This window comes from Streptomyces sp. NPDC021100, assembly GCF_044333095.1.
Lineage (GTDB): Bacteria > Actinomycetota > Actinomycetes > Streptomycetales > Streptomycetaceae > Streptomyces.
Map to the genome: position 1 here is coordinate 56,353 of NZ_JBIRQH010000005.1, position 56,925 is coordinate 113,277.

A 56,925-nucleotide genomic window follows, 5' to 3' on the forward strand; every position below is an offset into this window, starting at 1 on the left:
ACGCTCCTCCCGCAGCCGGGTGTCTTGGGATCGACACCGCAGGACGCGCGGCGCAGGAGGAGCACCGGCATGGCTCAAGGCCCGTGGAACCGGCTGAAGCAGCGCGGCACCGACGCAGGGAGGTGGCTATGGCAACACAGGGGTGACGCAGCACGGCTGCTGCTCGAATCCATCGTTTCCGCAGCGGCATCACACGTCGTAACCCTCTTGTAGGGAGGTCGCTCCCGACACCGCAATTGTCGGGAGCGACCACCGGGTGCCACGCCCCGAGTCTGTCCTCCGGTTCGGAGGTCGACCCGCGGGGCATGGCAGTCTGTGGGCCGGTCCTTGGACGATACCTGACAGCAGGAACCGAGGACCGGCACTCCCTGCCAGCCAGGGGTGCACCGTCGGACGCATCTACTGCGCCACTCCCCGCGCTGCCGGGGACGAAGAGGGCCACGGGCTGCTTCTTGCCACTCAACTGATCCAGTGATTAAAGGCTTTCACCGACTGAGCGAACGCCCCACTTCCACCGAGGCCACCCCCATGCCACTGCGCGACCTACCCGCGAGACCCACCGGCACCGACACCACCCCCCGCCCCCACTGGGACCCCCGCAAACACCCCTGCGCCCGCGCCCTCACCCTGGACGGCCGCATAGCCGGGCAGACCCTCGTGGAGCTGCTCACGAACGCCGAGGACCTCAAGGACGTCGGCGGCCTCACGCCCGGCGAGAAGGTGGCCCTCGTCGAGTACCTGCTCGCCATCTGCTACGCCTCGCGCACATACCCGTCCTCGGACGACGAGTGGACGCGGTGGGTCCTCGGGCAGCACCCCCTCGACAGGGCCGCGTCGTGGCTCGCACGGCAACCGGACGACGACTGGAACCTCTTCAGCCCCACCCGCCCCCTCGGGCAGAACATCCTCCTGGCCGAGTTCCTGGAGGAACACGGCACCGGGCCCGCCCAGCTCGTCATCGAACGCGTCGGGGACTACAACCAGTTCGCCGATCACCATCACCTCGACCACCCGGACCCGCTCCCCGCGGCCGATGCCTTCCGGGCCATGCTGACCCAGCACACGTTCGGTCTCTCCGGCCGCGCCCGGATCTCGGGCAAGGCGACGCTGGGTCCCGCCATCACCAACCTGGCAACCGGGCGTCTCGCCGGCCGGATCCGGGTTCTGGCGCTGGGGCCGACGCTCGGTGACACCCTGCGGCTGAATCTCATCCCGACCACCGACGAACCCGGTGTCCTCAACCTCTCCTGGACCGAAGGGCCCATCGAGCGGCGGGGGTTCGCGGCCAAGCCGGACGGACGGGCAGTCACGGGGTTCGCGGATCTGCACAGCTACCTCGGGCGATCCGTCCTCCTCAGGCCGAAGTCCGGTACCGACGGCGACACCGCGGTCGTCGACCGCGTGCTGATCGGCGCCGGCGAACTCCTGGCACTCGACCCGGAGCTGCACCTCCAAGACGCCGTCATGTCCGTCACCCGCACCGGCGAGAAGAAGCCCCTCTGGCCGTCCGCCACCCGTGATCTGTGGCGTGAGGCCCACGCTCTCTACGCTGCGGTGGAGGAGGAGGCCGGCGGGCTGTACTCCCGGCTGGCACGGCTACCGAAGGCCAAGGAGCCCGGGCGTCACCCCATCGACCTGTTCGCCGTCGGGCTCGTCTCCAACAAGACGACGCCCATCAGCTGGGTCAGCAGCGTCTTCCCCTTCGCTCCCGGAATGGCACCCACGCTCTACCAGGCGGCGTCGCGCGGCTCGGAGGTGGCGGAGCACATCGCCCGCACCCTCGATCGAGCGGCGTACGCGGCGTGGGAGATCGCCTATCCGAACCCCAAACCGGCCGACAAGAAGGCCCAGCTGGCCCGCTTCGACGCGCGCGGCGAGCAGTGGAAGGCGACGGAGGAGCCCTTCCACACCATGCTCTCGGACGTCGCCGACGGGTACCTGGTGACCGAATGCATGGAGGAGTACGTGGAACGGCTCGTCCCGATGGCTCGTGACGCTCTGGAAAAGCGCCTCGACTCGCTGTCCCGGAACGCCCAGGGGCTGCGCGCCCGTGCCGCGGCCCTGCGGCGCTTCGACGACGACATCAGTGGCTCCCGCGCACCGGATGACCTCAAGGGATGGAACGCATGAGCAGTGCGACCGAGGTGGGAGTCTCCGAGGCGGACGCCTACGAGTCGGGCAGCGCCTCTCTTGTCGTCTGGCTGACCTCCCTCGTACGCAACCGGGACTACGGTCAGCTCGCCCAGCTCCGGCGCACCAGCATGCGGACCAACGCGCACATCCGGGCGAGCTGGTACGTGCTGGACCCCGACGACGCCGGTGAGAGGGAGATCTACGAACAGGTGGCCTTCCTGTTCGCGGTCTACCACCGAGGCGTGAGCAGACCCGCCTACGGCCACGGCAGTCTTGGCGAGGCCATGCGCCGCATCGGCAGCCCCGGGAGCCGGGGCCCCAACGACCCCGGCGCCACCCGGCTGGTCGACCGCATCGTGACCAGCCGCCGCGTCCCCTGGCGGCACCTCCAGCACGCGATCGCCCGGCTGCGGGCCTGTGAACAGACGCCGCCCCACTGGGAACGGCTCGTCGACGACCTCATGCTCTGGCACGACCGGAAGGCCCGCATCGCCTATCACTGGGCGGTCGACTTCCACGCGCCGTACGACTCCGGCAGGAAATCCACTCAGAAGGGCAGCAGTTCGTGACCGATGTCCCCGCGTCGCGCGGTCAGTTCCTCTCGCTCCATTTGTTGGAGACCCTCGTTGCCGTATTGCCGGTACGCGACGAGAACAATTCGCCCAAGAGCATCGTTTACGGTGGCGTCGAGCGCCACATGATCACCAGCCAGGCCCGCCGCCGCGCCGAGCGTGTCCATGCCCGCAACCGGGCCAACGCGGGTGTCGGGCCGCTCGCCGGGCGGACCACCGGGCTGCGGACACGGGAGTGGGCCCTGCTCACCGCGCGGGCGCTGGAGACGGCCCACAGCTGGGAGCGGGATGAGGCGATCCTGACGGCCCGGGCCGTGTTGGAGGCCACGGGGCTGAAGTTCGGCGACCCGTCGAAGAAGACCGTCGCCAACCTCACGAAGGTGCTGCTGTTCGCGCCGGCCGACACCGGTGAGCGGATCGCCGCCCACATCGCCGCCGAGGCCGACGGGTTGCTCCGGTGGCGGGACGAGTACCTCACCGCCCAGGCGGCCACGGCGAAGCCGAAGCGCGGTGCCCGCGGCAAGGCGGCCGTCGACGAGCCCGCGGACGGGGAGAGCGAGGCGGCCGCGGCCAAGAACCTGCCTCCGCTCCCCCGGGCGACGCGCGCCGCCGTCCTCACGGCGCTGGCTCCCCGTGATGCCATCGACATCGCCCTGTACGGCCGGTTCCTGGCCGAGATCGCCGACTCGCCCAACGTGGACGGCGCCGTGCAGAGCGCCCACGCGTTCACCATCCACGAGGCCGAGCAGGTGGACGACTTCTACGCCGCCGCGGACGACGCCAAGCTGGAGCGGAAGAAGAACGCGCTCGACTTCCTGGACGCGGCGGACGACGCCGGCGCGGGCATGACCGGCTACCAGTCTCTCATCTCGGGCACGTTCTACCGGCACGCCGTGCTCGACCGCCGCCAACTGGAGGTCAACCTCCGCGCGGCGGGCATGTCCGAGGCGGAAGCGGCGGAGGCCGTCGCCGCCGCCGAGGAGGAGTTCGTGACCGCCTTCGTGGAGGCGTTCCCCGAGGCGAAGAAGAACTCCACGGCCTCCACCGGCTCGTTGCCCGCCCTGGTGCTCGCCTTCGAAGGCGACCGCCCGTACAACTACGCCGCCGCGTTCCAGAAGCCCGTCGACGAGAACCCGGAGGACAAGGGGGGCGAGGGGCCGGCCGGGCTCGCCGGAGCGCGGCGGCTGCTCCGCCACCACGCGTACGTGGACAGGTGCCGTCCCGACCTCCGCACGTCCCGTCTGCTCACCTACGACCCGCAGGTCGACGCGCTCCTTGACGACCTCCTCCCCCAGCTCGGCACGCTGGACGCCGGCCGGGTGCACACCATCCAAGGGCTGGTCTCGTGACGCACGTCCTGCTCATCCGGTTGGCCGGGCCCTTGCAGTCGTGGGGTACGGCCTCCCGTTTCGCCGCCCGCCGCGACTCGCACAGCCGCCCGTCCAAGTCGGCCGTGATCGGGATGTGTGCCGCGGCCCTGGGGCTCCCGAGGTCCATGGGGCTGGAGTCGGCGGAACTCGAACAGCCCACGGGAGCGGACGCTCCCGACAGGAAACTCACCGCCTTCGGCGAACTGGCCCGCACCGTCTTCGCCGTGCGCGCCGACCACCCCGGCGTCCCCGTCCGGGATTACCACACCGTCGGCGCGGGGTCCTATCCGCTGCGCCCACGCGACCTCATCACCGACCACCGGCGCGCCGCCGCCGTCTCGGCGAGCCTCGACGCGGCCACCGGGGACCACTTCGGTCACCACGCGCTCCCGGACTGGTACGGCGCGCCCAAGAAGATCGCCGCCGATCCGGCCTCCGGTGTGCTGGTCTCCGGCGAACTGACGCGCTCCGCCCTCATCACCGAGCGCTGGTACCTCGCGGACGCGGCCTTCCTGGTGGGGCTCCAGCATGAAAGCGCGGACTTTCTGGAGACCGTGCGGCAGGCGCTGGAGCGCCCGCGCCGCCTGCTGTGGCTGGGCCGCAAGTCCTGCCCGCCGTCCGGAACCCTTGGCCTTCGGGTCGTCCCTGGCGCCCTGGACACCGCGTTCCGCGCCCACCGGCTCCTGCCGGTCGCCCACGATGACACCGAACCAACGGGCAGGCCCTGGGCGTGGTTCCAGGTTCCGCCCTCCGAACGTGGCGCCACACCCGTCCAGGACCAGCCGGTGAGCTTCGACGCACTGCGGCCCGAGCACACCACTCGCTGGGAGACCCGCCGGCGAATCACGATCGACGCGGATGCCGCCCAGTGGAAAGACATCATCCTGTGACCGACTCCGCCCAGACCCGTACCGCGACCGCCCGGTTCGTCGCCACCCACTGCGTACTGACCCTGGATGCCCGGCACCCCTACGCCGCCAAGTCGCTCGTCGACGCCCAGGACATGCATCGCACGGTGATGAGCGGCTTCAAGGGCTGGGTCGACGACGGCAGCCGCGATCCCCGGGCCCAGATGGGCATCCTGTCCACCTGGGCCATCGACCTGAAGAACGCCGCCCTCGTGCTGGTCGTCCAGTCCAGGGTCCCCGGTGACTGGAGCCACGTCCCCAAGAAGGCACTACGGGACGAGCCGCACCTCATCACCGTCGACCGCACCTTCCGCGCCGGCGACAGCGTCGGTTTCCGGACGGTCGTCAATCCGACTTACGTGAAGCCGCAGTCGGGCCCGGACGGGCGGATGAGGCGCGGCAAGCGGGTGGCCCACACCACGCCCGCGGGCGTCCGGAAATGGGTCGTGCGCCACTTGGGCGGCGGTGCGGAGCCCAGCAGGTTCGGTGTAACGACGGACGCCGAGGCCGTCGGGGTGCGGTTGCTGCCGGCGGTCTCCAGCCCCGCACCGCACAAGGGGCTGAAGATCGCCCGCGCCGAGCTGCGCGGCGTCCTCACCGTGGTGGACCCCTCGGCGTTCGTCACCGCGCTGTCGGACGGTATCGGACACGCCCGGGCGTACAGTTGCGGGCTCGTGCTGACGCGATGAGGGGCGGGGTACGCGCCGCGCGTCACGCCCCGCCGAAACTCACCGTGCCCCCGTCCCGGCCGCTCTCCGCCTCGTCCAGCACCCCCACCGCGAAGTCCGCGTACGTGATGCGGTCGTCCGCGTCGCCGTGTTCGGTGCGGCGGTAGCGGCCCGTGGGTGTGCCCTCGTGGTCGAAGTCGCCGGCCGGGGCCGCGTAGGTCCAGGTCAGGGGGGAGGTGCGGAGGAGGTCGAGGCCGGCGGCGTGGGCCAGGTAGAAGGGGCGGTGTTCGTTGGGGTAGCCGGGTTCGTCCATCAGCGGGGTGCCGGAGGGGCCCGGGAGGACGGAGGCCAGGCCGACGACTATCAGGCGGGGGACGCCCGCCGTACGCAATCCGGCGGTGAGGGCCCGGGTCGACGTCGTGAAGAAGTCGTGCGCGGAGCCGGACAGGTCGACCGCCGCCGAGACCGCCACCTCGTGGCCCGCGGCCAGGCGTGCCACGGCCGCCTCGTCGGTGACGTCGCCCGTTTCCACCCGGGCCCCGGGCGGCAGGTCGCGGTGGCGGGACGGGTCGCGGACCACGGCCGTGACGGTGTGGCCCCGGCGGGTCGCCTCCGCCACCACCTGACGGCCTGCCCTGCCGCCCGCGCCGAAGATCACGATTTTCATGGGGACACACCTCTCAGCGGGGCCGGAGTCCTTCGCCCCGGCCTGTCCCGCGACCGTAGCCACCGCACCGGTTACCTCGCGGATACCGGTCGGCGTGCGGTTATCTTGTCGGCATGAGGGACATCACCAGGGAACCGCTGGCTGCCGATATGTTCGACGAGTTGTGCCCCTCCTTGCTCAATCCCATCCGGTTCGGGGACAAATGGGCGCCCCTGATCATTCGGTGTCTGGAGGGCGGGCCGCGCCGGTTCTCCGAGTTGCGGGTTCCGCTGCGGCGCGTCACGCCCAAGGTGCTCACCGCCTCGCTGCGCGCGCTGGAGCGGGACGGGTTCGTCGAGCGGACGGTGTATCCCGGCGCTCTCCCGCGGGTCGAGTACGCGTTGACGCCGCTCGGGCGCAGCCTGCTCGGCCCGTTGGAGGCCGCCTGCGCCTGGGCCGGTGAGCACTGGGAGGAGCTGCTCGACGCACGGGAGGCGTATGAGGAGGGGCGGCGGCAGGCCGGGTGACGAGGGGGCAGGGCACCGTCAGGGACCCGTCAGCGCCCCTTCAGGGGGACCCACCAGGGCCCCGTCAGGGACCCGCCAGCGCCGGGATCACCCGTTCTCCGTACGCGTCGATCGTCGCCTCCTTCGCGTCGTGCATCGCGTACACCGCGAACTGGTCGACTCCCAGGGCCCGTAGCTCCTCCAGCCGCGCCACGTGCGCGTCCGCCGGGCCCAGCAGGCAGAAGCGGTCGACGATCTCGTCCGGGACGAAGTCCGTCGACGGGTTGCCCGCGCGGCCGTGGTGGCTGTAGTCGTAGCCCTGCCGCCGCTCGATGTACGTGGTGAGGGCCTCGGGGACCAGGCCCGAGTGGGCGCCGTAGCGGGTGACGAGGTCGGCGACGTGGTTGCCGACCATGCCGCCGAACCAGCGGCACTGTTCGCGGGCGTGGGCGAGGTCCTCCCCTACGTACGCGGGGGCGGCGACGCAGACCGTGACGGACGCCGGGTCGCGGCCGGCCTCCTCCGCCGCGCCGCGGACCGCCTTGACCATCCACTCGGTGAGGAAGGGGTCGGCGAGCTGGAGGATGAAGCCGTCGGCCTCGCGGCCGGCCAGGGCGAGAGCCTTCGGGCCATAGGCCGCCATCCAGACCGGGAGGCGGCCGTCGCGCACCCAGGGCAGCCGCAGCGGGGTGCCGCCGACGTCCGTCTCGCGGCCCTCGGCCAGGTCGCGGATGATCCGCATCGATTCGCTCAGCGCGGCCAGGGTGTTGGGGCGGCGGCCCGCCACCCGCATCGCCGAGTCGCCGCGCCCGATGCCGCAGACCGTGCGGTTGCCGTACATGTCGTTGAGCGTGGCGAAAGTGGAGGCCGTGACCTCCGGGGTGCGGGTGGAGGGGTTGGTGACCATCGGGCCCACGACGAGCCGTTCGGTGTGTTCCAGGATGCGGCTGTGGATGACGAACGGCTCCTGCCACAGCACGGCGGAGTCGAACGTCCAGCCGTACCGGAAGCCGCGGCGCTCGGCGCGGCGCATCAGCTCGACGACGGCGGTGGCGGGCGGGTCGGTTTGCAGGACGATGCCGAAGTCCAAAGCTCAAGCTCCTTACGGGAGTTACCCGAGGTACTGGCAGGTGGTCCGCGGCACGTAGCGGCCGTGGCCCGTGCGGCCCGTGAACCGCCGTTCGTCGATGACGATCTCGCCGCGGGACAGGACCGTCTCCACGCGGCCGGTGATCTCCTTCCCCTCGTACGCCGAGTAGTCGACGTTCATGTGGTGGGTGGTGGCGGAGAGCACCTGGGTGGCCCGCGGGTCGTAGACGACGAGGTCGGCGTCGGCGCCGGGGGCGATGGTGCCCTTGTGCGGGGCGAGGCCGAACATCCGGGCCGGCGCGGCGCACGCGAGCTCGATCCAGCGGCGGCGGGAGATGTGGCCGTCGACGACCGCCTGGTGGAGAAGGTCCATCCGGTGCTCCACGCCCGGCAGGCCGTTGGGGATCTTCGAGAAGTCGCCCCGGCCCAGCTCCTTCTGGCCGGAGAAGCAGAACGGGCAGTGGTCGGTGGAGACGACCTGGAGGTCGTCCGTGCGCAGCCCGCGCCAGAGGGCCGCCTGGTGCTCCCGTGGCCGCAGTGGCGTCGAGCACACGTATTTCGCGCCCTCGAAGCCGGGTTCCGCCAGGTTGTCGGTCGAGAGGAAGAGGTACTGGGGGCAGGTCTCGCCGAAGACCGGAAGCCCCTTGTCCCGGGCCGCCGCGAGCTCCGCCACCGCCTCCTCCGCCGAGACGTGGACGACGTACAGCGGGCTGCCGGCGACCCGCGCGAGCTGGATCGCGCGGTGCGTGGCCTCGGCCTCCAGCAGGGCCCTGCGGACCTCGCCGTGGTAGCGGGGGGCCGTCTTGCCCGCCGCGAGGGCCTGTCGGACGAGGACGTCGATCGCGATGCCGTTCTCGGCGTGCATCATGATCAGCCCGCCGTTGCCGGCGGCGCGCTGCATGGCCCGCAGGATCTGCCCGTCGTCGCTGTAGAGGACCCCCGGGTAGGCCATGAAGAGCTTGAACGACGTCAGCCCTTCGCCCACCAGGAGATCCATCTCCTTAAGGGTGTCCTCGTTCACATCGGAGAGGATCAGGTGGAAGGCGTAGTCGACCGCGCACTTCCCCTCCGCCTTGGCGTGCCACGCGTCGAGCCCCTCGCGCAGCGCGCGGCCCCGTGTCTGCACGGCGAAGTCGACGACGGTCGTGGTGCCGCCCCAGGCGGCGGCCCGGGTGCCGGTCTCGAAGGTGTCGGAGGAAGAGGTGCCACCGAAGGGGAAGTCGAAGTGCGTGTGGGCGTCCACGCCGCCCGGTACGACGTACCTGCCGGTCGCGTCGATCACCCGGTCGGCCGTCCAAGCCCGGGCGACCGAGCTGCCCGCCGCCGCGAGCGCGGCCACCTTCCCGTCCTCGACGAGGACGTCGGCGTACGTCTCCTCGGCGGCGGTGATGACGAGACCGCCCTTGACGAGGGTCCTGGTCATGAGCGTCCTCCCGTTCCCGCGTCCTGCCGCACCCGCCGGAGCGCCCGTTCCAGCGCCGCCGCGCCCTCCTCCGCCTCCGCGACGGTCAGGGTCAGCGGCGGGGCGATGCGCAGGACGGTGCCGTCCCGGCCGCCCTTGCCGATCAACAGGCCCTCCTCGCGGGCCCGTTCCAGGGCCTGGCCCGCCGCCTCGGACGAGGTGAGTTCGACGCCGATCATCAGGCCCCGGCCGCGTACCTCCCGGACGACCGGGACCGGCAGTCCGGCGGCGACGGCGCGGAGCCGTTCGATCAGCAGGCCGCCGACGCGCCGGGCGTTGCCCTGGAGGTCGTGTTCGAGGAGGTAGGTGAGGTTGGCGAGGCCGGCGGCCATGGTGACCGGGCTGCCGCCGAAGGTGGAGATGGAGTTGGCCTCCAGGCAGTCCATCACCTCCGCGCGGGCGACGACGCCGCCGACGGACATGCCGTTGCCGATGCCCTTGGCGAAGGTGAGCAGGTCGGGCGGGCCGTTCTCGGCGTGGGCCTGCCAGCCCCAGAAGTGGTCGCCGGTACGGCCCCAGCCGGTCTGCACCTCGTCACTGATCCAGAGGATGCCGTGCCGGTCCAGGACCTCCCGGAAGGCCGCGTAGAGCCCGTCGGGCGCGGCGGTGAACCCGCCGACGCCCTGCACCGGTTCGGCGATCAGCGCGGCCACCGTCCCGTGCGCCTGGCCGAGCATGTCCTCCAGGTCGCGGACGCAGGCGGCGGTGAACGCCGCGTCGGAGAGGTGCGCGTACGGGCCCTGGGAGCGTACGGCGCCGTGCACGTACAGCGCCTGGAGCGGCGAGAGGCTGGTGGGCGACCAGGCGGAGTTGCCGGTGATGCCCACGGTGGAGAAGGAACGGCCGTGGTAGCTGTTGCGCATGGCCAGGATCTGGTTGGACCGCCGGTAGGTCGTGGCCAGGAGCAGCGCGGCGTCGTTGGCCTCGGTGCCGGAGGTGGTGAAGAAGACGCGCGCGTCGGGGATGCCACTCAAGGCGGCGACGCGCTCGGCCAGTTCGACCATGTGCCGGTCGAGGTAGAGGGTGGACGTGTGGAGGATCCGGCCGGCCTGTTCGGCGACCGCCTTGGTGACCTCGGGCAGCGCGTGGGCGGTCATGGTGGTGAGGATGCCGCCGAAGAAGTCGAGGTAGCGGCGGCCCTCGGCGTCCCAGACGTACCGGCCCTCGCCGTGGGTGAGTTCGATGGGCTCGGCGTAGTAGAGGGACAGCCAGGCGGGGAGGACGGCCCGGTGGCGGGCGTGGAGACCGGGGGCGGCGACGGGGGCGGAGGCGGCGACGCGGCCGGTCACGGGCCCAGGGTCGGGAACGGGCCCCCCGCTCGTACCGCTCACGGCCGCACCAGCCCCTCGTACGCGTCGGGGCGCCGGTCCCGGTAGAACGCCCACTGCTGCCGGACCTCGTCGATCAGCGCGAAGTCCAGGTCCCGGACGACCAGTTCCTCCTTCGTGTCACTGGCGACGTCACCGACGAACTGCCCGCGCGGGTCGACGAAGTAGGAGGTGCCGTAGAAGTCGTTGTCGCCGTACTCCTCCCGCCCGACGCGGTTGATCGCGGCGACGAAGTACTCGTTGGCGACGGCGGCGGCGGGCTGTTCGAGCTTCCAGAGGTGCGCGGAGAGGCCGCGGGAGGTGGCCGACGGGTTGTAGACGAGCTGGGCACCGGCCAGGCCGAGCTGCCGCCAGCCCTCGGGGAAGTGGCGGTCGTAGCAGATGTAGACGCCGATCCGGCCGACGGCGGTGTCGAAGACCGGCCAGCCGAGGTTGCCGGGTTTGAAGTAGTACTTCTCCCAGAAGCCCTTGACCTGCGGGATGTGGTGCTTGCGGTACTTGCCGAGGTAGCTGCCGTCGGCGTCGATGACGGCGGCGGTGTTGTAGTAGAAGCCGGACTGCTCGACCTCGAAGACCGGCACGACGATCACCATGCCCGTCTCCCGGGCGAGTTCGCGCATCCGGCGCACGGTCGGCCCGTCGGGGACCGGCTCGGCCCAGCGGTAGTGCTCGCTCTCCTGGACCTGGCAGAAGTAGGGGGCGTTGAAGACTTCCTGGAAGCCGATCACCCGGGCACCCTGCGCGGCGGCGGCGCGGGCGTGCTCCTCGTGTTTGGCGATCATCGATTCGGTGTCACCGGTCCAGCCGGCCTGGACCAGTGCGGCGCGCACAACAGTGGTCATGAGCTGCTCCTCCGCCGGGGCGTGATGCCGGACGACGCGATGCCGGGCGACGCGATGCCGCGTGTACGGGACGCGGGGGCATACGGGACGCCGGGCTACGCGCGAAGATCCGCGTGCCTGCGACCGTATGGCCCGGCACCCGCCGAGGCAAGACCGACGCGGCCTGTGGACGCCGACTCCACTACACAGGAAATCTTGTAAGGTTGCCTGTTCACTGCCTAGGGTGAGGACATGCCTGCCACCACGCTCGACCCGAAGACCGCCCTCGTCCTCGTCGACCTCCAGAAGGGCATCACCGCCCTCCCGACCACGCACCCCGCCGACGAGGTCGTCGCCCGCGCGGCCCGGCTGGCCGCGGCCTTCCGCACCCGCGGCCTCCCCGTCGTCCTGGTCCGCGTCGTCGGTGCGGCACCCGGCCGTACGGAGGCCGGGCGCCGCACCGGCGAACCCCCCGCCGACTTCGCGGAGCTGCGCCCCGAACTCGGCCGCACGGACGACGACATCGTCGTCCCCAAGCGCACCTGGGGCGCCTTCCACGGCACGGGCCTCGACGACCTGCTGCGCCGGCGCGGCGTCACCCAGCTCGTCGTCGCGGGGATCGCGACCGGCCTGGGCGTGGAGTCCACGGCCCGGGCCGCGCACGAGCACGGGTACCACGTGACGGTGGTGACGGACGCGGTCACGGACGTCGACCCGGAGCGGCACCGGAACGCCGTCGAGCGGGTGTTCCCGCTGCTGGGCGAGACGGATACGACGGAGGCGCTCCTCCGACTGCTCGCATGACACCCGGCGGGGCGCTCGGAAAGGCGGGGCGCTCGGAAAGGCGGGGTGACCGGGAAGGCGGGGTGACCGGGAAGGCGAGGCAACCGGAAAGGTGGGGCGCCCGCAAAGGCGCCCCACCGGCCCGCCGCGGCTCACCGCCCCGGCCGCACCACCATCGCGGACCCGCCGCCGCGCCGCACCTTCTCCGCGGCGGCCAGCCACCGCCCGTCCGGCAGCCGTTCGACGCCCGTCGCGGCGCCGATGAAGGACGGGCTCAGCTTGAACACATGCCCCTTCGCCTCCAGTTGGCGGCGGACGGGGCTGTCCCACAGCGCCTGTTCCACGTCCGTCGTCGCGCCGTTGCGCTGGCTGGCGCGCGGCGCGGCGATGGCGTCGACCAGCGGCATCCCGCGGTCCACGTGGTTGAGCAGCGTCTGGAGGACGGTGGTGATGATCGTCGCCCCGCCCGGCGAGCCCAGCGCGAACTTCAGCTTCCCGTGGTCGAGGACGACCGTCGGCGAGATCGACGAGCGCGGGCGCTTGCCCGGGCCGGGCAGGTTCGGGTCGTGGACGCCCGGGCTGACCGGGGTGAACGAGAAGTCGGTCAGCTCGTTGTTGAGCAGGAAACCGCGGCCGGGCACGGTGATGCCGCTGCCGCCGGTCTGCTCGATGGTGAAGGTGTAGGAGACGACGTTCCCCCACTTGTCGGCCACCGTCATATGGGTGGTCTGCTGCCCCTCGTACGGGGTGGGGGCGGCCCGGCCCGTCGTGGCGCAGGGCTTGGGGTGCCGGGGGTCGCCGGGGGCGAGCGGGCTGGTCAGCGCCCGGCTGTCCTTGATCAGACAGGCCCGCGAGGCCGCGAACCGCTTCGACGTCAGCGCCGCGGTCGGTACCTTCTCCTGCGCGGGGTCGCCGATCCACCGGTTGCGGTCGGCGAACGCGATCCGGCTCGCCTCCAGGTAGCGGTGCAGGTACGTCTTGTCGTCGAGCTTGCGGAGGTCGCTCTTCTCCAGGACGTTCAGCGCCTCGGCGACGGCGATCCCGCCGGACGCCGAGGGGGCCATCCCGTAGACGTCGAGCCCCCGGTAGGTGGTGTGCGTGGGGCCGGGGCGCTTGACGGCGTACGCGCGCAGGTCGCGTTGGGTGAGGTCACCGGCGCGCACGACGCGGTGCGCGCCGGGGGCGACGGGAGGTTTGCGGACGGTACGGACGATGTCGCGCCCCACGTCGCCGCCGTACACCGCGCCGATGCCGCGCCGGCCCACCAGTTCGTAGGTGCGGGCGAGATCGGGGTTCTTGAGCGTGGCGCCGACGGCCGGGAGCTTCCCGCCCGGGAGGAACAGGCGGGCCGTGGCGGGGAAGTCACGGAAGCGCCGCTCGTTGTCGGCGGTCTGCTGCCGGAAGGTCTCGTCGACGGTGAAGCCCTTGCGGGCCAGCCGCTCGGCGGGCTTCAGCACCTGCCCGAGCGATCTGCTGCCCCAGGAGCGGAGCGCCGCGTCCCAGGTGGCGGGGGCGCCGGGGACGCCGACGCCGCGGCCGCTGGTGATGGCCTCCTCGAAGGGGATCGCGTGCCCCTTCTCGACGAACAGGTTCTTGTCCGCGCTGAGCGGCGCCCGCTCGCGGCCGTCGAGGGTGAAGACCTTGCGGGCCTTCGCGTCGTAGTAGACGAAGTAGCCGCCACCGCCGATGCCGCCGGAGTACGGCTCGGTGACGCCGAGGGCGGCGGCGGTGGCCACCGCCGCGTCGACGGCGTTGCCACCGCCCTTGAGCACCTCGATGCCGGCGGCGGACGCGTCGGCGTCGACGCTGGTCACGGCACCGCCGCGGCCCACGGCGAGCGGGGTCTTGGCGGGGGCGCGGCCGGCCGCCTCTTGAGCGGCGGCTGTGCCTTGGGCGGCGGCCGGAACGATCCCGAGTCCGGCCACGAGTGCGGCCGTCGCGCAGAGCACGGTCGTTCGCCGGCGCGCTGGCGGTCTTGCCATGGGTACCTCCCTGTCGGCTGAGAGGCCCCGGACCCTACTCGCCGGACCCCTCCGCCGACAGGGCGCGACACGGCTCCTGTTCGGCCTTCCGTTCAGATGCCCGTACAGAGTTCCGTACCGGCTTCCGTTCGGGCTCCGCCGAGGCTTCCCTTCAGCGGCCCCGCGCCTGGGTGATCACCGGCTTGGCCATCGCCCGCTCGCCGTCGGCGTTCGGGTGGAAGGGAGCGGCCGGACGGGCCGGCTGGGCACCCTCGATCCAGCGGTCGGCCTGCGGGCGGCAGACATCGTGGCCCACGGTCGCGCGGTAGGTGTCGGCGTACCGGACGTGGGCCTTGCGCGCCTGCTGCTTCAGCATGGCGTTGAGCTTCTTCTCGGTGTCGCGCAGGTACGGGGTGTCGCCGGCGGCGATCGGGACGTTGGGGAAGCAGCCGACCCCGCTGTCCGGCATGATCGACGGGTAGCCGACGAGGACGACGCGGGCGTGCGGGGCGCGCTGGTGAATGGCCTTGAGGACGCGGGCGACCTTGGGCGCGGCGTCGGCGATGCGCTTGTTCAGCAGGTCGCCGCCGTCGGCCGCGGTGTACTTCTTGCGGCAGGGGGCGCCGGCCGGGTCGGAGACGGAGAGCTGGGCGCAGGTGCCGATGATCTCGCCGAAGCCGATGTCGTTGCCGCCGATGCCGACGGTGACCAGGCGGGTCTTCTTGCCGAGGGCGTTCAGCTGCGGGGCGTTGGCGCCCTGCGCGCGCCACATGTCGTCGGTCTTGGCGCCGCTGCAGCTGACGTCCTTGAACGACTTCTGGTGCAGCGCCTTCGCCGTGAGCGACGGGTAGTTGACGCTGGAGCGGGCACAGTCGCCGCCGCTCTGGGCCGGCACGCCGGGCGCGGAGGTGTACGAGTCGCCGAGGGCGACGTAGCGCTCGCCGCCGTGGGCCGGGGTGGCGGCCGTGGCGGGGGCGGCGGCCCCCGCCGCCAGGGCCGTGGCGGCGCCGACCGCCGCCAGCACCTTGCCGTACCGCCCGCCGTGTGCGCCTGCGTCTGCCACTACTGCCTCCGGAGAATCGGTGATGGTTCCAGGCCGACCGCGCCCCGCGCCTGCGAAAGGTCGCCGGGGGCCGTCGAACACGGCAGTCAGACTCGCCTCGTGTTGACCGTCTGTCAATCTCACAAGGCCTGACGCGAACCACTGGTACCGGCCGTCACTCGGCCGCACGTATCGAACGACGGCTGTCCGGGCGGCCGTTCCGCCGGCCGCCGCGCCGGGCGGGGCTACGCGCGCGGGCGGAGCGGCGCGACGGAACGGCCGACGGCACGGCGGCCGGGCCGCGCCGGCCCGCCGGGGGCACCGCGCGAACGTGACGCCGGGTCGCCGGCTGCCCGCGTACGACGGCAGCCTCCACGCCGTGGCGCGCCATGCAGCGCCGTGCCATGGCATCCCGCGCCGCGCCGCGCGCGCGACGCCGGGCCAGCGCCCTGGCGCCCACCCGCGCGTACGCCGTCGCGGCGTGTGGTGGCGCACGTCCGTGGACCGCGCCGGGCAGCTGAGCGGCACGGCCGCCTGGCCGCACGGACGGCCGGGCGGACCGGACGAACCAGTCCACCGTCCAGAGCCGCCCCTAATAAGAATCCAAAAGTCCGATTAGGTAGAGTACAAGTGTGCGACTGACCAAGAGCACGGACATCGCCCTGCGCATCGCCATGCGCCTGGCCGTGACGTCCGGCGGTACCGAGACCGCCGCGCCCACCACCCGTGAGGTGGCGGCCGCGGTGGGGGTGCCGTACACGCACGCGGCCAAAGTGGTCAGCCGCATGACGCACCTGGGGGTCGTGGAGACCCGGAGGGGCCGGGGTGGCGGGCTGGCGCTCACCACCCTGGGACTGACGGGATCGGTGGGCCGGCTGGTGCGTGCCCTGGAGGGCTCGGGGGACGTCGTCGGCTGCGAGGACGATCCGCCGTGCCCGCTGCGCGGGGCCTGCCGGCTGCGGGGGGCGCTGCGCGACGCGCAGGAGGCGTTCTTCGCCGCGCTCGACCCGATCACCGTCCAGGACCTGGTCCGGCAGCCCACCGGGCCGGTTCTGCTGAGCCTGTCCGCCCGGCCCGACGACCGGTCCGACCCCCACGACTGACCCGAACCGGCGCCGTCCGCCACGCGGCGTCCGCACACCCTGAAATGCGAGTCCCGGATGCGCATTATCCGTCCGGGGCGCGAACCGCAAGGAGCCGCCGTGCTGTCCCCGAAGTCGACCGAGATCGTCCGCGCGACCCTGCCCGCCGTGGGCGGGGCCATCGGCGAGATCACCCCGCTCTTCTACGACAAGCTGTTCGCCGAGCGTCCCGACCTGCTGCGGGACCTCTTCAACCGCGGCAACCAGGCCAACGGCAGCCAGCGCCAGGCCCTCGCGGGCGCCATCGCCGCGTTCGCCACCGCGCTCGTGGAGCACCCGGACGTCCGCCCGGACGCGATGCTGTCCCGCATCGCGCACAAGCACGCCGCGCTCGGCGTCACCGCGGAGCAGTACGAGCTGGTGCGGCGGCATCTCTTCGCCGCGATAGCCGAGGTGCTGGGCGAGGCGGTCACCCCCGAGGTCGCCGCGGCCTGGGACGAGGTCTACTGGCTGATGGCCAACGCCCTGATCGCCCTGGAGCAGCGGCTGTACGAGGGCGCGGGCGTCCCGGCCGGCGAGGTGTTCGTGCCCTGCCGCGTCGTGGCCCGCCACCGGGAGACCGCGGACGTCGCGACCTTCGAGGTCCGCCCGCTCGACGGCCGGGAGCTGCCCGCCGGCCGGCCCGGCCAGTACGTCTCCGTCCGGGTCGAGCTGCCCGACGGCGCCCGGCAGATCCGCCAGTACAGCCTCTCCGGCCGGCCGGACGACGCCCTCCAGTTCTCCGTCAAGCGCGTCCCGGGCGACCCGGCGGGCGAGGTCTCGAACCACCTCCACGACCACGTGGACGTGGGTGCGGAGCTCCAGGTCAGCCTGCCCTTCGGCGACGTGGTGCTGGCGGAGGGCGACCGTCCGGTCGTGCTCGTCTCCGCGGGCATCGGCTGCACCCCGATGGCGGGCATGCTCGCCCACCTGGCCGCGTCCGGCTCGGCCCGCCGCGTGATCGTCGTCCACGCCGACCGCAGTGAGGCGGACCACGCGTTCCGCGAGGACATGCGCCGGCTCGTCGAGAAGCTGCCGGACGCCGAGGCGCACTTCTGGTACGAGCGCCCGGAGGGCGAGTGGCCCGCCGAGCGCACCGGTCACGCGGACCTGTCGGCGATCGACGTCCCGGCCGACGCGGTGGTGTACCTGTGCGGTCCGCTCCCCTTCATGCGGGCGGCGCGGGCGCGGCTGCTGGCGGCGGGCGTCGCCCCGGCGGACCTGCACTACGAGGTGTTCGGTCCCGACCTGTGGCTGGGCGCGGACGCCTGATCCGACGGACGGCGCTACGGCTGTGTGTGGTGGCCGGCCGGGCCGGGGAGCAGCGTCCCCGGCTCGGCCGGCGCCACCTCCACCGCCTCCGTCTTGACGCTGCGCCGCTGCCGCTTGGCGACCCAGGTGGCCAGCCAGGACAGCAGCATGCACATCCCGATGTACACCGGCGAGATGATCATGACGACGGGGATGAACGGCAGCCCGTAGTCCAGGTTCCCCGCGATCAGCTTGCCGGCGTGCAGGAACTCCTCGTACGTGATCAGGAAGCCGAGCGAGGTGTCCTTCAGGGCGACGACGAGCTGGCTGATGATCGTCGGCAGCATCGCCCGGACCGCCTGCGGCACCAGGACGTACGTCATGACCTGCGTCTTGTGCATCCCGAGCGCGTAGGCGGCCTCCCGCTGGCCGCGCTCGACGGAGTCGACGCCGGTGCGGAAGACCTCCGCGAGCACCGACCCGTTGTAGAGGGTGAGGCCGGTGACGAGGGCGGGCAGCGGCTGGACCTTGAGGGCGACGAAGACGAAGAAGATCATCACCAGCACGGGCATGGCCCGGAAGAACTCCACGACCACGGTGGCCGCCCAGCGGAGCGGCCGGTGGTCGGAGAGCCGCCCGGCGGCCAGCAGCCCGCCGAGGACGAGCGAGAACGCGGCGGCGTAGCCGAAGGCGCGGAGGGTGTTGGCGAGGCCGCGCAGCAGCATCTCCTGGATGCCGACGTACGCGAACGGCGTCCACTTCCGCGCGGCGAACTGGCCCGTGTCGACGAGGAGGTACACCACCCAGCCGATGAGGGCCGCGATGGCGACGCTCGCGATCAGGCCGTAGAGGCGGTGGCGCCGGCGGGCGTGCGGGCCGGGGATGTCGTACAGGGCGGTTCCGGTCACCGGGCCACTCCCCACCGCTTCTCCAGCACGTTGAAGACCGCGCTGATGGTCAGGGTCACGATCAGGTAGCCGACGGCGATCCAGACGAAGGTCCAGATGATGCCGTAGCCCAGTTCGTTGAGGGTCTTGTAGGTGCCGAGCAGCTCGGTGACGCTGAACGAGCCGGCGATGGCCGAGTTCTTGGCGAGGGCGATGAGGGTGGAGCCGATCGGCGGGATCACCGAGCGGAACGCCTGCGGCAGGATCACCGTGCCGAGCGTCTGCCCGAAGGTCATGCCGAGGCTGCGGGCGGCCTCGCCCTGCCCGACGGGCACGGTGTTGATGCCCGAACGGACCGCCTCGCAGATGAACGCCGAGGTGTAGCAGCCGAGCGCGAGAACCGCGAAGAGCTGGAAGGGCAGCACCACGCCGAAGCGCGGCAGGCCCAGCACCACCGCGAAGAACAGCAGCGTCAACGGCGTGTTCCGCAGGACCGTCACCCACACGGTGCCGAAGGCACGCAGCGAGGCGACGGGCGCGACGCGGAAGGACGCCATCAGGAAGCCGAGGACGAGGGCCAGCAGCGAGCCGTAGACGGTGAGTTCGACGGTGCCCAGCAGGCCGTCGCCGTAGAGGGAGAGGTTGTCGGTCAGGACGTTCACGGCGCGGACCTCCCGGTGCCGTAGCGGTCGACGGCCGGCGGCTTGGGCGCGGGGACGCCGGACCGGCCGAGCGTCGCGTCGTACGCCTTCTTCCAGTCGCCGTTCCGCTCGTGCTCCTCGATGGCGTCGTCGAGGGCCAGGCGCAGCGCGGTGTCGCCGCGCGGGACGCCGATGCCGTACGGCTCCTTGGAGAACGGTTTCCCGGCGATCTTCAGCTCGTCCGGGGCCTTGGCGGCGAAGCCCATGAGGATGGTGTCGTCGGTGGTGACGGCGGAGACCTGGAGACTGAGGAGGTTGTCGACGCAGATGGAGTACGTGTCGTAGGCGACGGCCTGGGCCTTGGGGAACTCCCGCTTGAGGCGCTGGAGCGGGGTGGACCCGGCGACTGAGCAGACCCGCTTGCCGTCGAGGTCCTGGGGGCCCTCGATGTCCTTCTCGGCCTTGCGCACCAGCAGCCCCTGCCCGGCGACGTAGTACGGGCCCGCGAAGCCGACCTGGCGTTTGCGCAGGTCGTTGATGGTGTAGGTGCCGACGTAGTAGTCGATCTGGCCGTTCTGCAGGGCCGTCTCGCGGTTGGCGGAGGCGATGGTGCGGAACGCGAGGGTCTTGGGGTCGAAGCCGAGGGAGGCGGACATCATCCGGGCGATCTCGATGTCGAAGCCGGAGTACGCGCCGGTGGCGGGGTCCTTCTCGCCCAGGTAGGGCTGGTCCTCCTTGACGCCGACGGTGAGGTGGCCGCGGCCCTTGGCCGTGCGCCAGGTGGGCGAGTCCGGCGGGGTGAAGCCGGAGGCGACGCGGTACGCGGGGAGCTCCCCGGGCGCGGGGCCCTTGATCGGCGGGCTGCCCTCCTTGCCGCAGGCGGCGGTGAGCAGGGCGAGGGCGGCGAGGGCGGCTGGAGAGGCGAAGGCGGCGAGGGCGCTCAGGACCCGGCCGGCGGTGCGGTGTGCCATGTGCTGCGTCACCCGCTCAGTGCTTGAGGATCTTGGAGAGGAAGTCCTTGGCCCGGTCGCTCTCGGGGGCCGTGAAGAACTCCTCGGGGACGCGGTCCTCGACGACGCGGCCGTCGGCCATGAAGACCACGCGGTTGGCGGCGGAGCGGGCGAAGCCCATCTCGTGGGTGACGACGACCATCGTCATGCCCTCACGGGCGAGTTGCTGCATCACCTCCAGCACCTCGTTGATCATCTCGGGGTCGAGGGCGGAGGTCGGCTCGTCGAAGAGGAGCGCCTTGGGGTCCATGGCCAGCGCGCGGGCGATGGCCACGCGCTGTTGCTGGCCGCCGGAGAGCTGGGCCGGGTACTTCTCGGCGTGAGCCAGGAGCCCCACCCGCTCCAGGAGTTCGCGGGAGCGCCGGTCGGCCTCCTCCCTGCCCCGGCCGCGGACCTTCGTCTGGGCCAGCGAGACGTTGGCGAGGACGGTCTTGTGTGCGAAGAGGTTGAAGGACTGGAAGACCATCCCCACCTCGGCCCGCAGCCGGGCGAGCGCCCGGCCCTCCGCCGGGAGCGGCTGCCCGGCCAGGGTGATCGTCCCGGAGTCGATCGGTTCCAGCCGGTTGATCGTCCGGCACAGCGTGGACTTCCCGGAGCCCGACGGGCCGATGATCACGACCACCTCCCCCCGGCCGACCGTGAGGTCGATGTCCCGGAGGACGTGCAGCTTCCCGTAGTACTTGTTGACGCCACGCAGTTCGATCAGCGGATCGACGGCCATGCTCTGCCCAACTCACTCTCGCCCTGTCGGAGGCCCGCCCTGTCCGGAGGCTCGTCATGCCCGGAGGCTCGTCATGCCCGGAGGCTCGTCATGCCCGGAGGCTCACCCAGTCCGGAGGCCCGCACCGGCCGGTCGGAGCAACCTATCCAGGGGCGTTCCGGGACGTCACCGCCGACACGCGTACGGAAGAGGACCAGGCCGACATTTCCTCCGGTGCTCCCGCCGCGCTCCCCCGCTCCTCCGCGCTGTCCACCTGGGCTTTCCTAGGTACACAGACCCAGCCTGGGTACCTAGCCTGTGGGTCCAAATGGGGGAACCAGGGGGAAGGGAGCCCGGAGTGGGCGACAGCAGGCCCGTATATCTGCGCATCGCGGACGACCTGCGGCGGCGCATCGACGACGGCTCACTGACCGTCGGCGCCCGGATCCCCTCCCGCTCCGAGCTCAAACGGGCCTACGCGGCCAGCGACCAGACCGTCGACCGGGCGGTCCGGGTGCTCAAGGCCGCGGGCTACGCGGAGGGGCAGTTCGGGCGCGGGGTGTTCGTCGCCGACCGGGCGCCGCTGGGCACCCTGCTGCGTACCACGGGCGCGGTCGACACCCCGTTCGCGGCGGAGATCCACACCGCCCGGGACCACCACTCGATCAGGGACTCGCGCCCGCCGTGCGGTCGCCCGTCCGGGGGAACCGCGCTGACTTGGGAGGCGTCCTCCGCCGAGGCGCCCGCGCCGGCGCTGATCGCCGAGCGGCTGGGCATCGCGGCGGGCGATCCGGTGCTGCGCACGGAGTACGAGTACCTGGCCGACCGCCGCCCGGTGCAACTCGCCACCAGCTGGGAGCCGCTGGCCGTCACCGCCGGCACCGACGTCGTCCACCCCGAGCACGGCCCGTACGCCCGCCGGGGCGTGCGCGGCCGGCTGGCGGCCATCGGCGTACGGGTCGTCCGGGCCCGCGAACTGGTCGGCTCCCGCCCGGCCACCACACCGGAGGCGGAGGCTCTGGGCTGCACGGCCGGGCAGTGCGTCACGGTCGTCGAGCGGACGCACTTCGACGGGGACGGGCGGGCGGTGGAGACGTCGGACATCGTGGTGCGGGCGGACCGGTGGCGGCTGGAGTACGTGATTCCGTTCACGGGGTGAGGGGCCGGTCGCCGGTGATGAGGGGCCGGTCCTCGTGGGGGGCCGGCCCTCGGTGGGTGGGGGGCCGCTCCCCGGTGGTGTGGGGCCGGTCCTCGGTGGTGTGGGGCCGGTCCTCGGTGGGTGAGGCGGGTCGGGCGATCCGGGGCGGACTTCGGCCGGGGGTTCGCGCGGAGCGCCGGCCGGCAGGCGGAGGCAGTGGACGGGCCGGCAGGCGGGGCCGCTGCGGAGGCGTGGCGTGACAGTTGGCCTTCCGGCTCGCAGCCCACGGTTCGCGGCCCGCAGCCCGCGGCTCGTGACACGGGGGCGTGGCCGGGGCTCGTGGCCCGGGCCCTGGCCCGTGGAAGGGCGCGGTACGAGACCCGGCGTGGCGGCGAGGGTTCGGCCCGCGCGCGGAGGACGGCGCGGGGAGCGCCGACGAAGGCATCGGCGGGAGGACGCCGGCAGGGAGGCGCCGACGTGGGCGTCGGCGGGAGGGCCGGGCGACGGGGCACCGGCGGGAGACGCCGACGTGAAGCGCTCCGACGGGGAGTCGGGCTCGAAGATCGTCATCGCAAGGGGACAGACGTCCGCCACGAAGCCGAGCGCGGGATTTCCCTAGTGGCCCGGCGCGGACGCTCTCCAGGACGGCCGGTACGGACGCCCCCCCCCACGACGGCCGGGGCGGGCGTCGGCCCAGGACGGCCGGGGCACGCAGGTCCAGCCTCCAAGGCCCAGCGCCCAGAGCCCCGCGCCCCGCGCCCCGCCGTCAGTTCTCGGACAACTCGCCGTACACCTGGGAGAGCTCCGGGGCGCCGTCCTCCGCCCACGCGTGCCCGGTCTCGACCACGTCCACCTCACGGCCGCCGGCGAGCAGGACCACCGGCTGGCCGTCGGAGCGGATCCGCCAGGCCGCGCCGGCGACCGTGCGGACCAGCACCGTCCCCAGGTACAGCCCCGCGTCGTTGCCCAGCCAGGACTGGAGCTCCTCGTCGCCGCGCCAGCGCGGCTGCAGCTGGTCGAGGGCCTCCAGGGAGGACGGCCCGTCGTCGAGCGCGACGCCCGCCGACTCCGCCTGCGCGCGCAGCAGTTCGCACTCCGACAGCAGGTCGGCCAGGCCCTCCGGGTCCCAGTCGGCCGTGCCGTGCGCGGCGCCCCCGCGTGCCGCGTCGTGCCGCCTGCGCCAGCCGTCCAAAAAGGGAATGTTCATACCGGCAAGGATCGCACTCGTGCAGATGGCCTCACCACCCGCGCGCGGCGGGACGACGTGACCTGGCGGCCTCCTTGACGTGGTTCCGTGGTCTCCCTAACTTCATCCCGCCACATTCGGCGTGGGGAATCACGGGAGGCATGAGAAGCATGCTCCGGACAGCGCACGGCACGGCACACACGGAACGGCGGCACAGACGGCGGGGCGCGGCGGGAGCCGTCGTGGTGGGGGCGGTCTGCGCCGTCGCCTTCGCGAACGCCCCGGCGCTCGCCCGCCCCGGCGCACCGGCCGAACCGGCGAAGGAGCCGCTCCCTCTGGAGCGGCTCTTCGACAACAAGGCGGTGAGCGACGACGCCCGGCCCCGGGAGGCGGACTTCGACGGAGCGGGCGGCTCCTTCTCCGCCCAGGACCTCGCCGCGGCGGGCTGGACCCCCGGCAGGGAACTGCCGGTCGACGGCTCCGCGCTGCGCTGGCCGCGCTCGGCGCCGGGCACGCCGGACAACGTCCGCGCGGCCGGGCAGACGGTCCGGCTGCGCGGCCGGGGCGACGCGCTCACCTTCCTCGTCGCGGGGAGCGCGGCGGCCGGGCCGGGCGGTGACGTCAGCGGCACCGGGACCGTCCGCTACGGCGACGGCTCCCGCAGCACGTACCGGCTGACCGCCCCCGACTGGCGGCGCGGCCCGCTGACCACCAAGGCCGTCGGCCTCCCCCACCTCAACACCCCCGGCGGGCGCCGGACGGAGACCACCCGGCTGCACGCGGTGACCGTGCCGGTCGCCCGCGGCCGGGAGGTGGAGTCGGTCGTCCTGCCGCAGGCCTCTCGCGCGTCGACCGGACTGCACGTCTTCTCCATGGCGCTGCGCGCTCCCACGAACGAGTGGACCGGCAGCTGGGCGGCTCCCACGTCCGGGTACACGGCCGTCGGGCCGTGGAAGGACCGGACGCTGCGGCTGGTGGTGCACGGCAGCGCGGGCGGGCCGCGGACCCGGATCCGGCTGGAGAACACGTTCGCCGCCGAGCCGGTGCGGATCGGCCACGCGACCGTCGCCGTGCAGGGGAAGGGCGCGGCGGCCGCGGCCGCGCCCCGGACGCTCACGTTCGGGGGAAAGCAGGCGGTCGTCCTGCCGGCCGGGACCCAGCGGTTCAGCGACCCACTGGGGTTCACGGTGCCGCCGGACACCAGCCTGCTGGTGAGCATCCATCTGCCCGGCACCGTACGGGCGTTGCCCGTGCACAACTACACCAACCAGCGGTCCTACCTGACCGCCGACGGAGGCGGTGACCGGACGGCCGACCGGGCCGCCGGCGCGTACACCGGGACCCTCGCCACCTGGCCGCTGCTCACCGGCGTCGACGTCGGCGGCGGCCCGGGATCGGTGGTCGCGCTCGGCGACTCGATCACCGACGGCGAACGGTCCACCCCCGACGCCAACGGGCGCTGGCCCGACCTGCTGTCCCGGCGGCTGCGCGCCCAGCACGCGGTCCCCGCGTACGGCGTCCTCAACAGCGGGATCTCCGGCAACCGGGTGGTCGACGACCGCTACCAGGGCAGCGGCCCGAGCACCACACTCAGCGGCGTCAGCGCCGGCCACCGGCTGGAACGCGACGTACTGGCCCAGTCCCAGGCCCGGACCGTGATCGTCTTCGAGGGCGTCAACGACATCCGCGCCGGCACCACCGCCAACCAGGTGATCGCCGCCCTGCGGTCGATCGCGGAACGGGCGCACGAACGCGGCCTGCGGGTCATCGCGGCGACCATCGCCCCCTGCGGCGGCTTCTACGACTGCACGGCGACGGCCGACGCCCAGCGGACGGCCATCAACCGGCACATCCGGCAGAACGGCGGCGTGTACGACGCGGTCTTCGACTTCGACGCCGCCATCCGGGACCCGCAACATCCGGAACGGATGCTGCCGCGCTTCGACGGCGGGGACCATCTGCATCCGAACGACGCGGGGATGAAGGCGTTCGCGGACGCGGTGGATCTGCGGCGGCTGGTGGGGTGAGGGGCGGCCCGGTGAGACCGCGTTCCGCAAGGGCCTTCCGCAAGGGCACCTTCCGCAAGGGCCGGACTCCATAGGGACCGGGTTCTGTACAGATCGGGTTCCGTAGGGGACAACCGGCGCGGGCCCGCCGGGCCGGAGCCCACGGGTTCAGTGGCCGGCGTGGCCCGCGACAGCCCCGAGTCCCTCGACGTTGCGGGTCATGCGCTCCAGGACGAGGACGGCCGTGCGGTACTCGTCCCGGGAGATGCCGGCGACGGAGACGGCACGGAACGCGTCGACGCGTTCGGCGGCCGCCGCCAGCCGCCGGTTCCCCTCCGGGGCGAGGGTGAGCCGCCCCGGCGCGGGGCGGCTCACCCAGCCGTCGTCGAGCAGGACGCGGACGGCGGCGCGCAGCGCGGAAGCGTCGGCGTTCGCGGCGAGAACCGACAGCACCTCGTCGTCGGCGGTGTCGCGCCCCGCGCGGACGACGTTGAGGACCTGCCAGGCGGTCCTGGTGAGGCCGTGCTCCGCCAGGACGCCGTCCATGGCGCGGGTGAGGGCCTGGTCAGTGCGATTGAGCCAGTAGCCGATGGGCTTCATGCCATGGGGTGCCACGGGGGTCTCCTTCAGCGGTGCGACAGTCGTCAGTGGTGGTGTGCCGACGTGGGGTCGGCGGCCAAGTGGGCCGCCCAGTCCTGGCCGGCGGCCCAGTCGGCGAAGCCGTGCCAGCCGGCCTCGGGATAGGCGCGGCGCAGCCCGGCGACGTCGACGTCGAGGCCGGTGGTGGTGAAGTAGGCGAACATCGCCGCCAGGTCGGCGGAGTGTTCCCGGACCCGGTCCAGCGGCACCTCCCGGTGGACGACCGGGCGGTTGGCAGCCGCGGCGAGGGTCTCCGCGATGCGGGCGGGGGTGAGCTCGTCGGAGGCGATGTCGACGCGGTGGCCGGCGAACTCGTCGCGCCGCGCGAGGACCAGCGCGGCGAAGGCGCCGATGTCGGTGGCGGGGATGAGGGTGAGCGGCCGGTCTGCGGGCATCGGCCAGGCGAAGACGCCGTCCCGCAGCCCGTCGAGGGTCCAGCCACTGGCGTAGTTGTCCATGAAGGCCGCCGGGGCGATCACGGTCCAGGGCAGACCGGACGCGCGCAGGTGCCGCTCGATCGAGTGCTTGCTTTCGTAGTGCGGGATCCCGGTGCCGCGGTCGGCGTGCGCGGCGGAGGTGAACACGACGTGCCCGAGGCGGGCGGCCGCCGCGGCGTCGACGAGGGTCCTGCCCTGCCGGGTCTCGGTGTCCGTGTCGGTGCCGAACGGGGTGGTGACCGCGAAGAGGGAGTCGGCGCCGGCGAGGGCGGTGTCGAGGGAGGCGCGGTCGTCGAAGTCGGCGTGGCGGACGTCGGCGCCAAGGCGGCGGAGGGCCTCGGCGGCGGACGATCCGGGGTGGCGGGTGAGGGCGCGCACGTGGTGGCCGGCGGCGAGCAGGGCTCGGGCGGTGGCTCCGCCCTGGGCTCCGGTGGCTCCGGTGACGGCGATGGTGAGCACGGGTTCTCCTGACAGGGGGTATGGAGGATGGATCGCGTAAACTTGCTGCGTGGCGCAGTCGCTGCGCCATGCAGGAGATTACGGGATATTGCTGCGCCGCGCAGCGATTTGGAGTGTGATTCAGGTGACGGACCCGCGCCGGGCCCGGCTGTACGAGGAGTTGTCGGCGGAGTCCCGCCGCTACATGGCGGCGTACGTGCTGTTCAACCAGGCCGTCGCCGACCACCTCGGTCTGCACCCGACGGACGTGCAGTGCCTGAGCCTGCTGACGGCCGAGGACGAGCCGCTCACCGTCCGGCAGATCGCCGACATGACGGGGCTGACCACGGGATCGGCCACCCGGCTGGTGGACCGGCTCGAACGGGAGGGCTACGTGGCCCGGACCCCGGACCTGAAGGACCGTCGCAGGGTACTGGTCACTCCGGTGCCGGAGCGGGTCGCCCGCGTCGCCGCGGTGTGGGACGACCTCGGCGGGGCCTGGCGGGCGCTGCTCGACGAGCACACGGAGGAGGAGCTGGAGGTGGTCACCCGCCACATGCGGAAGGCGCACGACCTCAGCCAGGCGCAGATGCGGTACCTGCGGTCGCGGCCGAAGCCGCAGTGAGGTGAGGGGCGGGAGGCCGGACAGGGCTTGCCCTCGACCGCACTTGAGGTCCTAGCTTCATGATCATGACGCACGTGAACGCCTCTGCGAAGACCTCCGTGAACGCCCCCACGAACGCCTCGCGGAACGGCACCGCCGCACCCGCCCAGCCGCCCATCGCCCTCGCCGCCTGGCGCGCCACCGAAGCGATCCTCCGGCATTCCCAGGCCGCCCTGGCAGGCATCGACCTGACCCAGCCCCAGTGGTGGGCGCTGAACAACGTCGTCCGGGCCGAGCACGGCCTGACCAGGCACGAGATCCGCGCCGTGGACGTGCCCTACGGCATGGGCACCGAGGTGACGGCCCACGCCGCCGACGCGCTCGTGCACCGGGGCTGGCTCGTCGCCGGCGCCGACGGCCGGCTGACCCTCACGGACCGGGGCCTCGCGGGCCTCGCGACGGCGAAGGAGCGCATGGCCCGGGTGCGCGAGGAGCTCGTCGGCGACATCACGGAGGAGGAGTACGCGACGGCGGTCTCCGTGCTCCGGCGCGTCACCGACCACCTCGCCTGAGCGGGCCGGGCCGCGGCCGGCGTCGCGGCGGGCCGGGCCGCGCCGGCCGCGGCCCGGCCGTCCTTACGCCCGCCCGGCTCCGCCCATCACCGTCGGACGACAGGATCCCGTCGGAGCGACCGGATCTACACGTCCAGGTCGACGACGACCGGCGCGTGGTCCGACGCGCCCTTGCCCTTGCGCTCCTCGCGATCGACGTACGCGTCCTTGACCGCGCCGGAGAACGCCGCGTTGCCGTAGACGAGGTCGATGCGCATGCCCCGGTTCTTCGGGAAGCACAGCTGCCGGTAGTCCCAGTAGGTGTACGGGTGGTCGTACTTGAGCGGCCGGGGCACGACGTCGGACAGGCCGGTGTCGCGCAGGGCGGCGAGGGCGGCGCGCTCGGCCGGGGTGACGTGGGTGGCGCCCTCGAAGACGGCCGGGTCGTAGACGTCGTCGTCCGTCGGCGCCACGTTGTAGTCGCCAAGGACGGCGAACGGGCGGTCGCCCGTGGCGTCGGCGGCCACGGCGTCGCGCAGCGCCTCGAACCAGCGGAGCTTGTAGCCGTAGTGGTCGTGCTCGACGTCCCGGCCGTTCGGGACGTAGACCGACCAGACGCGGGCGGCCCCGCAGGTGGCCGAGATGGCCCGGGGCTCCTGCGCGCCCTCGAAGTCCGGGCCGCCCGGGAGGCCGGTCACCACGTCGGCGATGCCGACGCGGGAGAGCACGGCCACGCCGTTCCACCTGCCGGTGGCGTTGACCGCGGCCTCGTAGCCGAGGCCGCGCAGCTCCTCGTACGGGAACGCGTCCGCGGCGCACTTGACCTCCTGGAGGCACAGCACGTCCGGACGGCTGCTCTCCAGCCAGGCCAGCAGCCGGGGCAGGCGGGCGGTGATCGAGTTCACGTTCCAGGTGGCGATGCGCATGCGGCCACCCTAACGGGAGGGTCTGACAACGCCCGTTTCCGCAGGTGGGAGGGGTGGCTGGACAGGTCGGGAGGTCAGAGCTCGACGCTCTCCCCCGGCGCCAGCCGGGAGTGCTCCGCCCCGCCGACGCCGGGGCCGTCCGGGCCGAGCATCCGGTCGTAGACCGGCCGCGCCAGGTCGGTGAGGAGCGCGTCGTGGACGTCGATCGCCCGGCGCGGCGCGACCTCGCGGAGGTAGTCGATGACGTCGCCGACCCTGTTCCACGGTGCCATCACCGGCACCATCAGCGTGTCCACCGGCCGGCCGGGGACGGTGAGGGCGTCGCCGGGGTGGAAGAGCGTGTCGTCCACGAAGTAGCCGACGTTGGTGATCCGTTCGAGGTCCGGGTGGATCACGGCGTGCAGCTGCCCGTGCACCTCGACGTCGAACCCCGCGGCCGTGAAGGCGTCGCCCTCGCCGACGGTGTGCACCCGCCCCGGGAACGCGGCCGAGAGCCGCTCGGCGACGCTCCGCAGCGTCCACAGTTCGGTGGCCGGGTTGGCCTCCAGGGCGGCCCGCAGCCGGTGCGCGTCGAAGTGGTCCGGGTGCTCGTGGGTGACCAGCAGGGCGTCCGCCCCGAGGGCCGCGTCCTCCTCCGTGAACCCGCCGGGGTCGATGACGAGGGCGCGGCCTTCCTTCTCCAGACGGACGCAGGCGTGACCGTACTTGGTGAGTTTCATGCCCTCATGATGACGCGCCGCCCTCGGGGGACGGGTCCGGCCGGCCCGGCCCGTCCCCCATGACCGGCCGGATCGCGGCGAACGCGGCCCGGGCGGCGGGCAGCCCGGCGTAGAGGGCCGTGTGCCGCAGGGCCTCCTGGATCTCCCCCGGCGTGACCCCCAGCCGGAGCGCGGCCCGGGCGTGGCCGGGAAGCTCCTGGACGTGGCCGCCGGTGGTGAGCGCGGTCAGGGTGAGCAGTGCCCGCGTCCGCGGGTCGAGGCCGGGTCGGGACCAGCTCTCCTCCCAGGTGACGCGGGCCGCGAAGTCCTCGAACTCGCGCGTGAACGGATCCGCCGCGCCGGCCGCCTGGCCGTACGCCTCCCCGTGCGCCTCCCCCAGCGCCCGCCGCCGCACGTCGAGCGCCCCCGCCGGAGCGCCCCCGGCGTCGGCCCCCGGCTCGACGACGGTCAGGGCGTCCGCCGAATACACGCCTCCGGCCCGGTGCCGGGCGCGCGGGGCGCGCGTGTCGGCGGGTACGTCGGTGGGTACGTCGGTGGGTACGGCCGCTTCCGTTCCGTGCGCGGTGGCGGCGGGCAGGGCCGCGGAACCGGCGGCCCGGACGTCCTCCCGGCGGGCGACTTCGGCGGGGGCGTCGGGGCTGGTGGCGGTGTCGATGCTGCTGCGCGTTCCGGGCTCCGCGCCGGCGGGCCGTCCGCCCGCCGCGACCGCTGCGTCCGCCGGGGCATGCGCTCCCTCCCGCTGCCCCCTGGTTCCAAAGGCGGCCTGCCGGCCCACGCCCACTCCGATTCCGGTCCTCCCGGGAGTGCGGCGGGCGCTCGGGCGGCCGGTGGCGGTGGTGCCCTGGGACGTGTCGGGGGTGGGAGTGGGCAGGGGGTCCGTCCGGACCGGTTCCGCGGCCGGCGGCCGGTCCCCGGAGCGAGCGGCCGAACCCGGTGCCGGGACGGGGGACATGTCGGTGGTCGGCACGTCCGCGGGCGCCCGCCCCGAGGCCGGTGCGCCCTCCCCGGAGCGGACGTGCGAACCCGATGCGGAGCCCACGGACACGTCGGCGGTCGGCACGTTCGCCCGGACGGCGTCGGAGGCCGGACCGCCCGCGCCAGGCGCCTCGCCGGCAGCCGCCGCCGAAGCGGGCGCGGAGAGCGCGGACATGTCCGTCGTCGGCACGTCCACCCGGGAGACGTCCGGGGCGGAGCCACCCGCACCGGGTGCCTCGGTGACGGCCGTCGCCGAACCGGGCACCGGAGACGCCGACATGTCGGCCGTCGGCACATCCGCCCGGGCCGTGTCCGGGGCCCGGCCGGCCGCACCGGGCGCGTCGCCGGCTGTCGCCTCCGCACCGGGTGCGGAGAGCGCCGACATGTCCGTCGTCGGCACGTCCACGCGCACATCCACGCGACCGGAGCCCGCCGCCCCCGTGCCGTCGCGACGGCGCGCCGACGCGCGTCCGCCCGACGGGGACGGGTCAGCGGCAGGAGCGTCCCCGCCGGCCTCACCGGTGGAACCCGCCCGCACCGCCTCGCCGGTCTCCGGCGTCTCCGCCGTCACCGCCTCACCGTTCCTACCGGCCCGGGCCCCGGGACGGCGCGTCGAACTCGGCGGGGACAGCGCCGACATGTCCGTCGTCGGCACATCCGCACGCGCGGGATCGGCCACCGCATCACCGCCACTCCCGTTCACAGCGGCCTCACGGCGGCTCGCCGAAGCGGGCGCGGACAACGGGAACATGTCCGTCGTCGGCACATCGACCCGGGCCGGGGCGGGGGCGGGACCGCCCACCGCGGACGCCGCCGCACCGGCCCCCGGGCGCACCGAGGCGCCGGCGGCGGCCGAGGAGGACGGACCTCCCGTCGTCCTGCCGGTGTCCGGCGCGGGGACGTGGCGCGGGGCGTCCGCTCCGGATCGCGGGGCCGGGGCGGACGGGGGCAGCGGGGACATGTCCGTGGTCGGCACGTCCACCCGTGCGGGGCTTCCCTGCCCTGCCGGGCGCGCCCCCGCGTCCGTGCGGAGGCCTGTTTGCGGGTCCTCGGTGCCGCTGCCGCCGGGTCCCGGGTACGGGCCGGGAGCAGGCCCGGCCGGGGAAGGCGTTCCTCCCACCGGAGCGGTCGGTGCGCCGCCTGGGGCACCGGCTGACGCGTCGAACGCCCCTACGGCGTAGGGCACTTGGTTAGCGACGTCGTCCGGGCCACCGGCGCCCGCCGGAGAGGCCGGGGCCAGCGGCTCGGTGGCGCCGTGCCCGAAGCCGGGCAGGGGTGAGCCCCCGGAGCGGTCGTCCGGGGCCGGGGACGGACCCGGGAACGGTCCGAAGCCCCCGTCGACGCGGCCGGGGGCGGGAGGGCCGTACGCCGTCGGCGCGTCCGCGGAAGCACCCGGAGCGGGGGCCGCCGTCGCGTACGGGCTGTCGACCGGCGGGCCGACCGGGCCGAAGACGTCGGCCCGCAGCGTTCCGTTACGGAGCATGGCCTCCGGCCCGTGGGCCGTGGCGGGCGTGGCCGGCCGGGGGCCGTTCGCGGGACCGTTCGCGGGACCGAAGGGGTCGGGGGCCGCGCCGAAGGGCGCGGGATCCGGGGCAGGGCCCGGTATACCGCCCGCCAGGGGCGGCCCGAACACGCCGTGCGGCGCGTCCGCGCCGCGGGGCGGCGGCCAGCCGGCGGGCGGCCCCTCGGCGAAAGCGGCGGACGGCACCGGCCCGTCCCCCAGCACGATCGGCGGCAACAGCGCCGTCGGCGCCTCGCCGGCGGCCGCACCTGGCGACGCGGGCGGGGACGCGGCAGCCGGCCCGGCCGAAGGCGAGCCGGGCGGGGCCGCCGCAGACGCGCCCGCGGGCACCGAAAGACCAGCGGAGGCGCCCCCACCGGCCGGGGACGGGCCGGTGGATGTGACCGGAGGAGCCGAAGACGCGCCGGCCGACGAACCGGCATGCATGGCCGAACCGGCAGCCGCACCCCCGGCGGACGGCACGCCCGGCCCGCCGGGCTCCGACAGGCCGGCGGAAGCACCCGCGCCGGCCGCGAACGAACCACTGGACGTGACCGGAGGAACCGATGACGCGCCGGCCGCGAACGAGCCGGTGGACGTGACAGGAGGGATCGAGGACGGGCCGGCCTGCACGGCCGAACCGCCGGACGCACCCCCGGCGGAAGGCACACCCGGCCCGCCCGGCTCCGACAGGCCGCCGGGCGCGCCCGCGCCGGCCGCCGACACACCACCGGGCAGGCCCGAAGCGCCCGACGACGGACCGGCGTGCGCGCCCGGTCCGCTCGCGGCGGCGGCAGGCGCGGCCGACGAGCCCGCCGGCGTACCGGGGCCCGTACCCGCGCCGCGTCCCCGCGGGGCCCGCCGCTGCCAGTCCGCCGTGAAGTGGCCCACCAGCAGGTCGGTGACGGCGGCGGGTTGCTCGACGGGGGCCAGGTGGCGGGTGCCGGGGACGACGGCCAGGCGGGCGTCGTGGATGCCGGCGACCAGGACGCGGGCGTCGGCGGGCGGCGTCACCTGGTCCTCGGCGCCGACGAGCACCAGCGTGGGCACGCCCACCCGGTCGAGGCCGGAGCGGACGTCGAAGGCGGCCAACGCCTCACAGGCGGCGGAGTAGCAGGGGACGTCGGTGGTGCGCACCATGTGGACGGCCCAGTCCACTATGGCGGGCTGGGCCGCGGCGAAGGCCGGGCTGAACCAGTTCTCGGGCGCGGACCGCGCCGCGGGGTCGAGGCCGTGGGAGCGGGCCTCGGAGGCCCGTACGCCCCAGCCGTCCGCCGTGCCGAAGCGGGCGGCCGCCCCGATCAGGGCGAGGGAGCCGAGCCGCTCCGGGCCGCGCAGGGCGAGATCGGCGCCGATCGCGCCGCCGATGCAGCAGCCCGCGTAGCCGAAGTGCTCGACGCCGAGGGCGTCGAGGGTGGCGAGCAGCCGGTCGGTGAGCTCGCCGACCGTGGCCGCCGGATGGGCGGGCGCTCCGCCGTGGCCCGGCAGGTCGTAGCGGAAGACGCGCCACTGGCGGGTGAGTTCCGGCACCTGCCGGTCCCACATGTGCCATGTGGTGCCGAGGGCCGGGCCCAGGATCAGGACCGGGGCGTCTTCGGGCCCGTCAAAGCGGTATTGCAGGGTGTTCGCCGGTGTCTCGCTCACCCGCCAGACCCTCTCATCTTTCACGAGATCTCACATGACCGGCCCCGTCTATCGGCTCTTGTCCTCTTCGCTACGGCAGGCGCGCGCCGCCGGAAGCCCCCTGGCTCTGGTGCGTGTGCTCCAGGTGTGTGTCGGACGGTCCCGCTGCGACGGAGACAAGGTGCTGCGGTGGTCGGACCGTTAGGGCGGCGCCTTCGCGGTTGGGGGACTGCGGTGGTCAGTCGGCGGGAATGTGGTGGTCAAAGGGCCGGGGCGGTGGTCATTGGGCACTCCGCGGCCGTAGGCGGGCGTACCGGCCTACGGCTCATTCGGAGTGCGCGGCGCGCGCCGAGGCACGGCCGGGCCGCCCGCGGACGATGACCGTGGTGCGGCGGGACTCGGGGCCCTGCCCTCATCGGGCAAGGCCCCCGGCCGCAGGGCACGTTCAGGTGCGTCCGGCCTTCGCTGTCACGACCTCTCCTCGGAAGCCGACGGCTCGGTGGCCGCCTGGGGAAACCTGGTGAGCAGAACAGTCACCCCGCCGAGGAGCCCGATGGCACCCGCCACCCGATACGCCGCGTGGAAACCTGCCAGCTGATCGGCCGGATTCGTGGCACCGCCACTGACACCGGTCGAGACGGCGACCAGGATCGCCGGACCGACGCTGTTGCCGATCTGCTGCGCGGTCACTTGACCGCGCTGGCGACTCCGTGCTGGTGGGACGGCAGGCCCTCCAGCGTGGCGGCCGGCATCGCGCCGAAACCCAAACCCTGTCCGGTACTCATGACCGCGATACCGGGGAGCATGTGCACCCAGTACGAGCCGTCCTCCTGCCTCGCCCCCTGGTCTCGACGCTAGTCAGGGTTCGGCGATGGCCCCATGGTGGGGGCGGATCACGCGGCCACTCGTCGGCAACACGACGGGAACAGTAGAGAGGCAGGAGAACCAGGGATGCGGACCGTGGTCATCACCGGAGGAACCGACGGGCTCGGCGGCGGGCTCGCACTTGCACTACCTGCGCCAAGGAGCGCGCCCTCGCCAAGGCATCCTTTGCCGTGCTCGCCGCCTCCGTACCGAAAGCCGTCGCCCCGATGACCTGTCTCCTCGAGGACCCTCCGGCCGAACCCTTCACCGGCTACCGCACCGGCCGCCAACTGCCGCTGGGGAGCCCCGTGTTCGCCCAAGGTGATGCACTGCGCCTGCACCACCTCACACGGGACCTGGGTCGGCGCGGTGTGACGCCGCAGACGTCTGAGAGGACGCGAGCGTCCATGGTGAGCGCGGAACAGGTGCGGGAGCCGGCTCTCGCACTTTCCGAGGCCAAGGTGCACGCCTGTGTGACGGCCGCGTCGGAGACGTCCGGGATCCTCGGCCGGGGACGCAGCGAATTCCTCACGGTGCGACTGGCCGGTGCCGGAGGCCACGAGATGGCCGGACCTCTCTGTCAGGCGTGGGCGGGCCAGGCCCCCGACGTGCTCGCGGAGTGGCATGTTCCCGAGCGCTGACCCGGCGGGCGGCGCGTCCCTGCCGCCGGGCGGGCGCGCGCTGTCGTCCCCGCCCTCCCCCACGGCGCGGTTGCGCAGGGTGCGGCACGAGTCGGTGCTCGGCCGCTGGGAGACGGTGTGGCGTCGCCCGCGGCCGGACCTGCGTCGTTTCGTGGCCGGCTATCTCGGCTACGACGAGCGCGGGCGCGGCTTCCGGCTCCGCCGGGAACTGCCCTCCGGCCTGATCACCCTCGTCGTCGGTTTCGAGCCCTCGGTCCGGGTGCTCGGCGGCGAACAGCCCTGTTGCGGTACCGGGACCCAGGGCGTGGGGGGTGGCCTGCGGCGGCAGGTCTTCGTCACGGGTGTCCAGGACCGCTACCGCCTGACGGAGACCGCTCCCGTCTCCAGCGGCGTCCTCGTCCGTTTCACTCCGGTCGGTGCCCGCTTCTTCCTGGGTCTGCCGATGCACCTCCTGGCCAATCGTGCGGTCGGGGCCGAGGAGCTCCTCGACGCCGCCTTGCTGCGCCGGCTCACCGCGCTGGCCGAGCGGTCCGGCTGGGAGGAGCGCTTCACCGTCCTGGACACGCTGCTCTCCGAGGGGCTGGTCACCGGCTCGGCCGGTGGTGCCCCCTCCCCCGCCGAACGGGCCTGGGAAGAGTTGCGGCGCTGTGGGGGGCGGGTTGCCGTGCGGGATCTCGCCGAGGGAGCCGGGTGCAGCCACAAGCATCTGATCGACCAGTTCCGCGAGCAGATCGGGCTGCCTCCCAAGGCGCTGTCCCAGGTGCTGCGCTTCCGTACCGCGGTGGGGTTGATCAACAGCGGGGCGAGTCTCGCGGACATCGCGCTGACCTGCGGGTACGCCGACCAGTCACATCTGAGCCGGGCGTTCTCACGGTACGCGGGACGCTCCCCGTCGGCGTTCTCCCGCACCTGGCTTCCGGACGGCGGCGGGCTGCGGGCCGACTGACCGGCCCTGCCCGGAGGCGGCGCCCAGGGCGGCGCGTCGTATCGCAGGGGCAGGTGAATTCTGTTCAAGACTCCGGGCCCGGACACTCTTAGCGTGACGTCCCGTACCGCGGTGTCCGTCCCCCGTCCCAAGGAGTCGTTCATGAAGCAGCAGGCCGCCCCGAGCGCCCCCAGCATCAGCCCGTACCTCTTCTACAAGGACCCGGCGACCGGCTTCGCCTTCCTACTGGAAGCCTTCGGGCTGGAGAAGAGGGTGGTCAACGAGGTGGACGGGCAGGTGGTCAACGCCCAGGCGGGCATCGGTCCGCACACCGTGATCGTCGGACGGGCCCGGGACGAGATGAAGCTCCGGCCGGCGTCGCAACTTCCGGCCGTGCACGCGGCCGTGATGATGACCGTCGAGGACGTCGACGCGCACTTCCGGCACGCCAAGGAGGCCGGAGCGGTCATCGAGTACGAACCGCAGGACATGCCCTACGGGCTGCGCGAATACGGCGCTCGCGACCTGGAGGGCAACCTCTGGTTCTTTGCCTCGCACCTCACCGGCTGAGCCCCGCCGCCGGCTGCGCGAGCGATGTCTCCGCCCGGGCCGCCGCCCGCGCGGCGAGTCCGGCGCAGGAGGCGACCAGCGTGGCGGCGGGCGCGTCCGCGAGGCGCGCTCGGTCGTGGTGGAGCACGGCGTCAGTCGGCCCACACCCGCGTCAGGCAGCGGCCCGCGTGTGGTGGGGGCGGGTCGGTGTACGACGTCCTGCCGTACGGCACGACCACCCGTTCACCGTCTGTCCGCCGGGGAGTGGGCGCGCCCCTGGCCGCGTCCGGCTGCCCGCTGGGAGCCGGTGGCGCTGGTCGGGCAACTGTGCACCCCCCCGGGGCATCTTCGCCCGGCGGGTCCCGGTCGACGCCCTCCGGGCCGGGGACCGGGTGGCCTTCGCCTTGGCCGGAGCCTACGCGTGGAACATCTCGCACCGCGACTTCCTGATGCACCCGCCGCGCACCTTCCACTGCCTGGGCTGAGGCACGCGCCGCGGGCGGACCCGGACGAGCGTGCGACCGCCCCGCAGGAGCGTCCGGCGGGGCGGTCGCGGTCGGGACCCGGGTCAGCCGAGGTCGCTGCGGTACCAGTTCCAGCTGGTGGAGGCCGAGTTGTCCCAGACCTTCACCGGCCGGGAGACCGCGTCGTCACGACCGTCGAAGGTGTGCAGCGCGACCTCGTTCTTGCCGTCCTTGTCCTGGCCCCTGTTGTAGAGGACGCCGAGGTCGGCCTTGCCGTCGCCGTTGAAGTCGCCGGCCACGAGCTTGCTGCGGTCGGCGTTCCAGCTGCCGGTGGTGGTGTCGTTGTTGTCCCAGGCGCGCTTGGGGGCGTTGATGCCGTCGGCGCGGCCGTAGCCGATGTGGAAGGCGGTGCGGAAGTCGCCGGTCTTGTCCTTGCCCTCGTCGTAGAGGATGCCGAGGTCGGCCTTGCCGTCACCGTTGAAGTCGGCCGCGACCGGCTTGCTGCGCTCCCACGTCCAGCTGCCCGTGGTGCGGTCGTCGTTGTCCCAGACCCGCTTCGGCCGGGTGATCGCGTCGGCGGTGCCGTAACCGATGTGGAAGGCGGTGTGGAAGTCACCGGCGGCGTCCTGGCCCTCGTCGTAGAGGATGCCGAGGTCCGCTTTGCCGTCACCGTTGAAGTCACCGGCGACCGGCTTGCTCCGCTCCCAGTTCCAGCTGCCGGTGGTGCGGTCGTCGTTGTCCCAGACCCGCTTCGGGCCGCGGATCCCGCCGTCGTACGAGTACAGGACGTGGAAGGCGGTGTGGTTCATGTTGTCGTCACCCTGGCCCTCGTTGTAGAGGATGCCGACGTCCGCCTTGCCGTCACCGTTGAAGTCGCCCGCGACGGGCTTGCTGCGCTCCCAGGTCCAGCTGCCCGTGGTGCGGTCGTTGTTGTCCCAGACCTTGGCCGGCGCCTTGAACGTCTTGCCGTCGCTGAGGAACTCGTACAGCGAGGTGCGGAAGTCGCCGGTGTCGTCCCGGCCGTCGTTGTACAGGACCGCGACGTCCGTCTTGCCGTCGCCGTTGAAGTCCCCGACGGTCAGCTTGCTGCGGTCGGCGTTCCAGCTCTGGGCGGAGGGGGCCGCGTTGTCCCAAGCCTTGACGGGGGCGTCGAAGCCGTGACCGTTGCTGGTGAACTTGTACAGCGTGGTCAGGTTCTTGCCCGAATCGGACCGGCCGTTGTTGTAGAGGACGGCGATGTCGGCCTTGCCGTCGCCGTCGAAGTCGCCGGTGGTGGTGCTGGGGACGGCCTTGTTGGCGACGAAGAAGCCGGAGGCGGCGGACATCGGGCCGTCCTGGCCGGCGGCGTTCTTGGCCCGGACGGTCAGCGTGTGCGGGCCGTCGGACAGCTCGGTGGTGTCCAGCGACGCGGAGTACTCGGTGCCGCGGCTGGCGACGGAGTCCACCATCCGGCCGTCGACGTAGAACTCCACGCCCGTGGGGGTGCCGACGCTCTCGGACACCGCGGCGGTGAGGGGTACCTGGCCGCTCAGGATCGCCTGGTCCGCCGGGCCGGTCGCCTTGGCCACGGCCGGACTGGCGCTGGTGTCCTCGGCGCCCGGCTCGGGGGTGACCGGGCCGTCGACTATGTTGTCGTAACGGTAGGCCTGGTAGCCGTCGGTGGGGTGGCCCGAGAGCCAGGCGTCGTTGAAGTCGCCCACGTAGCGCTGAGTGACCACTCTGCGGCCGCTCTCGGAGTAGAAGTAGAACTTCCCGGCCGACTTGTCGATCCACCCGGCGAAGATGATCACGTGGCTCTGCGTGTTGTTGAGGATGTCGCCGGGCTTCAGTTCCGCGGTGCTGATCCGGGTCGTGACATCGCGCAGGGACCAGGTGTTGCGGCTCTGGTTGAGCATCCAGGCCATGGAGACGTAACCCGAGCAGTCCTGGCGGTACCAGCCGCCCGTCGCGTCGTCCTTGTACCAGTTGTAGGGCGAGTCGAGCCCGTTCGAGCTGTACGGGACCCGGTGGGCGGCCCAGTCCCGCGCCCGGTCCAGCACCTGCTGTCTCGTGACGCGGCTGCCCGCCGCGGCGCCGTGGCCGAGGGTGCCCGTCGAGACCACCGGCATCCCGTCGGACTGCCGGGAATCGGCCTGGGCCGTCCCGGTGGCCAGGGCGGCCGCCGCGACCGCGGTCATCAGCAGCAGGGACGTGCCGCGTCGGGCGGATTTCTTCAGAAGCATGGGTATCTCCGGATACGTCGGATCGGGATGGAGATCGGGATCAGGGAACGGCACGGGCGTCAATACGTGCCCCCTGCTTGTCGGTTGAGGGCGTCCGCGTTCGCGCGGTGGGTGCCCGCATGTCACTGACGGAGCCCGTGGCGGTGATGTGACAGCCGGGGCGGAAGGGATTTTCGTGCGGGACGGTACGCGGAGTGCGCAGGGGAACGCAGACGTACGCGGCTGTACCGGTCGGTACGTCGCCGTCCGGAGCGGACGCCGGCGCGACCTCGCGTCAGGCCAGGTCGCTGCGGTACCAGCGCCAGGACGTGAACCCGCGGCTGTCCCAGGACCGCACCGGCGGGGAGACCGCTTCGGCGCGGCCGGCGAAGGTGAACAGCCTCACCTCGCTGGTGCCGTCGGGGTTCTCCCCGCCGTTGTAGAGGACGCCCAGGTCCGCCTTGCCGTCGCCGTCGAAGTCCCCGGCGGTGGGCTTGGCGGCGTCGGCGTTCCAGCTGCCGGTGGTGGTGTCGTTGTTGTCCCAGGCGCACTGGGGGGCGTTGATGCCGTCGGCGCGGCCGTAGCCGATGTGGAAGGCGGTGCGGTTGCTTCCGGTCCTGTCCCTGCCTTCCTTGTAGAGGATGCCGAGGTCGGCCTTGCCGTCGCCGTTGAAGTCGCCCGCGACCGGCTTGCTGCTCTGCCAGTTCCACGAACCGGTCGTGCGGTCGTTGTTGTCCCACACCCGCTTCGGCCGGGTGATCGCGTCGGCGGTGCCGTAACCGATGTGGAAGGCGGTACGGAAGTCGCCGGTGGCGTCTCTGCCCTCGTTGTAGAGGATGCCGAGGTCGGCCCTGCCGTCACCGTTGAAGTCGCCCGCGACCGGCTTGCTGCTCTGCCAGTTCCACGAACCGGTCGTGCGGTCGTCGTTGTCCCACACCCGCTTCGGTTCCCGGACGCCGTCGGCGGTGGCGTACGCGATGTGGAAGGCGGTGCGGAAGTCGCCGCCGGCGTCCCGGCCCTCGTCGTAGAGGATGCCGACGTCGGCCCTGCCGTCGCCGTTGAAGTCGCCCGCGACCGGCTGGGACCGTTTCCAGTCCCAGGACTGGGTGGTCCGCCACCGCTTCACCGGCTTGTCGAAGCCCGGGCCGTTGCTGGTGAAGGTCCACAGGGCGGTGCGGTTCCTCTTGGTGTCGTCCTGGCCCTCGTCGTAGAGGACGCCGATGTCGGTCCTGCCGTCGCCGTCGAAGTCCCCGGCCGTGACCTTGGAGTCGGCCCAGTTCCAGGAGCCGCTGCCGGCCTGGAGGTTGTCCCACACCTTCACCGGCGCGGCGAACGAGCCCCGGCCGGTGCTCCGCAGCGTCCACAGCGCGGTGTGGTTGTCCTCGCCCTCCCGGTCGTAGCCGTAGAGGATCGCCAGGTCGGCCTTGCCGTCACCGTCGAAGTCGCCGGTGGTCTGCCCGGCCGTACCGCGGTTGGCGACGAAGAAGCCGACGCCGGGGGACGCCGGCCCGGTCCGGCCCGCGTCGTTCACCGCGCGGGCGGTCACGGTGTGCGGTCCCTCCGCCAGGGTCGTGGTGTCCAGGCTCACGCTGTACGCCGGCCCGGGCCCGGACGCCGTACCGGCGGCGCGGCCGTCCACGAAGAAGGCGGCCTCGACCGGTTTCCCCTCCTCCTCGGCCACGGACGCGGACAGGGTGACCGTACCGCTGAGGACGCCGCGGTCCTCCGGGCCCGTGACCCGGGTGACGGGCGGGGTGGCGCGCGGGTACGGGTCGACGCCGTCGTTCACCAGACCCTTCTGACGGGCGCAGGAACCCCACTGGCTCGCCCCGGAGCCCCGGAGGATCCTTTCCGCGACGGTGATCTGCTCCTTCTTGGTCGCCTGGTGCGGATACTCGGCGAACTCCCGGCCGTTGTGGGCGTCCCAGGTGGGCTTCATGATCTGGAGACCGCCGTAGTAGGGGCCTTCGGGGTTGACGACGGTCCAGTCACCCGAGCTCTCGCACTGGGCCATCCGCTCCCACATCGCCAGGGAGGCGGCGGAGGCGGGCGGGGCCGAAGTGAGAAGTGCGGCGGGAGCGAAGGAGGAGACGAGGGCGGCGGCGAGGGCGAACCGCACGGTGCCGCGGGGCCTTTGGGGCATGGAGGACGTCCTGGGGATGAGGAGCGGCGACTGCATCAGGTGACGCGGCACCGCGGGGTCAGTGGCTGCACCCAGGCTGACGAAGCGCGTCGCGGGGTTGTGACCGGAGTTGCGGCAGGAGTGGTGACGGCGGAGGGGGCGGCCGTCGTCGCGGACCGGCCCTTTCACCTGCGTCGCACCGCTCCACCGCGGAACGGCGCCCTCGGGAAGACCAGGCGCTATCGTACGGACCATGCCGTTAGGAGAGCCGTCCGTGGGCGCCGGGAGGCGGGCGAAGGCCGTCGCGGTCGCCGCCGCCACGACCGTGGTCGTCACCGCCGGCGTCACCGGCTCCCTGCTGGTGGGCGGCGGCGGGAACGCGGGCGCGGCGGCGAGCGGTTCGCCCGGGCCGGCCGCGTCGGTGCCGGCGTCGGCGTCGGTGAGCACCGGCCCGCGCGTCGGTGCGGCCGAACGGCCCGTCATCCCGGGCTGGAAGGTCGTCGTCAACCCCGATTTCGGCACCGCCTTCGACGTGCCGCCGGACTGGGACGTCAAGCCTCCGGACACGCGGTACGGGTTTCTCGACAGCAAGCTCGATCCCGAGGACCCGGCGAACTGGCGCAGGTTCACCGTCCTCGCGACCGGATTCGCCTCGCTCCGGGACGACTGGTGCGTGCCCGGCATCGACGCGAACGGACGCGTGGTCGGCACCGAGCTGGCGGGTACCGGCACCACAGGCGCCGAGGGGGCCAAGGACACCGCCCACATCGCCGTGAACAAGGCCGCCGTGTGGGTGTACGGCGGCTACACCCAGCCGGACAAGAAGAGCATCGTCTCCGACAGGACGGCCAAGCCCTACACCACCACGTCCGGTGTCCAGGGCAGCATCGCCTGGGCCCGGTCCAGGAACGCCCCCCGGAAGAACGCGTGCTCGACCGACGGCAAGGCCATCGCCTTCGGCTTCCGGAACTCCGCGGGGAATCACGTCGCCTGGTGCCTCTACGGCGCCACGGGCGTGCGGGACGAGCTGCCGGACTCGACGATCATGAAGATCCTCGGCACGGTACGCCTCCACGGAAAGCCGAGGAAATCCTGAGGCCGCACACCAACAGGCCGCACAGCAACAGGCCGCACGCAACAGGCCGCACAGCAAGGGACAGCGCGACGACGGGGGCGGACGGACATGGTGAGGCGAACGGGCTCCGGCGGCGAGCCGGACATCATCAACACCGCGGTCGACTGCACGGCCGAGTACCTGATCCAGATCGGCATCCTCCGGGGCGACCTCAACCTGACGCTCCGGGTGGAGCAGCCGCCGCCCGACGACGACGCCCCGCTCGCCGCGGCCGAGCGAAGACTCGCCCGCAGCCTCCTCCTCCGGTGGCGGGCCGAGGCCGACGCCTGGGACATGACGGACCCCGAGCCCCTGCCCGTCCGCTGGACGCCCAGCCGGCGCGTGGCGTCCGCCGGGGAGCACCTGCCCGCGGGCTCCGGGACCGACACCATCGCCGGGACCTTCCTCGCGCTCCGGCCCCGGCGGCGGCTGGTCGTGCTGGGCACCGCCGGCTCCGGCAAGACCGTGCTGTCCGTCCTGCTCACCCTCGAACTCCTCGCCCGCCGGCTCACCCAGGGCGAGGACGACGTGCCGGTCCCGCTCATGCTGTCGCTGGAGTCCTGGGACGCCCGGCGGCAGCCGCTCGCCGAGTGGCTGGCCGACCGGCTGCGCCGGGACCACCCCGGTCTGCCGCCCGTGGACGGCGTCCACCCGGCCCGCCGGCTCGTCCTCGAGCGCCGGGTGCTGCCCGTCCTCGACGGCCTCGACGAACTGCCGGAGCACCGCCGCGCCGAGGTCCTCGACGCGCTCGACGCGGGCCTCGGCGGCGAGGGCGACGCGGTCCTCGTCTCCCGCACGGCCGAGTACGCCCGCCTCGACCGGGAGGGCAAGGGGCTGCGGCACGCCACGGTGATCGAGTCGCTGCCGCTGCGCCCCGGCGAGGTGGCGGAGTACCTCCGCAAGGCCCGGCCCCGGGCTCGCGCCGCCGCCTGGGCGCCGCTGCTGAGCACCCTCAGGGACGAACCCGCCGCGCCGGCCGCCTGGGCCCTGACCAGCCCGCTGATGGTGTGGCTGACGCGCCGGTCGTACGAGAAGGGCCCCGCCGGCCCGGGGGACCTGGTGGACCGTGAGCGGTTGCCCACCCGGGACGCCGTCGAGGCGCACCTGCTCGACCGGATCGTGCCCGCCGCGTTCCCCCCGGTGCCCCCGGACCCCGCCCGGCTGCACCCGCCCCGCGCCTGGGACGCCGAACGGGCCCACGCCTGGCTCGCGTACCTGGCACTGCTGCTGAACCGGCGCGGTGAGTCCGAACTGGCCTGGTGGCGCCTGCACTCGGCGCCCCTGCCCCGGCTGCTCGCCCTGCCCGCGCTGCTGACGGCCGGCATCCTGCTCTCCTTCGCCGTCAGGGCGGGTGTGTCCGGCTCCTCGGACACCGCGATGCCGGACGAGTTCCTCAGCACGACCGTGGTGGGAATCGGGATCCTCGCCGCGGCCGTCGCCCGGACGGTGACCGCCTCCTGGTTCGGTCAGCGGCCGGCCGAGCCACGCCGCAGCGCGAATCCGCTGCTCTTCGTCAGGGCCCTGCGCTCCCTCGACCGGCACGCGCGCGTCGGTCCGCTCGCCCGGCTCGCGGTGCTCTCGGGCGGGCCCGTCCTCGTCGTCCTCCTCCTCGTCCTGTACACCGTGCTGCGGGAACCCGAACTGGTGTCGTTGTCCATCGGCGGTGTCCTGCCGGTCCTGCTGATGATCGTGTACGCGGCTCCCGCCGACACCGTGGACGCCGCCACCCCCGACGAACTCCTGCGGGGCGAACGGAGCGCGCTGGTCACGACGTTGACGCTGGTGGCCCCGCTGATCGGCGTGGGGACGAGTGCGTTCCTCTGGCTCGGCGGCGGAGGCGGCGGCTGGGCGGCGGCGGCCGGTTCCTGGGCGGGCGCCTCGGCCATGCTGGTGCTGCTGAGTCCGTGGAGCCGCTGGGTGCTGGCCAAGTGTTCCCTCGCGGCGGCGGGCCGGGTGCCCTGGTCGTTGATGGCGTTCCTCAGGGACGCCCGTACGGCGGGGCTGCTGCAACTCTCGGGCGGCACCTACCGCTTCCGCAACCGCAGGCTCCAGGAGCATCTGGCGGGGCGGCGCGCCCGGGAACAGGGCACGGCCGCGTCCGGTCCGCTCCCGCTCCCCCTCCCCAGGCTCTCGGACGCCCGCGACTTCACGGTGGAACGCACAGCGGACCGCTACCGCCTCCGCGGCCGGTCACGGAGGCTTCCGCTGGCCCACTGGGCCGTGATCGGCGCGGTCCTGGGCACCTTCGTCATCCGGATGAGCGTGACCGGGCAGTGGCACAAGCCGGTCGCGTGGCTGTCCCTGGCCTTCTGGCCCGTCGTCGGCGTCCTGATCACCGTCGTCGGATTCCTCATGCCGCGGCGGCCGTTGGAGCTGGAGCTGACCCGGGACGGCGTCACCTCCCTGTTCGGGCGCAGGCGGCGCTCCTACGCGTGGCGGCACATCGAGGAGATCACCGTGCGCCGCGCGGTCGTCCGGGGCCGGGACGCGCGCTTCCACGCGCTCCAGGTCCGGCTCCTCGCCGACGCCCCGCGTCCGCCCCGCCGCTCCCGCATGGGCGGGGGCTGGTACTTCGTCCTGTCGACCGGCCCCGCGCCGGGCGTGGATCCCGGGCTCGCCTCTGCTCTCGCCGACTTCGCCGGGCCCCGGTGGACCCCGCCGTCCGGTAGCCGGTGAACGTTCAGGACAAGGGCTCGGCTTTCATGGAGGCCGTGAGGAGGGCCAGGCCGCGTGCCGTCACGGTGCGGCCGTCCTCGGTGATGTCGACGGCGTAGGCGACGGGCGCGCGGCCCGTGGTGCCGTCCGGGGCCGTGATCCGCCAGCGCGCCTCGTACGTGGCGTGGGCCCGCAGGATCCGGGGCGGGCGTCCGGCGGGGGTGGCGTGCCAGCCCGCGGGCAGCAGGGGCGGGCGTACGGTGACGGCGAGGTCGCGTGCGGTGGTGTTCTCCACGGCGAGCCTCCCGCCGTCCGCCGGGCGCAGGCGCAGGGCGTCGGAGCTGGACCAGCGGAGGTGGAACGCGCGCAGCCGGAGCCGCTGTGTGTCACCGGTCTTGTCGAAGACGGACCCCAGGCCGAAGCGGACGGAGTCGACGGCCTCCGGGACCGTGATGTCGTAGCCGTACGTCTTCGAGAGGACGGGGCCGGACTTCTCGGTGTGCGCGTGCTTCTCCCGGAACTCGACCGTACGGGCGCCGACCTGGCCCTCGACGGCGGCCGGCGATGAAAACGCCGTGACGCTGTCGGGATCGAAGTCCACCGACACCTCGTCCAGCGGCAGCGGCATCCCGAAGTCCGCCCGCAGCCAGCCGTTCTTCCGCGGGGACCCCTTGACCGACCAGTAGCCCCCGTGGCCCGGCAGAGCCGCGGACGGCGGATGGCCGGGCGCCGAGTAACTCGCCCTGAGCCTCGGCCAGTCGTAGGTGGCGGCCGCGGCGAGGTCGACCTGGTGGACGGTGCCGGTCAGCGGGTGGCGCCACTTGTCGTACCTCTGCGGCAGCCCCCCGAAGGAGGACGGCGGCAGCGCGCTCGTCTCCAGGAGCGTCAGGACGAGCGGGACGACCAGGTATCCGGCCAGGTGGGCGAGGAGGAGGGTGCGGCGTGGGACGCGGTGCCGGGGGAAGCGGTACGTGGTGTGCACCGGCGGGCGCGCGGGCGGAGGCGCCATGCGCACGGCAGTGCCCGCGGTGCCGGCCGTACCGGCCAGCCACCGCAGCGTCCCCCCGAGCGCCGCGGCCGGAACGCAGCGGAGCGGGATGCCCGTCCCGTCCAGCGCGCGCAGCAGATGACCGCCGCCCGCCGCGTCCAGCCGCTCGCGCACGGCGGTGTCGTCGCCGCGTACGGCCCGGCTGTAGAGCAGCGCGAGCCGGCGCGGGCGGGAGCGCGGGGGCAGGGCGAGGAGGACGTGCAGGACCCGGGTGACGGCGCGCACGGCGTCGCCGTGCGCGACGGGGTCGTCCACGACCAGCAGTACTCCATGGGCCCGGCGCAGGACGTCCAGCGCGGCCGCCGACTCCTGACTGCCGTAAGCGTCACCGCACGGGTCGTACCACAGGACGGGCGTCCCGGCCGTCCGTACGAGCGGCGGTTCGGTGCCGGGCGGGACGCCCAGGTCGGCCAGCCCCTGCCGGTGCACCCCCGTGCGCTGCGCGGCCGGACCGCCGACGAGCACGACGGCGCGCGCCCGTTCGTACCCGGGCGGCAGCGCCTTCCCGCAGTGCGGACAGCACGCCTCCAGGCGGTGGACGCGCAGGACGGCGGGCAGGCGGGCACCACAGCGGCAGCGGCGCAGGAAGACGCCGTACGGGCCCGGCACCAACTGCCGGTGGCGAGCACGGCACTTCGGGCACACCCTGACCGGGCGGTCGACGACGCGTCCGCAGTCCGCGTACGGGCACGGCGCCCGTCCGCGGCGCAGCGCGCGCTCCGCCCGGGCGACCGCCGCTCCCGCCGCCCACCACAGGCTCCACAGGGCCCGGCACAGCGCCCACAGCGTCAGCGCGCACAGCAGGGGCAGGATGGTGATCGCGGTCGCGGTCAGGACGACGCCGACGGCCGTGAGGAGGAAGGCCGGGCGCAGGAAGACCATCAGGCAGCCCGCCCCGCCGGTCCCGCCCTGCCCCGGCCGGCGGAACGCGTCGCCCACGCGGGCGGCCATGAACCGCTCGGCGTCGCCCATCAGCCGTTCGTGCTGTTCGAGCCCGTCCCACCAGGTCGCGCGCAGGTCGCGGGAGGCGGTGACGCGAAGGTAGGCGGGGACGGCCGGCTCACCGCGCGGGTCGGGCGGGACGGGCGCCGCCCGGCCGAACGCCCGCCATACGGTGAGCCATTGGGCCCACACCAGTCTGGGGAGGGTGACGCAGACGCCGTACCCGACGACCAGGACGACCAGGAGGGCGATCGCCAGGAGCAGCACCACGGGGTTCGTCACGGCTCACCCCTCCCCCGGCGCCACGGCGGCCGCCGCGCGCCGGCCCAGGGCGGGGCGGAGGCGTGGTGCGCTTGTCCTGCCACACGCGTCACCTCCGTTTCCGTTCCCGGTCGAGGGCGCCGAAGCGGTGCAGCAGCCACATCAGAGGGTCCTCGACCCGGTGCGGGCGGACGACGCCGCCGAGCCCGAGCTCGCCGTCCCGCCGGGGCGCGGAACCGAGCATGGACACCGCGAAGAGCTGGTGGTCGACGCAGAACCGCGCCGGCCGCGCGTCGAGTTGGTGTTCCTGCCAGCGCCACAGCAGGGCGCGCAGCTCGGCGTGGACGGCGGCCCGGTCGTCGGCGTCGAAGACGGGCCCGGGGCGGCGGGCGCGGTGCAGCGGGGAGTGCTCCGGGAGGTGCGGCCACAGGAGGTCGGCCTTGGTGAGGACGACCGCGACCGGGACGGTCACCTTCCCGCCGCCGCCCAGGTGGTCCAGGACCCGGGCGAGCACCTCGCCCGACCGGCCCGGCACCCCGTCGCCGCCCGCCACCGGTGCCCCGGGCAGGTCCCGCGGATCGACGAGGACGATGACGGCGTCGGCCGCGGCGAGGTAGCGCAGTTCGGTCTCCATGCGCTCCCGCGAGGCGAAGTGCTCGCCCGCGGTGTCGAGGAGGACCAGGGTCAGCACCCGCTCCCGTTTCCGTCCGAAGCGGCCCCGGCGGGCGCGGCCGAGGCGGTGGACGAGAGGCCGGCCGGCGTCGTGTCCGGCGGTCTTGGGGACGGTGCGCCCCTCCTCGTACAGGTGCCGTGCGTACCGTTCGCGGTAGTCGAGGATCGTGGTGTCGTCGCAGGGGAGCAGCGCGGCGCCGAGCTCGGCGCCGAGGCGGTGCAGCAGTTCGTGCGTCAGGACGCCGATGTAGGTGCTCTTGCCGGAGCCGACCGGTCCGACGAGCGCGACCAGTCTGGCGGGGGTGCGCAGATAGCCTTCCGGCAGCCGCCCGTCGCACGCGGTGCAGCGCAGCCGGGTGGTGGTGCGGCCGCAGGTGCCGCACACCGCGGAGCCGGCCCGGGGGTCGGCGGACGCCAGGGCGCGGTCGTCGGGGCAGGCGGGGCGGCCCGCGCAGACGTAGGTGATCCGCTCGCGCGTGAGGGTGCGGAAACAGTGCGGGCACACCCGGGCGCGGCGCCGCCACGGCGTTCTCACCCCCGCTCCCTCCGGGTGACGCCGAGCGTGTGCTGCGGCGGGTCGCGCAGCACGAGCGCCGCGCCGACGGCGAAGCAGCGCAGCCGGCCGCCCGGGCCCCGGGCGAGGCGCGCCGACAGCCGCACGTCCTTCCCGGGGCCGAGCGTCACGTCGGCGGCTTCCGCGAGGACGTCCCCGTCGGCGGGTTCCAGCGGCCAGACCGGGCCGTGCGACCGCACCAGCAGCAGGCGTTCGGCGCGTACGGTGGCGCGGGCGGTGAACACGGCGGTGACCGTGCGGCGTCCGGGCGGGCCGTGCCGCTCCAGCCGGTAGCCGGCCTCGGTGCGCGACGGCAGCACCGCCGTGCTCGGCCGGCCGTACACGGGCCGCCCCGCGAGCCGGGCGACCGCCCGTACCTCGACCTCCAGCCCGGCGCCGTCCGCGACCGGCAGCCGTACGCCCGCCTCCCGCCGGTAGGCGGCGCGGGTGACGGTACGCCGCTGTCCCGCCGTCCCGCCGGGGGTCCGCCAGGCGACCTCGGCCTCGTCGCCGCCGTCCGGCGGCCAGTCGAAGACCACGACCACGTCCGCGCCGCCGTGCCGGACGAGCGTGGGGGTGCCGAGCGAGGGCCCGCCGGTGGCGGCGTGGGCGCCGACGACGGCGTGGTCGCCGGCGACCGTCACCGCGACGACCACGGTGGGCCGGTCCGGCGGCGCGAACACCAGCCCGCCGGGCGCGGGTGGGGCCTCGATCGGTGCCCCGGGCAACTCGTCCGTGCGCAGCCGGGTGCCGGCCGGCCACGGGGGGACGTCGTCGAGGCCGTACAGCCGTACCTCCCCGGCGGCCGGCGGGTCGAGGCGTGCCAGGAGGCGGCCGTCGGGGTGGCCGTCCGGCGGGTGGACGTCCAGGCCGGTGACCGGCTCGGGCGGCGGGAGCGGTGTGGCGGTGAGCCGGACGCCCGGCGTGCGCACGGTCGTTCCGTGGTCGGTGCGGTAGACGGCGCTGACGCGGTAGCCGTACGCCGTGCCGTTGGTGAGGCCGCCGTCCGTGAAGCCGTCGCGGCGGGCGGCGACGCGCACGTCCTCGCCGTCGGGCATGGTGCGGACGGCCTCGACGGACCGGGCGCGGTCCGGGCACGTCCACGACACGGCGATCCGGCCGTCCCCGGGGTCCACGTGGACGCCGGTGACCTCCGGCCAGTGCACGAGGGGGCCGCTCATCGCGAGCGGCGAGAAGGCACCCGCCGGTTCGGCGGCCCGGCGGACGGCGACCGCGTAGTACAGCGGGACGCAGGGCGGGGGCGCGCCGTCCACGGCCGAGGTGGCCCGCGGCGAGGGCAGCGGCAGCACCGTGCCGTCGGCCGCGTCGCGCGGCGCGCGCCGCTCGGTGCGCAGCAGGACGTACTCGGGCTCGCCGGCCGTGGACGGCGAGGGCCGCCACCGGAGCGCGACGCCCGCGCCGTCCCGGGTCGCGGTGAGCCCGGACACCGGCCGTACGGCGAGGCCGCGGCGGAGTGCGTCGGTCCCGGGCAGGTCGCGTACGGCCGCCTCGGCCTGTTCCAGCAGGTCCCAGGCCCGGTCCGCGTCCTCCGGCGGCAGTCGGCGCGCCTGGTCGAGGACGGCGCGGGCGTCGGCGAGCCTCGCGCGCACGTGCTCGGCCAGGGCGCGGACGTCCTCGGGGAGCGCGCCCGGCGGCAGGCGGTCCGCCACGGCCGCCGCCTCGGCGAGCCGCCCGTCGGCGGCCAGGCGGCGCAGCCGGTCCGCCACCGGGTCCCCGGCCGGCTCGTGCAGCACCGCGAACACCAGGCGCCGCGCGTCGTCCTCGGCGACGCCCAACTCCCCCACCGCGTGGGCGAGGAGCGTGGCCGGAGTCGCGCGGGCGGCACAGCGCGTCCGCAGCGGCACCGCCAGTTCGTGGAGGAGGATCCGGGCGAGTCCCTCCGGGCCCCGCTCGGCCAGCACGCCGCGGACGGCGGCTATCACGGCCTGGGCCGCCGTGTGCGCGGCGCCGTGCGGCAGCCGGCCCCAGCGGCGGGCCGCCGCCTCGACGGCCGCCTGGTCGGCCGGGGGTGCGCCGAAGACGCGCACGGGCCGGGCGGTCCGGCCGCCGGGGGTGCCCGTCGCGAGGAAGTCGGCGAGGTGGCGCAGTCCGAGCACCTCCAGGTGGCCGGCGCAGCGCGCGTACGCGGGGTGCGGCACCGAGCGCGGCAGCGGTTCCGGTTCGGCGGTCCGCAGCCCGAGGGCGGCCAGCGCCGCCCGTACCTCGTCCTCGTGCACCCGGTGGGCGGCGGCGAGGTGCGCGACCGTGCCGTCGGCGAGCAGGCCGAGCCCGCCCGCGGCCTCCTCCAAGGCGGCGCGGAGCCGGGCCCGTTCGGACGCGGCGCGCCGGCCGTGCTCCTGGAGGGCGGCCCGCAGGGGGCCGGGGTCTCCGGCGGCGGCCGCGTCGAACAGCGGCCGGTGGGCCAGGAACCCGGCCTCCAGCTGCTCGATCACCGGGCGGTACCGGAGCCGGGCCCGGCTCCGGCGCCAGCAGGCGCGGACCGCCGCGACCGCCTCGGCGACGGCGTCCGCGCCCAGGTCACGCGGCAGTTGGTAGCGCACGCGCAGGTCCTCGGTCACGGGCAGCCCGGCGTCGAGCACCTCGCGCCGGTAGCGTGCCTCGTCGAACCCCACGAGCGTGTTCCCCGTCCCCGTCCCGCCCGCCTCAGCCGATCCGCTGGCGGCTCATCGCGACCCGCGCCTCGTCGACCGCCTCCTGGGACAGGCCCCCGATCCGCACGGAGATCTCGATCCGCTCGCCGGTCTCCCGCTCGGTGGCGACGACGCCGAGCAGCCCGGAGGTGTCGAGGGTGAAGACGCACTGGAAGGGCCAGCGCTTCGGTTTGCCCGGCGGGATCTTCAACGTGCCCTCGGCGACGGCGGTGTTGTGCGCCGGCTCGTCCGACTCCACCGCGCCCGCCTGCTCCATTACCTGGATCCTGACCTGCCGCTGGTCGTCGCGGAGGGTGTGGAAGTCGTCGGTCACCGACGCCGGAAGGACGTCGTTGGCGTGCACGAGGTGGGCGACGTACTCGCGGCCGGTGTCGATGTCCGTGACCTTGATGCCGTAGCCGCGCGAGGCGACGGTGGAGATGTCGTAGGGGCGGTGGGCGAGGCCGGTCTCCACCGCGCCGGACGCTTCCTCCGCCCGGTCGAGGGCGTAGAGCGCGGCGCCGCGGGCCACCGCGAGGTCGGGGTTGTGCAGCCTCGGTTCGAAGCCGAACTGGGCGCGCAGGGCGGCGGCGACGGCCGGCATCTTGGTGGCGCCGCCGACGAGCAGCACCTCGTCGAAGGACGTCACCCCGCGTTCCGCGGCCAGTTCGACGGTCCGGCGGGTGATGTCGACGGTGCGGTCGAGCAGATCGCGGGTCAGCTCCTCGACCAGCCCCCGGGTCAGCTCCACCGCCTCGACCCTGCCCTGGTGCATGACGCGGACCGTGTAGCGCTCGCGGAAGGACAGCGCCTTCTTCGCCTCCTCGGCGTCCTTGCGGAGCTGCGTCTCGGACTGGGGGTCGGACAGCGGGTCGTCGGCGTCCGGGAAGCGCTCGCGGAAACGGTCCGCCAGGTGCGCCACGACGCGGTCGTCGAAGTCGCTGCCGCCCAGCTCCTTGGCGCCGTCCGTGCAGAGCACGGTCAGTTCACGCCCGCGCAGGGTGAGCACGGTGGTGTCGAAGGTGCCGCCGCCCAGGTCGTACACGAGGATGGCCCGGTCCCCGTGCTCCTCGGCGCCTTCCAGGGCCCCGTAGTCGAGCGCGGCCGCGATGGGCTCGGCCACCACGTCGAGGACGCGCAGCCCGGCGATCTCGCCGGCCTTGCGGGTGGCGTCCCGCTCCGCGAGCCCGAAGTAGGCGGGCACGCTGATCACCACGTCGCGGGCCTCCTCGCCGGTGGCCGCCTTCGCGTCGTCGACGAGCTTGCGGAGGATGCGGGCGGAGATCTCCTCCGGTGTGTAGGCGCGGCCGTGGAACTCGCGCGGCACCGTCTCGCCCATGTCCCGCTTGACAAGCTGGACGACGTGGTCGGGGTCGAGGACGGTGGCGTCCTTGGCGCTCTGTCCGACGACGACGCTGTCGGCGCTCTCGAAGTAGACGACGGACGGTGTGGTGTCCGCCCCCTCGATGTTGCGCAGCACGGCCGGTCTGCCGACGTCGTCGATCCGTGCGACGCAGGAGTAGGTGGTCCCGAGGTCGATGCCGTACACGGCCATAGGGTCTCTCTCCCGCCACCGGGACGCCCGCGTTCGGGCCCGTCCCGTCCGTTGTCCGTCAGTTGTCCTGGTGCGTCGCGTCCTGATAGGCCGTGTCCCGGTACGCCGTTGTGTCCTGCGTGTCCTCCGGGGTAGGAGGGGGCGCCGGGGTGGAAGTGGCCGCCGGGGAAGAGGCGTTCGGCGGGGCGTCCGGTTCCCACCGGCGCACCACGACGTCGGCCTTGCGCACGACCCGCTCCCCCTGCACGAACCCGGCCGCCACGACGCGCGCCACCGTCCGTTCCTCCTCGGGGGACCCGGCGGCGACGCGGCCCACCGGCCGCTGCAGCGTCCTGTCGAACGCCTCGCCGGGCCGGGGAACGTACCGCTCGACGCCGGTCCTGGCCACGGTGTCCGCCGCCTCGTCGGCCAGCGCGGTCAGCAGGGCCCGCAGTTCGTCGACGCCGAGCGGGCCGGTGACGTGCTCGGCCTGGCGGAGGATCTGGTCGTGAAGCCGGATGAGGGAGTGACGCACGAGGTCGAGCGCCGTGTCCATCTCGCCCTGGCGCAGCCGCTCGACCTCGTCGTGCAGCCTGGTCACGATGGCCTCACGGCGCTCGGCGAGCCGCTGCTGACGGGCGAGGGCCTCGGTGAACTCGGCTGCGAGAGAACAGAGTTCGAATTGTTCCGACACGTCGCTCACAGTAGCCCCTGGGGGCGTCGCACGTCAGCCGAGTCGGCCGCTCCTCCTTCCCCGTCAGTTGTTCAAGGTGAAGCCGTTCACGTCCCGGCTCTGGACGGCCGTGGTCACGGTGCTGTTGGAGATAGTGTTGCTCACATTGCCGGAGCCCGTCCGGCTGGGCTCCAGGGCCTCCGCCCGCCGCCGCCAGTCCGCGAGGGCTTGCGCGAACGCGGGGTCCTGCCGGGCCCGGAGGGCCAGCGCCTCGGCCAGCTCGGCGGCCCGCTCGGCGTCGTCGGGCGCGTCGGCCAGGGCGGTCAGCTCGCCCTCCTCCGGCTCCCCGCCCGGCCGCCACCGGACGACCAGGTTCCGCAGGGTCTGCCACGCCTGATTCCCCGCCGCACCGGCGGTCCCGCTGGCCAGGGCCATGAGCAGTTCGGGTGCTATCTGTTCCATGAGGTCCTCCACCTCGCCCGACGCTCGGGCCATGGGTCGAGGGTAGGCCGGGTGGGGCCGCTGGGACCCGGGTTCGCCGAAGGAAACCCCCGGTCCGGCGGAAACCGCCGGCCGGAGCGGCGGAACGGACCGTCAGGGACTCGTCGTCGAGACGACGAACACCCGCGGGTAGCGCGGGTCGTCGAGGTTCGCCGTGACCTCGATGTTGGGCTTGGGCTTGTCCTCCTCGCGGACCGTGCCCGCCCAGTGGTGCTTGCCGGTGAACTTCCAGCCGACGGTGTCCGCCTCGTCCTCGTCGATGGTCACGTCGCCCTCCTCCAGGTCGGAGGGCTTCATCCCGTGGTCGTTCAGCCACTGGCCGAACTTGTCGTGGGTGGTGGTGAACTGGAGGAAGAGGGAGCTGGACTTCCAGGAGTTGGTCTCGTAGTGGGCGACGTCCTCGGCGTCCGCCGGGACGGTCACCTCGTAGAGCCGCCGCTGGAGCCGGGAGGGCCAGCCCTCCTCCAGGCCGGTGATGGTGTGCTCCTCCTGCTTGTCGCCGTTGCCGTCGCGGCTCTGCAGCGCGGAGATGTAGAGGTAGCCGGCCGGGATGGCGACGAGCAGGAAGACGACCAGCGGCTTGAGCCAGCGGCGCGGGCGGGGGCCGCCCGGGGTGTCCCCGGGCGTCTCCGCGGCCTCCTGGCGGTCCGTGTGCTCCATGGTGATCACCCGCGGCCGGCCCGCGCGTAGCGCTCGTACCGTTCGACGCGGCGCCGGTTGGCGCGCCGGAAGCGGCGGGCGACCAGCCGGGCGAGGTCGGCGGCGCCGACCATGCCGGCCTCGGGGCCGAGCTGGGCGCGGACGATGCGGGCCTCGGGGCGGTAGCCGCGGCCGGTCAGGTGGCGGCGGAAGGCGTCCCGGGCGGGGCCGATCAGCAGGTCGTCGGCGGCGCTGACGCCACCGCCGATGACGAAGCAGGACGGGTCGAGGGCGGCGGCGAGGTTGGCGATGCCGACGCCCAGCCACTGGCCGATGTCCTGGAGCAGCTCGACGCACATGGCGTCGCCGTTGCGGGCCAGCTCGGTGATGAGCGGGCCGGTGATCTCGGGGATGTTGCCGCCGACGCGGTCGATGATCCCGTACGCCACCGGGGACTCGGCGGCGGCCAGCTCGCGGGCCTCGCGGACGAGGGCGTTGCCGGAGCTGTACTGCTCCCAGCAGCCGCGGTTGCCGCACGGGCAGCGGTGTCCGCCGGGGACGACCTGCATATGCCCGAACTCGCCCGCGACGCCGTACTTGCCGCGCTTGACCTGCCCGTCCTCCAGGATGGCGCCGCCGATGCCGGTACCCAGCGTGATCATGACGAGGTGGTCCTCGCCCCGGCCGGCGCCGAAGCGCCACTCGGCCCAGGCGGCGGTGTTGGCGTCGTTGTCGACCATGACGGGGACGGCCAGCCGGCCGGCCAGCCGGTCGCGGAGCGGCTCGTTGCGCCAGGACAGGTGCGGGGCGAAGAGGACGCGGTTGCGGTCGGCGTCCACCCAGCCCGCCGCGCCGATGCCGACGGCGTGCACGTCGTGCCGGTCGGAGAGGTCCAGGACCAGCTCGACGATGGTGTCCTCGACGACCTTGGGGCTCTTGGACTTGTCCGGCGTCTCGGTGCGGACCTTCTCCAGGATCGTGCCGTCGGCGTCCACGACGCCCGCCATGACCTTGGTGCCGCCGATGTCGATGCCGACCGTGGGCACCCGGGGCGCGGTGAGGTGGGAACGGCGTTCGCGCGATCCGGTGGTACGGAGGACGGTGGCCCGTGCGGAGCCCCGGTGGACCCGCTCGCGGTAGATGCTCATCGCGGCACCTCCGCGCCTCGGTGGGCTCCGGCGGCAGATCGGGGGCGTGCTCGCACGAGGTCGTCGTCCCTGCGGTGGTCTCGGGAGGCCCTGGGCCTCGCGGATGCGGTCGGTGCGGGTGCTGCCCGCGTCGCCGATTGTGCCTCACCGGCGGTGTCCGCCGCACAATGGGCGGACGGCGGACGGACGGCGGGCGCACGACGGACGGCGGGGCCCGCACCGCTTCCGGCGCCGGGCCCCGCGGGGCGGCTAGGCGTCCTCGCCGGGGGCGCCGTCGGCCTTGTGTGCCGCCAGGTCGGGGGCGGGGGCCCGTTCCAGCTCGTGGCTCAGCTGCTCCAGCTCGCTGCCGCCCGCCATCTGCCGGGTGAGCTCGTCCAGGCCGATGTCGGCCTTGGCGTGGCTGCCGGCCATGGCACCCCGCTTGAGCAGCACGAACCGGTCGCCGACCAGGTAGGCGTGGTGCGGGTTATGGGTGATCAGCACCACACCGAGGCCCGCGTCGCGCGCGGCGGCCACGTACTTCAGGACGACGCCGGACTGCTTGACGCCGAGCGCGGCCGTCGGCTCGTCCAGCACCAGGATCTTCGCCCCGAAGTGGACGGCGCGGGCGATGGCCACGCACTGCCGCTGGCCGCCGGAGAGGGTGCCGATGGGCTGGTCGACGTCGTGCAGCTCGATGCCCATCCGGGCGAGCTCGGTGCGGGTGGTCTCGCGCATGGCGGCCACGTCGAGGCGCTTGAACGGGCCCCGGCCCTTGGTCGGCTCCGAGCCCAGGAAGAAGTTCCGCCACACCGGCATCAGGGGGACGACGGCGAGGTCCTGGTAGACCGTGGCGATGCCCCGGTCCAGGGCCTCCCGGGGGGAGCCGAGCCGGACCTCCTCGCCCTCGATCTCGAAGGTGCCGGCGTCGTGCCGGTGCAGCCCTGCGATGATCTTGATGAGGGTGGACTTGCCGGCGCCGTTGTCACCCAGCACACAGGTGATCTCACCCGCGTGGACCTCCAGGGAGACGTCCTCCAGCGCGCGGATGTTGCCGTAGTCCTTGCCGACGCCGGCCAGTCTGACCAGAGCGCTCATTTGCTGGCCTCCGCGCGCTTCCGGACCCAGGCGTTGAGCAGGGTCGCCA

Annotated in this window: 49 protein-coding genes and 1 pseudogene (1 of these 50 only partly in view); 18 read left to right on the forward strand and 32 right to left on the reverse strand. The window is 73.7% G+C overall.

Features of this window, described 5'->3' with window-relative positions; all coding sequences use genetic code 11:
• The first annotated feature begins 528 nt into the window (after positions 1-528).
• From ACH4PU_RS12380 to ACH4PU_RS12400, 5 genes are read left to right on the forward strand one after another with little or no spacing between them, the layout of a single operon-like run.
• Positions 529-2,130, forward strand: coding sequence for a type I-E CRISPR-associated protein Cse1/CasA (locus ACH4PU_RS12380; RefSeq protein ID WP_398270077.1), 1,602 nt, complete (start codon positions 529-531; stop codon positions 2,128-2,130).
• On the forward strand, positions 2,127-2,702 hold the full coding sequence (casB, locus tag ACH4PU_RS12385) for a type I-E CRISPR-associated protein Cse2/CasB (RefSeq protein ID WP_398270080.1): 576 nt from the start codon (positions 2,127-2,129) through the stop codon (positions 2,700-2,702). The genes ACH4PU_RS12380 and casB overlap by 4 nt, the downstream gene beginning before the upstream one ends.
• Positions 2,699-4,054, forward strand: a complete 1,356-nt coding sequence (locus tag ACH4PU_RS12390; protein ID WP_398270083.1) for a type I-E CRISPR-associated protein Cas7/Cse4/CasC — start codon at positions 2,699-2,701, stop codon at positions 4,052-4,054. Before casB ends, ACH4PU_RS12390 begins: the two co-directional genes overlap by 4 nt.
• A complete protein-coding gene (gene cas5 / locus ACH4PU_RS12395) occupies positions 4,051-4,965 on the forward strand; it encodes a CRISPR-associated protein Cas5 (RefSeq protein ID WP_398270086.1) in 915 nt (304 codons plus the stop codon). The genes ACH4PU_RS12390 and cas5 overlap by 4 nt, the downstream gene beginning before the upstream one ends.
• Positions 4,962-5,672, forward strand: coding sequence for a type I-E CRISPR-associated protein Cas6/Cse3/CasE (locus tag ACH4PU_RS12400; RefSeq protein ID WP_398270089.1), 711 nt, complete (start codon positions 4,962-4,964; stop codon positions 5,670-5,672). Before cas5 ends, ACH4PU_RS12400 begins: the two co-directional genes overlap by 4 nt.
• 22 nt (positions 5,673-5,694) lie before the next feature.
• Here ACH4PU_RS12400 and ACH4PU_RS12405 read toward each other — a convergent pair whose 3' ends face one another.
• Positions 5,695-6,318, reverse strand: a complete 624-nt coding sequence (locus tag ACH4PU_RS12405; protein WP_398270092.1) for an NAD(P)-dependent oxidoreductase — start codon at positions 6,316-6,318, stop codon at positions 5,695-5,697.
• 113 nt (positions 6,319-6,431) lie between these two features.
• Between ACH4PU_RS12405 and ACH4PU_RS12410 the strand changes: the two genes are divergently transcribed.
• The gene (locus ACH4PU_RS12410) at positions 6,432-6,824 is read left to right on the forward strand and encodes a winged helix-turn-helix transcriptional regulator (RefSeq protein ID WP_398270095.1); all 393 of its coding nucleotides are present in this window, start codon (positions 6,432-6,434) and stop codon (positions 6,822-6,824) included.
• 64 nt (positions 6,825-6,888) lie between these two features.
• Here the strand turns inward: ACH4PU_RS12410 and ACH4PU_RS12415 are convergent, their stop codons facing one another.
• The 4 genes from ACH4PU_RS12415 to ACH4PU_RS12430 are packed head-to-tail and all read right to left on the reverse strand — an operon-like array spanning position 6,889 to position 11,524.
• Entirely contained in the window at positions 6,889-7,893 is a 1,005-nt protein-coding gene (locus tag ACH4PU_RS12415; RefSeq protein ID WP_398270098.1) for a TIGR03842 family LLM class F420-dependent oxidoreductase, read from the reverse strand.
• A gap of 21 nt (positions 7,894-7,914) precedes the next feature.
• The gene (gene hydA, locus ACH4PU_RS12420) at positions 7,915-9,315 is read right to left on the reverse strand and encodes a dihydropyrimidinase (RefSeq protein WP_398270101.1); all 1,401 of its coding nucleotides are present in this window, start codon (positions 9,313-9,315) and stop codon (positions 7,915-7,917) included.
• Positions 9,312-10,643, reverse strand: coding sequence for an aspartate aminotransferase family protein (locus ACH4PU_RS12425; protein WP_398270104.1), 1,332 nt, complete (start codon positions 10,641-10,643; stop codon positions 9,312-9,314). Before ACH4PU_RS12425 ends, hydA begins: the two co-directional genes overlap by 4 nt.
• Positions 10,644-10,681: 38 nt before the next feature.
• Entirely contained in the window at positions 10,682-11,524 is an 843-nt protein-coding gene (locus ACH4PU_RS12430; protein ID WP_398270107.1) for a nitrilase-related carbon-nitrogen hydrolase, read from the reverse strand.
• A gap of 231 nt (positions 11,525-11,755) precedes the next feature.
• Between ACH4PU_RS12430 and ACH4PU_RS12435 the strand changes: the two genes are divergently transcribed.
• Positions 11,756-12,307 (forward strand): isochorismatase family protein, encoded by a 552-nt coding sequence (locus ACH4PU_RS12435; protein ID WP_398270110.1) that lies wholly within the window; start codon positions 11,756-11,758, stop codon positions 12,305-12,307.
• Positions 12,308-12,438: 131 nt separating this feature from the next.
• Here the strand turns inward: ACH4PU_RS12435 and ggt are convergent, their stop codons facing one another.
• A complete protein-coding gene (gene ggt, locus ACH4PU_RS12440; protein WP_398270113.1) occupies positions 12,439-14,268 on the reverse strand; it encodes a gamma-glutamyltransferase in 1,830 nt (609 codons plus the stop codon).
• 151 nt (positions 14,269-14,419) lie between these two features.
• A complete protein-coding gene (locus ACH4PU_RS12445; protein WP_398270116.1) occupies positions 14,420-15,310 on the reverse strand; it encodes an SGNH/GDSL hydrolase family protein in 891 nt (296 codons plus the stop codon).
• 611 nt (positions 15,311-15,921) lie between these two features.
• On the opposite strand from ACH4PU_RS12445, the gene ACH4PU_RS12450 reads away from it, so the two are divergent.
• Complete coding sequence (locus tag ACH4PU_RS12450; RefSeq protein ID WP_398270119.1) at positions 15,922-16,392, forward strand: RrF2 family transcriptional regulator; 471 nt, start codon at positions 15,922-15,924, stop codon at positions 16,390-16,392.
• Between the two features lie 99 nt (positions 16,393-16,491).
• A complete protein-coding gene (locus ACH4PU_RS12455; protein ID WP_398270122.1) occupies positions 16,492-17,682 on the forward strand; it encodes a globin domain-containing protein in 1,191 nt (396 codons plus the stop codon).
• A 14-nt stretch (positions 17,683-17,696) separates the two neighbouring features.
• On the opposite strand, the gene ACH4PU_RS12460 is transcribed toward ACH4PU_RS12455, so the two are convergent.
• The 4 genes from ACH4PU_RS12460 to ACH4PU_RS12475 are packed head-to-tail and all read right to left on the reverse strand — an operon-like array spanning position 17,697 to position 20,920.
• Positions 17,697-18,569, reverse strand: a complete 873-nt coding sequence (locus tag ACH4PU_RS12460; protein ID WP_398270125.1) for an amino acid ABC transporter permease — start codon at positions 18,567-18,569, stop codon at positions 17,697-17,699.
• Positions 18,566-19,210, reverse strand: a complete 645-nt coding sequence (locus tag ACH4PU_RS12465; RefSeq protein ID WP_185945508.1) for an amino acid ABC transporter permease — start codon at positions 19,208-19,210, stop codon at positions 18,566-18,568. The genes ACH4PU_RS12460 and ACH4PU_RS12465 overlap by 4 nt, the downstream gene beginning before the upstream one ends.
• Positions 19,207-20,160 carry a glutamate ABC transporter substrate-binding protein gene (locus ACH4PU_RS12470; RefSeq protein ID WP_398270129.1) on the reverse strand — a complete coding sequence of 318 codons (954 nt, stop codon included), beginning with the start codon at positions 20,158-20,160 and terminating at the stop codon, positions 19,207-19,209. Before ACH4PU_RS12470 ends, ACH4PU_RS12465 begins: the two co-directional genes overlap by 4 nt.
• 16 nt (positions 20,161-20,176) lie before the next feature.
• On the reverse strand, positions 20,177-20,920 hold the full coding sequence (locus ACH4PU_RS12475; protein WP_185945507.1) for an amino acid ABC transporter ATP-binding protein: 744 nt from the start codon (positions 20,918-20,920) through the stop codon (positions 20,177-20,179).
• Positions 20,921-21,257: 337 nt separating this feature from the next.
• Here ACH4PU_RS12475 and ACH4PU_RS12480 point away from each other — a divergent pair, with 337 nt between their 5' ends.
• Complete coding sequence (locus ACH4PU_RS12480) at positions 21,258-22,058, forward strand: GntR family transcriptional regulator (protein ID WP_398270133.1); 801 nt, start codon at positions 21,258-21,260, stop codon at positions 22,056-22,058.
• Between the two features lie 745 nt (positions 22,059-22,803).
• Here ACH4PU_RS12480 and ACH4PU_RS12485 read toward each other — a convergent pair.
• Positions 22,804-23,244 (reverse strand): DUF6278 family protein, encoded by a 441-nt coding sequence (locus ACH4PU_RS12485; RefSeq protein WP_398270136.1) that lies wholly within the window; start codon positions 23,242-23,244, stop codon positions 22,804-22,806.
• Positions 23,245-23,393: 149 nt separating this feature from the next.
• On the opposite strand from ACH4PU_RS12485, the gene ACH4PU_RS12490 reads away from it, so the two are divergent.
• A complete protein-coding gene (locus ACH4PU_RS12490; RefSeq protein ID WP_398270882.1) occupies positions 23,394-25,250 on the forward strand; it encodes an SGNH/GDSL hydrolase family protein in 1,857 nt (618 codons plus the stop codon).
• A gap of 147 nt (positions 25,251-25,397) precedes the next feature.
• On the opposite strand, the gene ACH4PU_RS12495 is transcribed toward ACH4PU_RS12490, so the two are convergent.
• Both ACH4PU_RS12495 and ACH4PU_RS12500 read right to left on the reverse strand, forming a co-directional pair.
• Positions 25,398-25,844, reverse strand: a complete 447-nt coding sequence (locus ACH4PU_RS12495) for a MarR family winged helix-turn-helix transcriptional regulator (protein WP_398270139.1) — start codon at positions 25,842-25,844, stop codon at positions 25,398-25,400.
• Between the two features lie 29 nt (positions 25,845-25,873).
• A complete protein-coding gene (locus tag ACH4PU_RS12500) occupies positions 25,874-26,764 on the reverse strand; it encodes an NmrA/HSCARG family protein (RefSeq protein ID WP_398270142.1) in 891 nt (296 codons plus the stop codon).
• A gap of 115 nt (positions 26,765-26,879) precedes the next feature.
• Here ACH4PU_RS12500 and ACH4PU_RS12505 point away from each other — a divergent pair, with 115 nt between their 5' ends.
• Both ACH4PU_RS12505 and ACH4PU_RS12510 read left to right on the forward strand, forming a co-directional pair.
• Positions 26,880-27,368: a MarR family winged helix-turn-helix transcriptional regulator gene (locus tag ACH4PU_RS12505; RefSeq protein ID WP_398270145.1), complete on the forward strand. Its 489-nt coding sequence runs from the start codon at positions 26,880-26,882 to the stop codon at positions 27,366-27,368.
• 65 nt (positions 27,369-27,433) lie between these two features.
• Complete coding sequence (locus tag ACH4PU_RS12510) at positions 27,434-27,919, forward strand: MarR family winged helix-turn-helix transcriptional regulator (protein ID WP_398270148.1); 486 nt, start codon at positions 27,434-27,436, stop codon at positions 27,917-27,919.
• A 125-nt stretch (positions 27,920-28,044) separates the two neighbouring features.
• On the opposite strand, the gene ACH4PU_RS12515 is transcribed toward ACH4PU_RS12510, so the two are convergent.
• The 5 genes and pseudogenes from ACH4PU_RS12515 to ACH4PU_RS12535 all read right to left on the reverse strand — a co-directional run bounded on the left by ACH4PU_RS12515 (position 28,045) and on the right by ACH4PU_RS12535 (position 34,332).
• On the reverse strand, positions 28,045-28,824 hold the full coding sequence (locus tag ACH4PU_RS12515) for an exodeoxyribonuclease III (RefSeq protein WP_398270151.1): 780 nt from the start codon (positions 28,822-28,824) through the stop codon (positions 28,045-28,047).
• Positions 28,825-28,898: 74 nt separating this feature from the next.
• Positions 28,899-29,543 (reverse strand): MBL fold metallo-hydrolase, encoded by a 645-nt coding sequence (locus tag ACH4PU_RS12520; RefSeq protein ID WP_398270154.1) that lies wholly within the window; start codon positions 29,541-29,543, stop codon positions 28,899-28,901.
• A gap of 4 nt (positions 29,544-29,547) precedes the next feature.
• Complete coding sequence (locus ACH4PU_RS12525; protein WP_398270885.1) at positions 29,548-32,466, reverse strand: carboxymuconolactone decarboxylase family protein; 2,919 nt, start codon at positions 32,464-32,466, stop codon at positions 29,548-29,550.
• 219 nt (positions 32,467-32,685) lie between these two features.
• Positions 32,686-33,663 (reverse strand): annotated as a pseudogene (locus ACH4PU_RS12530) (alpha/beta fold hydrolase); the annotation flags it as partial.
• A gap of 447 nt (positions 33,664-34,110) precedes the next feature.
• Positions 34,111-34,332 (reverse strand): hypothetical protein, encoded by a 222-nt coding sequence (locus ACH4PU_RS12535; RefSeq protein WP_398270157.1) that lies wholly within the window; start codon positions 34,330-34,332, stop codon positions 34,111-34,113.
• 581 nt (positions 34,333-34,913) lie between these two features.
• On the opposite strand from ACH4PU_RS12535, the gene ACH4PU_RS12540 reads away from it, so the two are divergent.
• The 3 genes from ACH4PU_RS12540 (at position 34,914) to ACH4PU_RS12550 (ending at position 36,642) form a co-directional block, all read left to right on the forward strand.
• On the forward strand, positions 34,914-35,147 hold the full coding sequence (locus ACH4PU_RS12540) for a hypothetical protein (protein ID WP_398270158.1): 234 nt from the start codon (positions 34,914-34,916) through the stop codon (positions 35,145-35,147).
• The gene (locus ACH4PU_RS12545) at positions 35,131-36,093 is read left to right on the forward strand and encodes a helix-turn-helix domain-containing protein (RefSeq protein ID WP_398270161.1); all 963 of its coding nucleotides are present in this window, start codon (positions 35,131-35,133) and stop codon (positions 36,091-36,093) included. The genes ACH4PU_RS12540 and ACH4PU_RS12545 overlap by 17 nt, the downstream gene beginning before the upstream one ends.
• Positions 36,094-36,186: 93 nt before the next feature.
• Positions 36,187-36,642, forward strand: coding sequence for a VOC family protein (locus tag ACH4PU_RS12550; RefSeq protein WP_398270164.1), 456 nt, complete (start codon positions 36,187-36,189; stop codon positions 36,640-36,642).
• Here ACH4PU_RS12550 and ACH4PU_RS12555 read toward each other — a convergent pair.
• The 3 genes from ACH4PU_RS12555 to ACH4PU_RS12565 form a co-directional block, all read right to left on the reverse strand.
• Complete coding sequence (locus ACH4PU_RS12555) at positions 36,632-36,769, reverse strand: hypothetical protein (RefSeq protein WP_398270167.1); 138 nt, start codon at positions 36,767-36,769, stop codon at positions 36,632-36,634. The genes ACH4PU_RS12550 and ACH4PU_RS12555 overlap by 11 nt on opposite strands.
• A gap of 420 nt (positions 36,770-37,189) precedes the next feature.
• On the reverse strand, positions 37,190-39,307 hold the full coding sequence (locus ACH4PU_RS12560) for an FG-GAP-like repeat-containing protein (protein ID WP_398270170.1): 2,118 nt from the start codon (positions 39,305-39,307) through the stop codon (positions 37,190-37,192).
• 274 nt (positions 39,308-39,581) lie between these two features.
• Positions 39,582-41,429, reverse strand: coding sequence for an FG-GAP-like repeat-containing protein (locus ACH4PU_RS12565; protein ID WP_398270173.1), 1,848 nt, complete (start codon positions 41,427-41,429; stop codon positions 39,582-39,584).
• A gap of 232 nt (positions 41,430-41,661) precedes the next feature.
• Here ACH4PU_RS12565 and ACH4PU_RS12570 point away from each other — a divergent pair, with 232 nt between their 5' ends.
• Together ACH4PU_RS12570 and ACH4PU_RS12575 are read left to right on the forward strand one after the other, a co-directional pair.
• Complete coding sequence (locus ACH4PU_RS12570; protein ID WP_398270176.1) at positions 41,662-42,504, forward strand: hypothetical protein; 843 nt, start codon at positions 41,662-41,664, stop codon at positions 42,502-42,504.
• 87 nt (positions 42,505-42,591) lie between these two features.
• Complete coding sequence (locus ACH4PU_RS12575; protein ID WP_398270179.1) at positions 42,592-45,198, forward strand: NACHT domain-containing protein; 2,607 nt, start codon at positions 42,592-42,594, stop codon at positions 45,196-45,198.
• 4 nt (positions 45,199-45,202) lie between these two features.
• Here ACH4PU_RS12575 and ACH4PU_RS12580 read toward each other — a convergent pair whose 3' ends face one another.
• From ACH4PU_RS12580 to ACH4PU_RS12625, 10 genes are all read right to left on the reverse strand, one after another.
• Complete coding sequence (locus tag ACH4PU_RS12580) at positions 45,203-47,449, reverse strand: hypothetical protein (protein WP_398270182.1); 2,247 nt, start codon at positions 47,447-47,449, stop codon at positions 45,203-45,205.
• An 88-nt stretch (positions 47,450-47,537) separates the two neighbouring features.
• On the reverse strand, positions 47,538-48,635 hold the full coding sequence (locus ACH4PU_RS12585; RefSeq protein ID WP_398270185.1) for a hypothetical protein: 1,098 nt from the start codon (positions 48,633-48,635) through the stop codon (positions 47,538-47,540).
• Positions 48,632-51,286 (reverse strand): hypothetical protein, encoded by a 2,655-nt coding sequence (locus ACH4PU_RS12590; RefSeq protein WP_398270188.1) that lies wholly within the window; start codon positions 51,284-51,286, stop codon positions 48,632-48,634. The genes ACH4PU_RS12585 and ACH4PU_RS12590 overlap by 4 nt, the downstream gene beginning before the upstream one ends.
• Before the next feature lie 31 nt (positions 51,287-51,317).
• Positions 51,318-52,859 carry an Hsp70 family protein gene (locus tag ACH4PU_RS12595; RefSeq protein ID WP_398270191.1) on the reverse strand — a complete coding sequence of 514 codons (1,542 nt, stop codon included), beginning with the start codon at positions 52,857-52,859 and terminating at the stop codon, positions 51,318-51,320.
• Positions 52,860-52,917: 58 nt separating this feature from the next.
• On the reverse strand, positions 52,918-53,532 hold the full coding sequence (locus ACH4PU_RS12600; protein WP_398270194.1) for a nucleotide exchange factor GrpE: 615 nt from the start codon (positions 53,530-53,532) through the stop codon (positions 52,918-52,920).
• A 63-nt stretch (positions 53,533-53,595) separates the two neighbouring features.
• Positions 53,596-54,006, reverse strand: a complete 411-nt coding sequence (locus ACH4PU_RS12605; RefSeq protein WP_398270197.1) for a hypothetical protein — start codon at positions 54,004-54,006, stop codon at positions 53,596-53,598.
• Between the two features lie 99 nt (positions 54,007-54,105).
• Positions 54,106-54,672 (reverse strand): hypothetical protein, encoded by a 567-nt coding sequence (locus tag ACH4PU_RS12610; protein WP_398270200.1) that lies wholly within the window; start codon positions 54,670-54,672, stop codon positions 54,106-54,108.
• A 5-nt stretch (positions 54,673-54,677) separates the two neighbouring features.
• Complete coding sequence (locus ACH4PU_RS12615; protein WP_398270203.1) at positions 54,678-55,799, reverse strand: ROK family glucokinase; 1,122 nt, start codon at positions 55,797-55,799, stop codon at positions 54,678-54,680.
• Between the two features lie 249 nt (positions 55,800-56,048).
• Positions 56,049-56,876, reverse strand: a complete 828-nt coding sequence (locus tag ACH4PU_RS12620; RefSeq protein ID WP_398270206.1) for an ATP-binding cassette domain-containing protein — start codon at positions 56,874-56,876, stop codon at positions 56,049-56,051.
• On the reverse strand, positions 56,873-56,925 hold the end of the coding sequence (locus ACH4PU_RS12625) for an ABC transporter permease (protein WP_398270209.1). 988 nt of this gene lie beyond the right edge of the window; the window shows 53 of its 1,041 coding nt (coding positions 989-1,041); its start codon lies beyond the right edge, outside the window — the gene reads right to left on this strand; it ends in the stop codon at positions 56,873-56,875. Before ACH4PU_RS12625 ends, ACH4PU_RS12620 begins: the two co-directional genes overlap by 4 nt.

Excerpts from the sequence above, each read along its gene's own strand:
- ACH4PU_RS12380 (WP_398270077.1), top strand. The coding sequence starts at position 529 with ATGCCACTGCGCGACCTACCCGCGAGACCCACCGGCACCGACACCACC.
- casB (WP_398270080.1), top strand. The coding sequence starts at position 2,127 with ATGAGCAGTGCGACCGAGGTGGGAGTCTCCGAGGCGGACGCCTACGAG.
- ACH4PU_RS12405 (WP_398270092.1), bottom strand. The coding sequence starts at position 6,318 with ATGAAAATCGTGATCTTCGGCGCGGGCGGCAGGGCAGGCCGTCAGGTG.
- ACH4PU_RS12410 (WP_398270095.1), top strand. The coding sequence starts at position 6,432 with ATGAGGGACATCACCAGGGAACCGCTGGCTGCCGATATGTTCGACGAG.
- hydA (WP_398270101.1), bottom strand. The coding sequence starts at position 9,315 with ATGACCAGGACCCTCGTCAAGGGCGGTCTCGTCATCACCGCCGCCGAG.
- ACH4PU_RS12430 (WP_398270107.1), bottom strand. The coding sequence starts at position 11,524 with ATGACCACTGTTGTGCGCGCCGCACTGGTCCAGGCCGGCTGGACCGGT.
- ACH4PU_RS12435 (WP_398270110.1), top strand. The coding sequence starts at position 11,756 with ATGCCTGCCACCACGCTCGACCCGAAGACCGCCCTCGTCCTCGTCGAC.
- ggt (WP_398270113.1), bottom strand. The coding sequence starts at position 14,268 with ATGGCAAGACCGCCAGCGCGCCGGCGAACGACCGTGCTCTGCGCGACG.
- ACH4PU_RS12470 (WP_398270129.1), bottom strand. The coding sequence starts at position 20,160 with ATGGCACACCGCACCGCCGGCCGGGTCCTGAGCGCCCTCGCCGCCTTC.
- ACH4PU_RS12475 (WP_185945507.1), bottom strand. The coding sequence starts at position 20,920 with ATGGCCGTCGATCCGCTGATCGAACTGCGTGGCGTCAACAAGTACTAC.
- ACH4PU_RS12485 (WP_398270136.1), bottom strand. The coding sequence starts at position 23,244 with ATGAACATTCCCTTTTTGGACGGCTGGCGCAGGCGGCACGACGCGGCA.
- ACH4PU_RS12490 (WP_398270882.1), top strand. The coding sequence starts at position 23,394 with ATGCTCCGGACAGCGCACGGCACGGCACACACGGAACGGCGGCACAGA.
- ACH4PU_RS12510 (WP_398270148.1), top strand. The coding sequence starts at position 27,434 with ATGACGCACGTGAACGCCTCTGCGAAGACCTCCGTGAACGCCCCCACG.
- ACH4PU_RS12515 (WP_398270151.1), bottom strand. The coding sequence starts at position 28,824 with ATGCGCATCGCCACCTGGAACGTGAACTCGATCACCGCCCGCCTGCCC.
- ACH4PU_RS12520 (WP_398270154.1), bottom strand. The coding sequence starts at position 29,543 with ATGAAACTCACCAAGTACGGTCACGCCTGCGTCCGTCTGGAGAAGGAA.
- ACH4PU_RS12525 (WP_398270885.1), bottom strand. The coding sequence starts at position 32,466 with ATGCATGCCGGTTCGTCGGCCGGCGCGTCTTCGGCTCCTCCGGTCACA.
- ACH4PU_RS12540 (WP_398270158.1), top strand. The coding sequence starts at position 34,914 with ATGGTGAGCGCGGAACAGGTGCGGGAGCCGGCTCTCGCACTTTCCGAG.
- ACH4PU_RS12545 (WP_398270161.1), top strand. The coding sequence starts at position 35,131 with ATGTTCCCGAGCGCTGACCCGGCGGGCGGCGCGTCCCTGCCGCCGGGC.
- ACH4PU_RS12560 (WP_398270170.1), bottom strand. The coding sequence starts at position 39,307 with ATGCTTCTGAAGAAATCCGCCCGACGCGGCACGTCCCTGCTGCTGATG.
- ACH4PU_RS12565 (WP_398270173.1), bottom strand. The coding sequence starts at position 41,429 with ATGCCCCAAAGGCCCCGCGGCACCGTGCGGTTCGCCCTCGCCGCCGCC.
- ACH4PU_RS12570 (WP_398270176.1), top strand. The coding sequence starts at position 41,662 with ATGCCGTTAGGAGAGCCGTCCGTGGGCGCCGGGAGGCGGGCGAAGGCC.
- ACH4PU_RS12575 (WP_398270179.1), top strand. The coding sequence starts at position 42,592 with ATGGTGAGGCGAACGGGCTCCGGCGGCGAGCCGGACATCATCAACACC.
- ACH4PU_RS12595 (WP_398270191.1), bottom strand. The coding sequence starts at position 52,859 with ATGGCCGTGTACGGCATCGACCTCGGGACCACCTACTCCTGCGTCGCA.
- ACH4PU_RS12605 (WP_398270197.1), bottom strand. The coding sequence starts at position 54,006 with ATGGCCCGAGCGTCGGGCGAGGTGGAGGACCTCATGGAACAGATAGCA.
- ACH4PU_RS12610 (WP_398270200.1), bottom strand. The coding sequence starts at position 54,672 with ATGGAGCACACGGACCGCCAGGAGGCCGCGGAGACGCCCGGGGACACC.
- ACH4PU_RS12615 (WP_398270203.1), bottom strand. The coding sequence starts at position 55,799 with ATGAGCATCTACCGCGAGCGGGTCCACCGGGGCTCCGCACGGGCCACC.
- ACH4PU_RS12620 (WP_398270206.1), bottom strand. The coding sequence starts at position 56,876 with ATGAGCGCTCTGGTCAGACTGGCCGGCGTCGGCAAGGACTACGGCAAC.